The organism is Bradyrhizobium sp. CCBAU 051011 (genome assembly GCF_009930815.1).
Classification (GTDB): Bacteria; Pseudomonadota; Alphaproteobacteria; order Rhizobiales; family Xanthobacteraceae; genus Bradyrhizobium.
Genome location: NZ_CP022222.1, coordinates 6,427,744 through 6,483,556 on the forward strand (window position 1 = coordinate 6,427,744; position 55,813 = coordinate 6,483,556).

The following is a 55,813-nucleotide window of genomic DNA, read 5'->3' on the forward strand; positions in this document are numbered from 1 at the left end:
GATGATCTCGCGCATCTCTTCCAGCGAGTGGGTCGCGGCGAGCAGGCCGCCGCGGTCCGGCAGATCGATGCCATAATAATCGGGATAGAGGATCGGTGGCGAAGCGAGACGGAAATGCACCTCGCGCGCGCCGGCGTCGCGCATCATGCGCACGATCTTTTTCGAGGTGGTGCCGCGCACCAGCGAATCGTCGATCAGGATGATGCGCTTGCCTTCGATCGCGGCGCGGTTGGCGGAATGCTTCATGCGCACGCCGAGCTCGCGAACGCTCTGGGTCGGCTGGATGAAGGTGCGGCCGACGTAGTGGTTGCGGATGATGCCGAGTTCGAAGGGGACGCCCGAATACTGGCTGTAACCGACGGCGGCGGGCACGCCGGAGTCGGGCACCGGCACCACGACGTCGACATCGGGATGGCTTTCGCGTGCGAGCTGTGCACCGAAGGCTTTGCGAACGTCATATACCGAGCGGCCGCCGACGATGGAATCCGGCCGTGAGAAATAGATGTACTCGAAGATGCAGGGCCGCGGCGGCTTCGGCGGGAACGGTTTGTGGCTGTTGGCGCCGGTCTCGTCGAACACGATGATCTCGCCGGGCTCGATGTCGCGGACATATTTGGCGCCGATCATGTCGAGCGCACAGGTTTCCGAGGTCAGGATCGGACGGCCGTCGAGATCGCCGAGCACCAGCGGCCGGATGCCGAGCGGATCGCGTGCGCCGATCAGCTTCTTGTTGGTCAGCGCGACCAGCGCGTAAGCGCCTTCGATCGCGCGCAGCGACTCGATGAAGCGGTCGATGAAACGGCTGCGCTTGGATTGCGCCACCAGATGCAGGATGACTTCGGTATCGGTGGTCGACTGCATCATCGCGCCGCCCTTCACCAGCTCGCGGCGCAGCGTCAGGCCGTTGGTGAGGTTGCCGTTATGGCCGACCGCGAAACCGCCGGCATTGAGCTCGGCAAACAGCGGCTGCACGTTGCGCAGGATAGTGGCGCCGGTGGTGGAGTAGCGGACATGGCCGACTGCCATGCTGCCGGGCAGGCGCTCGATCACCTCGCGGCGGGAGAAGGTATCGCCGACGAGACCGAGCCGGCGTTCAGAATGGAAGCGGCTGCCGTCGAAAGAGACAATGCCGGCGGCTTCCTGGCCGCGATGCTGGAGAGCGTGTAGTCCGAGCGCCGTGATGGCGGCGGCCTCGGGGTGGCCGAAAATGCCGAACACGCCGCATTCTTCGCGTAGCGTGTCGCCTTCGAGATCGTCCTGCAACTCGATGCCGTGATTCAGGTCGAGTTGGCCGGCGGGATCGGAAGGGTTTTGCATCGCGTCCATCGCCTCTCTATCTTGGCCAGAATTAGCGGCCCGTGGATTTCTCGATCTGCTTTTTAAGGCTGTCACGGGCAGGTTTACTGTAGCCATCGCCGGACCCAGGGGCTGCCTGGTCGGCGTCAGTTTGGTCGTCTTCCGGTTTATTCTTCTTGAATCGTTTTAAGATGGTGTTCTCGGGGTCATCCGGCAAGAGCGACATTAACCAATCCCCGGTTCCCTGCAGGACGACCCGGGATTTTGCACCGGTGATCCAGTCCGGCCGCTGCTTGTCCGGGACCAGCCAACTAAAGAACAGGAAAGCGACCACCACGATCAGGAGGCCGCGGCCGAGGCCGAACAGGAATCCGAGCGTGCGATCCAGCGCGCCGATCCGGGAATCCAGGATCATGTCCGAGATTCGCACCGTGATGACGGAGACCACGATCAGGGTGCCGATGAAGGTGCCGGCCACGACCACCACGGTCGCGATCGTATCGCTGCCGAAATAGGCCTTGGCGGACGGCATCAGCTTCGAGAAGGCATACAGTGTCACCAGCGCCGCCGCGCCCCAGGCCGCGATCGACAGGATTTCGCGCATGAAGCCGCGCACCATGGCGAGCAGGCCCGAAATCAGCATCACACCGAGCAGGACGAGATCGAGTATCGTTACGGGCATCGGCTGGTCAGGTCCGCTCGTCAGTTCTCAAAGCAGCGAATCGGCGGGTCAGGGCTCCCCCCAAGTGAGGGGCAGACGGCGCATCCCGCAAGGCCGGATATCGTGCCATCCCGGTCCGCCTTTCGCGCGCGTTGTATAGCGGCGAGGGCGGGGCGCGTCACGCCGCTTTAGCTGTTTTCACGACGGAATCGCGACGGTGTGGCATTTTTCTCCGTCACACCCTCGCGATTGGTCTCCCTGTTGCCTCTTGGCGTTCCGCGTGCCGCGATTTCGGCAACCAGGCTGGTCAGTCCGCCGACGCTGTTCAGCGCCAGACCTCCATCGTTGCCGATCTCGCCACGGGCCGATTCGGGCAGAACGGCGCGTCCAAAGCCCAGTTTGGCGGCCTCTTTCAAGCGCGCCGAGGTCTGCGCCACCGGCCGGACCGCGCCGGAGAGCGAAATCTCGCCGAAATAGACCGCATCCGTTGGTAACGGCGCGTTTACCAACGACGAAACCAGGGCGGCTGCCGCCGCGAGGTCGGCCGCGGGCTCCTGGATTCGCAGGCCGCCCGCCACGTTCAGATAGACGTCGTAGCCGGACAATTTGACCCCGCAATGGGCCTCCAGCACCGCCAGCACCATCGACAGCCGGCTCGGATCCCAGCCCACCACGGCCCGCCGGGGGGTGCCCAGCGTGGTCGGCGCCACCAAGGCCTGTAATTCCACCAGAACGGGGCGGGTGCCTTCGATCCCGGCAAAGACAGCGGTGCCCGGGCTGCCAAGGTCCCGTTCAGAGAGGAACAATTCGGAAGGGTTGGAGACCTCGCGCAGGCCGAGGCCCGTCATCTCGAACACCCCGATCTCGTCGGTCGGCCCAAAACGATTCTTCATCGCGCGCAAAATGCGGAAATGCTGCGAGCCTTCGCCCTCGAACGACAGCACCGCGTCGACCATGTGCTCGACCACGCGGGGGCCTGCGATCTGGCCGTCCTTGGTGACGTGTCCGACCAGGATGATCGCCGCACCGGATTTCTTGGCGAAACGAATAAGCGCCTGCGCCGAGGCGCGAACCTGCGTTACCGTCCCGGGCGCCGACTCCACCGTGTCGGTCCACATGGTCTGGATCGAATCGATCACGATCAGGCGCGGCACCGCGCCTTCCGACAGCGTCGAGACGATGTCCTCGACCGAGGTTTCTGCGGCGAGCTGCACCGGCGCATCCGCCAGCCCCAGCCGTTCGGCGCGCAGCCGCACCTGGGCCACCGCCTCTTCGCCCGAAATATAGACCGCGCGGTGGCCTGCGCGCGCCAACATGCTGGTGGCCTGCGTCAGCAGCGTCGACTTGCCGATGCCGGGGTCGCCGCCGACCAGCAGCACGGAGCCGCGGACAAAGCCGCCGCCGGTGACGCGGTCGAGCTCGGTCATGCCGGAGGACAGGCGCGGGGCGTCATTGCTCTTGCCGGTCAGCGATTCCAGCGCAAACGTCCGGCCCTTGCGCCGCGAGCGGACCGAGACCGGCATCGAGGTCGCGCCGGTCGTGTCCTCCTCGCTCAGCGTGTTCCACTCGCCGCAGGAGTCGCACTTGCCCTGCCAGCGATTATAAGCAGCGCCGCAGTTCTGGCAGACGAAGGAGAGGGTGGATTTGGCCATGATGGAGATAGCAGACTCGGTGGAACGGGCGGCACTACTTAGCACGGAAAGATGCCATGTGGCGCGATGAGTGCCGATGCATCCATCGCACGCGTCGGGGCATCAGGAAGGGGTGCCCGCACAAGTCCATATGCCAACCGGTTGCTCAAGCCCACGAATGCTTTGCGCTGGCTGCTCGACGAGCAACGCGAAGTCGGCACTCGACTGGTTCGTTTCGGTACGGGCCTGCTGGACCAGCGCGTCGCTGACCACGATGGCGCAGCCGAATTCGCGGGTCAGCGCCTCGAGCCGGCTCGCCGCATTCACGGTGGTGCCGATCACGGCGAATTCGAGCCGGTTGAGGCCGATGTCGCCCAGCACGACTTGCCCGTAGTGCAATCCGACGCTGACCTGGATCGGTGGCTCGTTGCGATTCATCCGCTCTCCGTTCAACTCGGCAATCGAGGCGATCATGCCCCTCGCGCAACGCAAGGCGTTCAGCGCGTCGGAATCGCCGGCGAACGGCGTGCCGAACGTGGCCATCAGGCCATCGCCGAGATACTTGTCGAGCGTTCCGCCGTGCTGGAACACTTCTCTTTCCATTCGCTCATGGAATTGTCGCAGCGTATTGATGACCTCGTTCGGGTCTCGTCCATCGGCGTAAGCGGTGAACCCCACGATATCTGCAAACAACACCGCAACGTCCTGGGTGCGAACCCGCGTGAGCGGCTCGTCATTGCCCGACAGTTCGTTGACGACGTTGGGCGAAAAATAGCGCGCCAGATTGGCGCGTTCGCGTTCGATCCCGGCGTGGCTGATCAGGAGCGCATTCGAGCGGCGCACCGCCAGCGCTAGGATCGCAGCCACGATAATGAACACCGTTACTTGCTGGAAGCGGGCGCCGAAGCCGATCGACGAGGGATCGAGGATCTCGAACATGCGAATATCGGCGCCAATGGCTTCCTTGACACGCGCCGACAGCGCGGCATGGCTTTCCGGCTGCAGGTAGGCCCAGCCGACGGCAATGGCCCACAGGGCAGCGGTCCACCCGCCCATTGCGACGACTGTTCGCCACGAATAGGCGAGGGTGGCGGTGGCAAGGAAAATGAAGAAATAGATGAAGCTGTCGAACCGGAATTGCATCCCGACTGGCCAGTTAGCGTCGCTCCAGGGATTGGGTACGACGCTGAGGAAGGTCAGCAGCGCGAGATCGCAGATGATCAGGAAAACCTCGATCGGCGAACGCCCGACCTTGCCGACCTTGAGTTGGGCCCAGCCGATCAGGGCGAAGAATCCCAGCATCAGGACGTAGTAGATCACGTCCCAGTTCGGATTGATGATCGGCAGGGTAACGGCCGTGACCGCCAGCGCGACCCAGCGGGCCCGGACAGCGAGCAGCAGGCCCTCGCGCTTGCTGTCGATAAGGGCGGCTTCCGCGAATTTCAGGGTGTCTTGCCGGGCTTCGTTTCGTCCGGTTCGCTGGTCGCCCAGATAGGGGGCATCAGCAGTTTCCACCATCAGGCTCAAGACGCACTCTCCCAGTCGAATCGAGCCGTGCAACTTGCACGATCTCGTCGATCAGAGTGGCACGTCTGAGATGGCGCGGCCACCGATCCACGGCGTCATATCTGATAAACGTTGCAGTAGTCAGGCCGTCGAGCAAATTTGAACATCAATTGCCCCGCGCGCCTCGATCCAGATCGGGGCCGATCCCGAACCCCAATGGCTACCGGTCCTTGGGAAGGTCGCTCTTGCGCTTGCAAAGCAAATAAGGCTTGCCGTCGATTTTGAGCGTGTCCTTTGGACCGGGTGACAGCCTGATCGTCACTTTCCGCCCGTTCGCGCCCTTGTTGTAGTCGTCCCAGAATTCAAAGCAGGTTGTCGACAGCACCAGGCCGTTGCCGGCCGGCGTCTTGCGGTCGACCCGGCAATGATTTTCGTATTGATCGACGAGCGGCGCCGGCTTGCCCTTGATCACGTTCTCGAGGTCGATGAACGTCTTGCTGTCCGGCCCGTCCTTGTCGCGGCAATCCTTCCTGCTCGTTGCCCAGAGTCCATCAAACGTCGGCGCGGCGTGCGCCGACGTTTGCGCAGCGAGAGCGGCAACGACGCTCGCGAGCGTGATGAGAACGACATTCCGCATGATTGGTCTCGAATGTGGGGACGTCATGTGGCGGCGTCCGAGATCATCCCGGCAGCCGCCACGCGACAAACTGCAGCTTTATTTCACCGACACGAACGGCACGGCCGAGCCCGGCACCATCGTGGTCGGCAGCACGCCGTTCCAGCGTTCGGCCTGCACGAGCGTCACGAGGTTGGGGTTGGTGCCGAGCGCCTTGGCGCGGGCCTCGATGGCGGCGGCTTCAGCTTCGCCGGTGATCCTGATATTGGTCGCCCGCGCCTCGCCGTTCAGCCGCAGCGCATCGGCGGCGGCCTGCGCCTCGGCGCGGACGGCGTTGGCCTTGGCGGTCGCCTGCGTCACGGTGATCTGCGCCTGCACCTTTTCGCGCTCGGCGTTCTGCTGCAGCTTCTGCACCTCGACCTCGGCCAGCATGCGCTGCTCGATCGAGTGCAGATAGTTTGCGCTGAATTCGATGTTTTCGAGCTGGACGCTCTCGATCGTAATCATGGAGTCGTCTTTCAGCGACGCCGTGATGGCGTCCTTGATCGCGGAATTGAGCGCGCCACGCTCCTGAATCGCCTTCACGGCGGTGTAGCGGCCGAACACGATCTTGACCTGCTGGTTCACGGCCGGGCTGACGACCTGTTTGACCGCGGTGTCGAGGCCGCTGAACTTGGCGTAGAGGTCGGCCACCTTGTCCGGCGAGGCGCGCAGGGTGACGCTGATCTTGAGATCGGCGGGCTGCTGGTCGTAGGAATATGAGTTCATCTTGTCCCAGGCATAGGTGAAGGTCTTGACGCTGACTTTCTCGACGCTGTCGATCAGCGGGACCTTGAAGCCCAGGCCCGGCTGCGCGGTGCCGATGACCGCGCCATAGCGCAGCTTCACGCCGCGCTCGGTCTGATCGACGGTGTACCAGCTTCCCGCGGCGATGATGGCAATGACGACGATGGCGCCGATGATTCCCCTGGGCATTTCGGTCTCTCCAGACGTGGGTGATGCGAATCCATGCCCGGCATTGATCTGTGGTCACTTGCCGAATGGATGTGACACGCGTCACTTGGTCGGCGGTTGCTGGCGAATGGTTCAGGCGGTCCGCGCCGAATCCTTACGCAAAAGCGGTCCACAGCAGGGTGAGACCGGCGGCCAGCATGATGCCATCCATCAATAGCCGAAAGACGTCGGGCTGAAGATGCAGCACGAAACGCTTGGCGACAAAGGCGCCGAACATAAGCGAGGAGCCGGCGATCAGGCCTTTCAGCGCGATATCCGGCGTCAGCGCGCCGAAGCGTTCGAACGTGACCGACTTGCTCAAATAGAGTCCGAGCGAGCTGGCGGCTTCGGTGGCGAGGAAGGCGCCCTTGGTCAGCCCGTAAAACAGAAACAGCGGCACGCTGAGCGGGCCGGTCGATACCACGATGCCGGTGAGATAGCCGATGACCGCGCCACCGATCGCAAGGTGCCAGAGCTGTGCCTTGAGCTGATGGCGGGCGAGCCAATGCCGCACCGGCACCATCGCGATGAGAAACAACCCGATCGTGATATCGACGGCGTGCGAGGGCAGCACGAGCAACGTTCGCGCGCCAAGCGCGGCGGCGGGAATCCCCGTGGCCGAATAGGCAAGGCAGGCGCGCCAGTCGACCTCGCGCCACCAGGCGAGGATGCGCGAGAAGTTCGCCATCACGGCCGCCACCGCCATGATCGGCACCGCTTCCTTCGGCCCGTATTGATAGACCAATACCGGCATCAGCATGATCGACGAGCCGGTGCCGACAATGCCGGAGATCGTGCCGGCGAGCAGGCCGACAATAAGGACAAAAAGGAAGCCCAAGGGTGCTGTCTTTCACGTTTCTCTGATGCTGACACCATGGTGGCAGCAGGATCAGGTTACGACGTCCAGGCGCTACAGGGAAAGGAGCCGATCGTGCCAATCAAGGGAAGCTGCCATTGCGGCCAGACGCAATTCGAGGTGAGCGAGCCGCCGGCGGAGATGACACGCTGTACCTGCTCGCTATGTTCCAAGCGCGGCGCGTTGTGGGCTTACTACACGCCGGCGCAATTCCGCCTGACTTCGCCGCCGGAAAATGTCGCGACCTATCTTTGGGGCAGCCGCACCGTCAAACATCATTTCTGCGCCAGTTGCGGCTGCGGCACCTATTCGGAATCGCCCGACTGGTCGAGCGGCAAGCCGGACTTCGACAATCCCAAGGTTGCCGTCGCTGTTCGACGATTTCGATCTCGACGCGGTGCCGGTGACGGTGATCGATGGCAAAAATCTCTGGTGAGACCGGCGTCGGCCGGTTGCGCTAGGCAGCGTACAACTCAACCGGTGCGTCGAACCCCTTGAGCTGGAATGCTTTCGAAGAGCTGCCTTTCAAATCCGGTTGGGCGCGGTCAAACACGGCTTTCGTCACCAGGATCTGGTCGGCTTCGGCCACCGACTGGGCCCGCGAGGCGGTGTTGACGACGGTGCCGATTGCCGTCAGGTCGCGATGCGAGCGACCGAACTCGCCGAAGCTGAGTTCGCCCGTATGGATGCCGATGCCAATTCCGAGATCGCTGGAAGAGAGACCGTGCGCCTGGACAAGGCTCTCGCGCCGATCGCGCCAGTTGGCCTGGATATCGCGGGCGGCGAGCACGGCGTTTCTGGCGTGCTGCTCCCGCTTCAAGGGAAAATTGAAGACCGCCATCACGGCGTCGCCGATGGTCTTGTTAAGAAGTCCCTCGTGCTCCCAGATCGCGTTGGCGCATTCATCGTAGAACGCGTCGAGCAGTCCGGAAACCGCGTCCGGCGATTGCGACTGCGACAGGCTGGTGTAGCCGCGCAGATCGGCAAACATGATGGTGGCGTCGATAGTGATCTTGCGGGCCCGCATTACCTTCGTGAACATCAGCTCGCAGATCGTGCAGGTATTGGGATTCATCCGGCTTGGACGAATGCCGAACGCACGAAATGGCGCCGAGACCACGCCGCGAAGCGGCACCGGCACATGCATCTGCTCCCAGCATCCCTTGCAGATGAACGATTGTTGCAGCGCCGCCATTTTCAACCTCGATCCACGAGCGCGGCAGGGTATGGCGATCCTATAACCGGCGGTGGGTACGAGCAAGACAGTGTCGCCGCAGCGCACACCTGGCGGCTGGCGGCGAGAGGCAAAGCTGCTAGGATCGCGTCAAAACAGCAGAACGGAGGATCGCCATGGACGCCGTGACGAAGGGCGCGCAGACCGCAGACACGCATTCCCATCTGGTCCGTCCCGACAGCATGGAATGGCAGAAGACCCGTTTTCCCGGTTGCGAGGCCAAGACGCTGCTGTTCGATCGCAAGACCGGCCTGATGACCGCGCTGATGCGGTTCGCGCCGGGCGCCGTGTTGCCCGACCACGAACACGTCAACATCGAGCAGACCTACGTCCTCGAAGGCTCGCTCGTCGACAAGGAAGGTCCAGCGCAGGGCATCGAATGCAAGGCCGGCGAATTCATCTGGCGTGAGGAAGGCAGCCGACACGTTGCGTGGTGTCCACAGGGCGGGCTGATGCTCGCGATCTTCCAGGTGCCGAACAAGTTCTTCGAGGCCGATGGCCGCGTCATCGATGCTGCGGGCGAAGACTGGGACGCGGCGTGGGGGCACACACGAAAGGGCTGACAGCCGCCGTCCTTCCCGTCAAGGCGACGTTTACCATGACGTCCCCCGCCCCCAGCTACCGGTTAAGTCTTGTTTAGGGGCGGCTCGATACCGTGCCGGAATTGACGTGCCGGGGATATCGATGTCGCTCTTCCATGCTTCGGGCCGGATATTGCCTGGCCGCGATCGGCAGGCGACAGACATCCGGCTGTTACCTCTGCTCTACGGGCTGACGCTGTTCGTCTCGGCGCTGCTTCTGTTCTCGATCCAGCCGATGTTTGCGAAGATGGTGCTGCCGAAACTTGGCGGCGCGCCGGCTGTGTGGTCGGTCGCGATGGTGTTCTTTCAAACGACCCTGCTGGCAGGTTATGCCTACGCTCATGTGCTGAACCGCCTGCTAGGGTCTCGCCGAGCTGCGATGCTCCATCTGGCACTGGTCGGACTCACGGCGATGGCGTTGCCGATTGCCGTCGCGCCGGGATGGTCTGCGCCGCCACCGGACGGGACGGCGCTTTGGCTGTTTGGACTGTTTGCGATCTCGATCGGCCTTCCATTCTTCACGCTGTCAGCCAGCGCGCCGCTGCTGCAAAGTTGGTTTGCCGCGAGTGGACACAGGCAGGCGGGCAATCCCTACGTGCTCTACGCCGCGTCCAATCTCGGTTCGTTTGCCGCTCTGTTCGCTTATCCCGTCGCCATCGAGCCGTTCCTGACGCTCAAGGCGCAAACCGCGGCCTGGTCGTTCGGATTTGCGCTGTTTGTCCTGCTTCTGGCCGTCACCAGCCTGTTCACCTCTGGCGCAGCACGGGTCGCCGTGCATGCCCCGCCGCCAGATGAGGTGCATGCGAATGCGATAGAACGAATGCGCTGGGTCGCGCTCGCAGCGGTGCCATCCGGCCTCGTTATCGCGGTCACAGCGCACCTGACGACCGACATTGCTGCCGCGCCGTTCCTGTGGGTGGTTCCGCTGGCGATATATCTGCTCACCTTCGTCGCCGCGTTTCGCGAAAGGCCGTGGATCGCCCATGCCAATGTGGTCCGATTTGTTCCTTTCGCCGTGGCGCCGCTCGCGGTGAGCCTGATCGGTGGCGAGAAGGTGTTCTGGGTGACGATGATCGCCCTCAACCTCGTCGCGTTCGCGCTCCTGACGCTGATGTGTCATGGCGAACTCTATGGGCGCCGTCCAAGCGCGCAGCGGCTGACGGAGTTTTACCTTTGCACTTCGTTCGGCGGGGTGATTGGCGGAGCGTTTGCGGGCCTGCTGGCGCCGCAGATATTCAACGGCAATTACGAATATCCGATCCTCGTAGCGCTGGCGGTGCTGTGCATGCCAGGATTCTTCGCCGGCGGCATCCGCAAGGCAGCGACTGAACTTTGGCCGTGGCTTCTGCCTAGCGCGGTCCTGGCACTCATTTGGTATTTCACTCGGCTGCCGTTATCTGCGACCCTGGAGCTGCCGTTTCAAGTGGTGCTCGTGCTGCTGGCGGCCGCGATGTTGTTTCTGCGGCAGCGGCTGATGTGCTTCTTCGCACTCGTGGTCCTAAGTTTTACCGTCACCGGCCTGTGGCGCCCCGGAATAGCGCCGATCGAAACGGCCCGTAGTTTCTTCGGCGTCCACAGGGTGGCCGAACTTTCCGAGGGCAGGGTTCGTATCCTCTATCACGGCACCACGATCCATGGCGCTCAGCGGCTGCGCAACGAGCACGGAACGCTGGTGGGTGGCTCGCCGAGGCCGCTGACCTACTACTACCCGGAAGGTCCGCTGGCCGAAGCGATCAATGCCGCCCGCGCCGCCCATGGTGCTCTCGGGCGTGTCGCCGTGGTCGGGCTCGGTACGGGATCGCTGGCCTGCCATCGCAAAGCCGGGGAGCACTGGACCTTTTTCGAGATCGATCCGGAAGTGATCCGCATCGCGCGGGATCCGCATCTTTTTTCGTTCTTGTCGAGTTGCGCGGCCGATGCACCGGTCGTCGCCGGCGATGCGCGACTGACGCTGGAGGCCTCGCCCGGCCGTTATGACCTGATCGTTCTGGATGCTTTTTCGTCCGATAGCATCCCGGCGCATCTGCTGACGCGCGAAGCGCTGGCGGGATATCTCGCGAAACTCTCGCCCCGCGGCGTGATCGTCGCGCATATTTCCAACCGCTACCTCGATCTCACCCCCGTGGTGGCCAACGTCGCCCGGTCCCAAGGGCTGGTCAGCTTCCTTCGTGAGGATGACAGTGCGGGCGATTTCATGACGACATTCGTGTCCAATGCCCGGGTCGTCGCAATGGCGCGCGCAGCCGGAGATATCGGAAGCGTCGCGGAAAAATGGACCGTGTTGCATCCGGATTCCAACAGCGCGTTGTGGACGGATGACTATTCCAACATTCTGGGCCTCATGCTGCGCCGGAAATTCGGCGGGTAGAGGCTGCGCGAGCAGCTACTTCAGCACGATCCACGCCGGCGCATGGTCGCTGGCGCCTGCCTCGCCGCGGATCTTGCGATCGACGCCGGCCTTGATCAGGCGCGGCGCAATGGCGGGGCTGAGCAGCAGGTGATCGAGCCGCAATCCGGCGTCGCGCGGCCAGCGGTTGCGCTTGTAATCCCAGAACGTGAACATCGGCTTTGACGGGTGCAGGGTCCGGATCGCGTCCGTCCAGCCCTGGTCTACCAGCGCCTTGAATGCTGCACGGCTCTTGGGCTGGATCAGGGCGTCCTTGTCCCAGGACTTGGTCGGATAGATATCGAGGCCAGTCGGCGCCACGTTGTAGTCGCCGGCCAGCACCACGGGGATATCCTGCTTGAGCAGTTTTGCGGCATGCGACCGCAGCCGTTTGAACCAGTCGAGCTTGTAGTCGAATTTCGGCCCGGGCTGCGGATTGCCGTTCGGCAGATAGATGCTGGTGACGAGGATGCCGTTGACGGCGGCCTCGATGTAGCGCGCCTCGTCATCGTTGCGATCACCGGGCAGGGCGGTGCGGGTCAACACTGGTTCGGTCTTTCGCGCCAGAATGGCAACGCCGTTCCAGGTCCTCTGCCCACGCCATATCGCGCCGTAGCCGGCCTTCTCGATAGCCATAATTGGGAACTCGGCGTCGGTCGATTTCAGTTCCTGCAGACAGACGACATCGGGCTTGGCTGCGCGCAGCCAGCGCAACAGGTTGGGCAAGCGGCGGTTGACATTATTAATGTTGAAGGTCGCGATCTTCATGTAGAGCTAACCGGCATCACTATGCTTCGCCTGACACCTGGAGACTCCATGTCGAAATTGCGCTTCGTCATTCCCGTGCTCGCCATCGGATGCTCCGGATCAGCGGTTGCTCAAACCACCGACCAGCGCGGCGCCTGCAAGGCGGACTATGACAAGTATTGCGCCGGTACGCTGCCCGGCGGTGGCCGTGTCGTTGCATGTCTAAACAAGCAGCAGCACCAACTCAGCGATGCCTGCAGACAAGTGTTGGCTAGCCGGAAGAAACAGTAGAACAGGGCAACACGCCGCGGAGCAACACAGAGAGCAACAACTAAGTGGAAGCGGCAGCCGGCTCCGCCGGAGGCGGAGCAGGGACCTCTGCAGTGGCATTGCCGCCCTTGTAGATCCGCGCATAGCGCTTGCCGAGGCTGGTCATCACTTCGTAGCCGATGGTGCCGAAGTGATGGGCGAGTTCGTCGACCGTAATGCCTTCGCCGATCAGCGTCACCATATGGCCGCGCCGCACCGCGTTCTTGTCGAGATCGGTGATGTCGACCGCCGTCAGATCCATTGAAATCCGCCCCGCGATCGGGCAGCGCTTGCCGGCAACCACCACCTCGGCGCCGCGGGTACCGTCATTGGAGCTGGCCGCGCGGAAGTAACCGTCGGCATAGCCCGCGGCGACGATCGCTATTCGGGTCGGACGCCGCGCCGTCCAGGTGCCGCCATAGCCGACGGTATCGCCGCGCTCGACGTTGCGGATCTGCACGATGCGGGCCTTCAGTTCGACGACCGGCTGCATCGGGTTGTCGGCCTCGGGCGTCGGATTGATGCCATAGAGCGCGCAGCCCGGCCGCACCATGTCGAACTGGAACTGGGCGCCGAGGAAGATGCCGGACGAGTTCGCCAGCGACGCCGGAACGCCCGAGAACAGGCTGGCGATTTCGCGGAAGGCTGTGAGCTGCCTGGCATTGGCGGGATTGTTGAGCAGTTCCGCCGAGGCGAGATGGCTCATCACGAGCGTGATGCCGTGATCCCCGGCATTGATGCGCGGGATGATGCCCTGCGCCTCGGTCACAGTCAGACCGAGCCGGTTCATGCCGGTATCTATATGGATGGCGGCGCCGCCCGACCAGCCGGAGCGGCGGCAGAACACGTCCCATTCAGCGAGTTCGTTGAGGTCGCCGATTACCGGCTTGCAGTCGATCTTGGCATAGGCGTCGCCGGTGTTCTGGAAGAAGCCGCCGAGCACGTAGAGCGCCGCTCCCGGCACCGCCGCACGGACCACGCGGGCCTCATCGAGCGTGGCGACGAAAAACGTCTTGCAGCCGGCGCCGGCAAGCGCACGCGCCACCTGTTCGGCGCCGCAGCCATAGCCGTCCGCCTTGACGACACCGGCGCATTCGGCCGGCACCGCCGTCTTCTCGAGCTTGCGCCAGTTGGCGACGATGGCGTCGAGGTCGACCGTCAGCACGCCGGTTGCGGCGGCAAGCACGGCAGCCTGGTTCGCCTCGGGGGAGAGCAGGGTGCCCTGCGGAATGGATTTGGGATCAGGAGCGACGTTCATGCCACGGTTTTACGCGGCGGAACGCGGCGGTTCAACTGCTGTGCTCAATGCTCATAGCTGCGGTCGGGCAGACTGCCGTCGTGCGCAAGGTCACTGAATCGCGTGAACTGGCCCTCGAACTGCAGATCCACGGTGCCGGTCGGGCCGTGGCGCTGCTTGGCGATGATAACTTCGGCCTTGCCGTGCACCAGCGACATGTCGAGCTGCCACTTCTCGTATTCGGGGGTACCGATGCGCGGCTCCTTGTTCTGGAGGTAATATTCCTCGCGGTACACAAAGATCACGACATCGGCGTCCTGTTCGATCGAACCGGATTCACGCAGATCGGACAGTTGCGGGCGCTTGTCGTCACGGTTTTCGACCTGACGCGAGAGCTGCGACAGTGCGATGATGGGAACGTTGAGCTCCTTGGCGAGTGCCTTCAAACCGGTGGTGATTTCCGTCACTTCCTGCACGCGATTGTCCGAGCGCTTGCCCGATCCCTGCAGCAGCTGGATGTAGTCGATCACGATGAGGTCGAGCCCCTTCTGCCGCTTCAGCCGCCGCGCCCGTGCGGTAAGCGCAGAGATCGAAAGGCCGCCGGTTTCGTCGACATAGAGCGGCAGCGATTGTAATTCGATCGAGTAATCGCGGATCTTCTCGAAGTCGGCCTCGCTGATGCCGCCGCGGCGGATCATGCTGGAGGAAATGCTGGTCTGTTCGGCCAGGATACGTGTGGCCAGCTGCTCGCCCGACATTTCGCAGGAGAAGAAGCCGACGATGCCGCCATTGACGGTCTTCATCGTGCCATCGGCCTGAACTTCAGCGCGGTGCGCCTTGGCGATGTTGTAGGCGATGTTGGTGGCGAGCGACGTCTTGCCCATCCCGGGGCGGCCGGCGAGGATGATCAAGTCGGACGCCTGCAGGCCGCCCATCTTGGTGTCGAGGTCGCGCAGGCCGGTGGCAACGCCCGACAGGCTCCCGTCGCGCTGGAAGGCCTTGGCCGCCATGTCGACGGCGGTGGTCAGCGCCTGCGAGAAGCGCTGGAAGCCGCCGTCATAACGGCCGGATTCGGCGAGTTCGTAGAGCTGGCGCTCGGCGTCCTCGATCTGCGCGCGCGGGGCAAAATCCACCGGCGCGTCGAAGGCGACATTGACCATGTCCTCGCCGATCCGGATCAGGTCGCGGCGCAGCGACATGTCGTAGACCGTGCGGCCGTAATCCTGCGCGTTGATAATCGTGGTGGCTTCCGCCGCCAGCCGCGCGAGGTATTGGCCAACCGTCATGCCGCCGATATCGGTGTCAGCCGGCAGGAAGGTTTTCAACGTCACGGGCGTCGCGACCTTGCCCATCCGGATCAGGCTGCTGGCGGTCTCGAAAATGGTCTGGTGGATCGGCTCGAAGAAGTGCTTCGGCTCCAGAAAGTCGGAAACCCGATAGAACGCGTCGTTGTTGACCAGGATAGCACCCAGCAGGCTCTGTTCCGCCTCGATATTGTGCGGCGCGCTCCGGAAGGCGGGAGTTCCCGCGTCGGGAGCAAGCTTGAGAACGTTCGAATCAGTCAGAGCCATGGCGTCAGGTTATGCAGTTGGTTTCCGGCGTTGCCAGCATTTCCGCAAGGGGGGCGGCGATAAAGCGCCTGTCCCGGGCAAAGCGGAAGCAAAAGCTCGCCGCTATGCACCGTTCTTCAAAAATGTGGATGAATCCGACGCGTGGTCGGCGCGAAGCTTGACGGGGTTTCGGCCGAAATCGGGCGCTGCCGGAGCGGCTTCCACGAAAATGCCAGATAAAATCTTAGGAGAGCCTGAACCTTATCGTCACCCGGACAGACATATTCCGACGGGGGCGGCGTTTTCGAGCCGCGACCTTAAGCGTTGATCAAACCAGCATCAGGTAGAGGAACGCGAACAGGGCCGCGGCCACGCCGATTGCTATCAAGGCGTAGTCGATCCGGATGTCGGACTCGAACGGAGCTGGGTAGGTCTGCTGGCTCATGGCGCGAGATGTACGACGGACCGCCAAGGGCCTCTGTGAAGTAGATCACATCGGATGTGATTTTCTTCGCGGCAGAATGGATTGGTTACGAAATCGGGAACGCGCTGGCGATTTTCGAGTTGCCAGTTGTAACGACCAAAGGGACAAGGCGATGGGTCAGCAACTCCAGGGATGGCGATCGGCAAGCAGCCAGCGCTTGTGGCTGTCGATGCTGATTGACGCAATGGAAGAGACTTCGCGCCCGGAACGGCGTGCCGAGCCCTGCGATGGTGAGTTGCTAGCCGCGCTGCGAGCCCAGCTCGCCCGTCCGGCCCTTCTTCGCACGCCCTACACTTCAGCTTACAGCCTGCGGAACTGACCCGCTCCCACTTGCGGCGGCTTATTCGCCCGCCAGCCGCAGCCGCGGTTTCTTTCCGAGTTCCATGCGCCGCAGCCTCGCTTCTTCCCGGGTAATGTAGCCGCGCGTCATCGGCACGATCCCTTGGCGCTTGGTGAGCTGGATCTGGAAATTCATCAGGTTCTGCTTCCGGAACGACATCTCGGACGCCGCCAGATAAAATTCCCACATGCGGGCAAACCGCTCGTCGTAAAGGCGTACCGCCTCATCACGCCGCGCCATGAAGCGGTCGCGCCACGCCTTGAGCGTTTCGGCGTAGTGAAGCCGCAGGATTTCGATGTCGCAGACCAGAAGGCCCGCCTTCTCGATCGCAGGGATGACTTCGGAAAGGGCCGGGATATAGCCGCCGGGGAAGATGTATTTCGTAATCCACGGGCTCGACACATCGGGCCCCGTCGAGCGGCCGATCGAATGCAGCACCATGACGCCGTCGTCGCTGAGAAGTTCGGCGCAGCGCCGGAAAAAGGTTTCATAGAAATCGATGCCGACATGCTCGAACATGCCGACCGATACGATCCGGTCAAACGGGCCGGCAATGTCGCGATAGTCGCTCAGCACGAATCTGGCCGACCCCGACAGGCCGTTCTCAGCGGCGCGGGCATTTGACGCCTGCAATTGCTCCGAAGACAGCGTGATGCCGGTAACATCGGCTCTGGCCATTTCGGCGAGATAGAGGCCGAGGCCACCCCAGCCCGAGCCAATGTCGAGCACGCGATTGCCGCGTCCGATCAGGAGCTTGGCGGCGAGGTGACGCTTCTTGGCGAGTTGGGCATCGTCGAGCGTGGTATCCGGCGTTTCGAAATAGGCGCAACTGTATTGTCTGTCGGCGTCGAGGAAGAGCGAATAGAGCCGCCCGTCGAGATCGTAGTGATGGGCGACGTTGTTTTTCGCCCGGCCGCGCCAATTGAATTGTCTGATGTGCCTGCCGAAATAACGCAGCCACCACTGCAGCTTGGCCCAGCGCGGCAGCATTTCGGGCTGGCCGAGCAGGATCTCCAGCGCGTCCGCGATCGAGCCGTTCTCGACCACGAACGTGCCGTCCATATAGGCTTCGCCCAGCGCCAGCTCGGGATTGAGAAGAATCCGCAGTTGCGTGCGTTCGTTCAGGAATCTCGCCGATACTGCGTGGCCGGTTCCATCCCCGCAGGTAAATCTGGCCCCACTCGCGGACGTGAAGGTCATCGTGCCGCGGCGAATGAATTGACTGAGGAAATAACGCAACAACCGATCCATCGAAGCACCAATGGAGCCAGCGATTCGTTACATCGACACACCCAGGAAAAGTTGGTTCCAGAATGGCTCCATATTATCATAAGTACGATGGTGCCGCGGCGCTAGTGTGTTGGAGTCAAAGCCCTTATTCCCGAAAGCCACAATCACGCAGATGCGCAATAAGCGCGCTTCCATTCGCGTCATAATCGTCTAAAAGGTGACCCCGCCGCCGGCACGTTGAGGACGCGTGCAGGCGATTCTACCTCTGGAGAAGCAGGGAATGTTGAGCCGAGCGCTCAGTTCAGCGACGGTGATGCTCCTGATCGGCTGCTTCATGGCAGGCGTGGCGCGGGCGCAAAATCTCGACGCCGGCAAGAGCCCCTCCCAAATCTTCTCGAGCACCTGCAATGCCTGCCACAAGAGCCCGCGTGGCCTGTTGAAGAACGTGTCGACGTCGTCGTTGCCGGGCTTTCTGCGCCAGCATTACACGACCGGTACTGACATGGCCTCGGTGCTGTCCTCCTACCTGATATCCAACGGCGCTGCCGACCCCCGGTACCAGAGCAAGGATCAGGCGAAGAAGGACGCCAGGCAGAAGGATGCCAAGCAGGACGGCAGGACGGATCAGCCCGACCGATTCAGCTTCGGCCGCCGGCAGCCGCCGGCCCAGGAGGCCCGGCCGGACGCCGCCGGAACCTCGCCGCAAGGCGAGGGCACGCGTCCCGGCCGCGACGCGAAGCGGGCCGCACGGCCACAAACACCGCCCGAGGCGGCCAAGCCTGCAGATGGCGAGGCCCCGGTCCGGGCGGCGACCGACAGCAAATCGGGCGGCAGGCAGAAGCAGGGCCGGCGCGGCAGGCCTCCGGTTGAGGAGCCGCCGAAAACCGAGCAGCCGGTCCAGGGCGAAGCCTCAAAGGAGGATGCGTCCAGGGATGCCGCCAAGGATGCCGCCAAGGCCGAAACCGACGCGACCGATCCCGGCAAGACTGACGCGATCAAGAGCGAAGGCGACAAACCGGCCAGCGAGGCGGCGAAGTCCGTAGGCGAGCCGGAAAGACCGGCACGTGAGAGCCAATCCGAGACGGCCAAGGTCGATGCTCCCAAGGAGAGCGTCGGCAGCGAGCCGAATCCGCTGCGGTCCGATCCGGTGCCTCCGATCACACCTGCGCCGCCAGCATCGGCAGCCACCGCGCCCGATCCGGCCGCGAGTTCCCCCGAGGCCACGCCAGTGCCCGCGGCCCCTCCGCCGGCGACCGCTACGGCCCCTGCCGCACCGCCGGTCGCGCCCGCCGGCCCGCCCATGCCGCCTATCTCACGATAAAAATTCCAGATGCCGAATGCCGGTCGGCCACGCCGCTTGACCATCTCTAGAGCGTTACTCTAGAGTGTCGATCTAGTCGAGATCGAAGGCGACGGCGAATGAGCACGGCACGCGAGGATCTGCTGGAAGCGGGATTGGCGGTGTTCGACCGCGACGGTTTCGAGGGCGCCACCGTGGCTGCCATCAGAACCCGCGCCCGGGCGTCCAACGGCAGCTTTTTCCACTTCTTCGGCTCGAAGAAGGAACTGGCCGGCACGCTCTTTCTGGAAATTCTCGCCCGCTACCATGCAGCCGTCATTGCCGCAGTCGATGAGCGCCGCGGCGCGCGGGAAGGCGTGGCGCGCCTGATCCGCGCCCATCTCGAATGGGTCGTCAGCTCCAGGCGCGAGGCGCGCTATCTGTTCGAGATTTCCCGCAGCGAGTGGACCGAGGAGATCCGCGGCGCGCAGCGCGCACAGAATTCGCGTCTGGTGGAAGCCGTCGAGCGATGGCGCGCACCGCTGGTCGAGCGCGGCGAATTGTTGCCGATGACGTCGTCGGTGTTCTTTAGCCAGATCATCGGACCGGCGCAGATCTTTTGTCGCGCATGGCTGTCGGGCCGCGACCGCACCGATCCAAGAGAGCAGGCCGAAATGCTGATCGCCTGCGCCATCCGCGCGGTGGTCGCGGCTGATGCGATCCAACAACCGGGAGAAGCCAGATGAATGCGAACAACGATCCCGACTTCGCCCCGATCGCAACCCGGATCCGTGACAATGTCGGCCGCCAGGGATTCATGAATCATATAGGGGCCGAACTGTCCGAACTGACCCGCGGCACGTGTACGCTTGAGGTCGACCGTCGGCCGGAGTTGCTGCAGCAGAACGGCCTGTTCCACGGCGGCGTCACCGCCTTTCTCGTCGACAACGCCACCACGATTGCTGCTGCGGCATCGCGCGGCCAATCGGCGCTGACGGCCGAATACAAGCTGAACCTGCTGTCGCCGGCGACAGGCGAGCGCCTGATCTGCCGCGCGCGCGTGATCAAGCCCGGACGTCAGGTTGCCGTGGTTGCGGCCGACGTGTTTTGCGTAACCGATGGCATCGAGAAGCACACCGCGACCGCGCTCGCCTCGATCGCGATGCTGGACGAGAAGGCGGCTGCCGGAATTCCAAGCCCGGCCCGAGGGCCGGGCTTGATGTCGTCTTGAAGCGCCAGAGCGACAGAGGCTTACTTCTCGGTCGCGGCTGGGGCGACCTCGTCGTGCTGGGCTTCCGGATCGAAGAACTCGCCCGCGGCGGCGAGCGCCTCGGCGGCGGCGTCCTGATCTTCTTGACGGGTCGAAATGTCCTCGCCGCGGTTGATGCGCTCGGCTTCGTCGGCGCTGCGCGCCACGGTGACGCTCACGCTGACTTCGACTTCCGGATGCACGGCGATGGCGATCTCGTGCTTGCCGATGGTCTTGATCGGGGCGTCCAGCAGAACCTGGCTGCGGCTGATGGTGACGCCGTCGGCCTCGAACGAAGCGATGATATCGCGCACGCTCACCGAGCCGAACAGCTGGCCGGTCTCAGAGGCCTGACGCAGCACGACCACGTTGCGGCCGTCGATCTTCTCCGCGACCTTGGTGGCTTCGCCCTTGGCCTTGAGGTTGTTGGCCTCGAGCTCGGCCTTCATGCCGTCGAACTTGGCGCGGTTGTCGGCGGTGGCGCGCAATGCCTTGCCGCGCTTGAGCAGAAAGTTGCGGGCGTAGCCGTCGCGTACTTTGACGACTTCGCCCATCTGACCGAGCTTGGTGACACGTTCCAGCAAGATGACTTCCATTTTCGTTCTCCTTTGATGTTCGTATTCGATTAGGTGGATGTTGCAGTTTCAGGATGCGGGCAGCGGTGGCGGCTTGCCGCGCAGATAGCGTTGGCGAAGTCCGAAGACGGCGTCGGCAAGCCCGAGCGCGATCATTGCGAGAACGGGCCAGCCGAACACGATAACGATCGCGTAGGCGCAGCAGAGCCAGAAGCCGCGACTTTTGAGCGCCAGCGTCAGCGTGTGCAGCACGGCAAAGCCGGTGAGGCCATAGGCCATCATCAGCGCGGTGGTCGCGATCTGCGCGAACATCGCGGCGAGCCCGCCGATAAAACAAAAAGCCAGCGCGACCGATAGCGCCACCAGCGTCATCGGCGGCAATTCCGCGCTCCTCAGGTCAGGCCACGGCCGCTGCAGCCGGCCCGAGGTCGCGGTGACCTTTCCGGCAAGCCAGAGATTGAGCGTCAGCGTCATCGTGGCGACGACCGTTGCGGCGGCGGGAGCGATGATGGCGAGAGCGGTTACCCAGCGCTCGATATCTGCCGATGGCGTAGTTCCTCGCGGCGTCAGAATTCGCATGAGACCCCGGCGCAGCACGCCGTTGATGGCCTCGGCGTCGCCACCAAGCGTCAGCATGGCCGCGATCGTGGTCAGCGCGGCAAAGCCGGCGATCCAGAGCAGGATACGGCCGACCGGATACCATTCGAGCTGAACCGCAGCAGGTGCCGAACCGTCTTCAGCGGCGGCGGCAGGCAGCGGCCGTCCCAGCAGGGCAAGATGGCCGAGCCACCAGGCCGGCACGGCCACGGTAATCGCAAAGGCGATGCAATAGGCCAGGCCAAAAATCGCACCGAGGCCTGCGGCCGCGGCGATGCCGCCGATCGTCGCCGCTAGCGGACCCCATCCGAGCGCCACCACCATCAGCGGCAGCGGCGCCAGATAGAACAGCAGCAATGAGATCAGCGCGCCCGAGATGATCGAGGCGAACATCAGCGCCGACGCGCAGCCGGCGGCAAGACCAATGAGGACAATCGCGATCATCAGCTGTCCCGCTCCTTTCGAGCGGTTAGAGGTCTTCTCGACCCCAACCATCGGCGACCGGACGACCCCGGAAGCCTTATGAATGAATACGACCGGCGGCGCGGACGCCGCCGGTCGAAGATATTAGCGAATGACGTAGGGCAAGAGGCCGAGGAAACGCGAGCGCTTGATGGCGCGCGCGAGTTCGCGCTGCTTCTTGGCAGAGACGGCGGTGATGCGGCTCGGCACGATCTTGCCGCGCTCGGAGACGTAACGCATCAACAGCTTGGAATCCTTGTAGTCGATCTTCGGCGCATTCGGACCCGTGAACGGGCAGGTCTTGCGGCGACGGAAAAACGGACGGCGTGCACCAGCTTCAGCCATGATTCTTACTCCTCTTCCGTCGCTTCAACGGCTTCTTCGCGCGGACGGCGCGGGCCACGGTCGCCACGGAAGCCGCCGCCTTCACGATCGCCACGGAAGCCACCTTCGCGGTCGCCGCGGAAGCCGCCGCCACGATCGTCGCGCTCGCGGTCACGATCGGCCTTGCGCATCATCGCCGAGGGACCTTCCTCGTGCTCTTCGACGCGGACGGTGAGGTAGCGGATGACGTCTTCGGAGATTCGCTCCTGGCGCTCGATCTCGGTGACCGCAGCAGAGGGCGCATCGATGTTCATCAGCACGAAGTGTGCCTTGCGGTTCTTGTTCATGCGGTAGGTGAGGGAACGCACGCCCCAGTTCTCGGTCTTGGTGACCTTGCCGCCGAGCCCTTCGACGATGCCCGTCATCTGGGTGGTCAGCTCTTCGACCTGCTGGGTGCTCGCATCCTGACGCGCGAGAAAAACATGCTCATAAAGAGGCATGGGTGTCCTTTCCTGGTGTTGGCGCGGTTCCCGGCGGCAAGCCCTTCGAGACCTTCGGAAAGGACTCGATATTGCTCAGAAGGCGGAAGCACGGGACGACGGGCCGACTGGCCCTGCCACATCAATCCGAACGATGAATTGCTGAGACCGTCCGTTCAGCTCCCGGCCGGGATCCACGGATGCGCGGGTTATAAGGATTTTGCGCGGACTGGCAAGGCTTCGCGTGCTTCGAAAAAGCCGATCTTGACATATTTGTTTGTATATCATACAAATAAGGGATCGGAGGTAAAATGGCTCCCAAGTCCGTTCAAACAACTCCGGAAATGCCGGCCGACGATCCCAGGCACGCGGCCCGCGCAACCAGGACCGCCGGGCGCCAGATGCGCTCACGCCTGCTCGATGGCGCCAGCCGCCTGTTCAAGGAGCGGGGCCTTGCCGGCACCTCGATCTCCGACATTGCGGCGGCCGCAGACGCGTTTCCGAGCCAGATCACCTATTATTTCCGCACCAAGGAGGCGCTGTTCGTCGAGGCCGCTTGCCGCGAGATGCTCTATCTGGCGCGCGCGACCGAGCAGGCGGCACTCCAGGCCCACACGCCGCGGCAATACACCCTCGCACTGGCGGAGACGGTGACGGCGACAGATTCAGTGGCCTTCTTCGCCGAAGCCCTGACGCTCACCAGACGCCGCCAGGATCTCGCGCCGCTGGTTGAGCGCACGATCGAGCGCCTGCACAGCGAAGGCGCGCGCGCCTATGCGAGCCAGGTCGAGCGCCACGGCTGGCGCTCGCTCCGCGCGCCCGAGGAAAGCTCGCGGCGATTCTGGGCGGTCGCGATCGGCGTCATGGTCGAAGGTAATGCGATGGGGCGATCGGCCGAGGATTTGTGCGGCGAAATGCTGCGCGTACTCGGCGAGCAGGCCACGCCGCCGCCGGGGGCCGACAGCGCCAGGCTGCGTTTGGTTGACGACCATGACAAACCCGACGGGGAGGGATCATCATGACCGCACTCCGCATGCGTGCTCGCGATTTTCTGAGCGAGGATCAATTGATCGCCGTCCGCGAGCGCGTGACGTGGAAAGGCATCGCCCTGATCGCCCATGCCTGGGCGCTGATATTGGGCTCGATCGCGCTGGTCGCGTGGTGGCCCAACCCGCTGACCTTTCTGCTGGCGGTCGGCATCATCGGATCGCGCCAGCTCGGGCTCGCGATCCTGATGCATGACGGCGCGCATGGATGCCTGTCGGCGGACGAGAAGGTCAATCTGACGCTCAGCCAATGGTTCTGCGCTTACCCGGTCTTTGCCGAGACCCGAGCCTATCGCCGCTATCACCTGCAGCATCATGCGCGCACGCAGCAGGAAGACGATCCGGATCTGATCTTGTCGGCGCCGTTTCCAATCACGTCGATGAGCTATCGGCGCAAGTTCTTCCGCGATATCACCGGACAGACCGGCTATCAGCAGCGCAAGGCGCAGTTCTTGAATGCGCTAGGGCCGAAGGAATGGCCGCTGTCGCAACGCGCGGCGCATTTCTGGGAAAAGCTTGGCCCGCAATGTGCGGTCAATGCCGTGATGTTTGCAGGCCTTGCCGCCGCCGGCGTGTGGTGGGCCTATCCGCTGTTGTGGCTATTGCCGCTGCTCACGTGGCAGATGGTGATCACGCGCATCCGCAACATTGCCGAGCATGCGGTCGTTCCCGACTCGAGCGATCCCTTACGCAATACCCGCACCACGCACGCCAATTTCCTCGAACGGCTGTTCATCGCGCCTTATTATGTGAACTATCACCTCGAGCACCATTTGCTGTTCTACGTGCCCTGTTACAACCTGCCGCGTGTCCACCGCATCCTGTCTGAAAGCCGCTACGCGGATCGGATGGAAGTGCAGCCGGGTTACGCTGCCGTGCTGCGGCTCGCGACCGCCAAACCCAACCACGAGGACCGTCCCGGCAAACTGGCAAGCATCGCGCGCCGGGCGCGGGCCGGGGCGGCGGAGGTTGGTGGCGACCAGGCCACAGGCGGGTTCTAGACAACACCTTGCGTACCCATAGGTGATGGCCTTGAGTGCCATCGGTCGTGGAGGACCTGCGCCAATGATCGATCTGACCACCTTGGTTGCCTATGCGGCGGTTGTGCTCGGCTTTGTTTTCATTCCGGGCCCTGCCACGCTCCTCACAGTCGCACGGGCAACGAGTTCGGGCACAAGGGCGGGAATCGCTACCGGCTTCGGGATCGCGGCCGGCGACATGATTCATACTTTCACGGCGATTGTCGGTATCTCGGCGATCATTGCCACTTCGGCGGTGCTGTTCAGCATCATCAAATATATTGGCGCCGCATATCTCGTTTACCTCGGCATTCGGGCAATTCTTGAGAGGGCGCCGGCAAATCCGACAGCAGGCACGCTGCCAATTTCGGCCGGCAAGGCGTTCAGGCAGGCTATCTTGGCCGAGGTGCTGAACCCAAAAACCGCGCTTTTCTTCCTTGCGTTTCTCCCCCAGTTCGTGGTGCCTGAAAACGGATCGGTTGCGCTTCAACTGACGATCCTGGGGATCCTTTTTGTCCTGTTGGGGCTGGTCAGCACAGTGGTCTTTGCGGTGTGTGCGGGACGGCTAGGCAACTTTCTCCGTCGAAACCCCACCGTGCTGAAATGGCAGGGCAAGGTCGTTGGCGGCATCTATTGCGCGTTGGGCGCCCGGTTGGCGCTGCAGGAACGCTAAGCCTGCCGCCCCAATTCCGGCCTTCCAGATAATGCGTCATTCCGCAGCGCGGCTTGACATCCCGGCCTCGGTCAGTGTCTTACGGCCCCATTCTAACGAGGGAGCGCCGATGACGGCTGCATTTACGTTTCCGGGCCAGGGTTCCCAGGCGGTCGGTATGGGTAAGGCCTTGGCGGAGGCCTTTCCGGCCGCGCGGGCAGTGTTCGACGAGGTTGATTCGGCGCTCGGTGAGAAGCTGACGGCGATCATCTGGGATGGCCCCGCGGAGACCCTCCAGCTCACCGAAAATGCCCAGCCAGCGCTGATGGCGGTATCGATCGCCACGCTGCGGGTGTTGGAGACCGAGGCGGGCTTTTCCGTCGGGCGGGATGCGGCCTTCGTAGCCGGCCATTCGCTCGGCGAATATTCCGCACTGGCCGCGGCCGGCAGCCTCAGCGTCAGCGACACCGCGCGCCTGCTGCGCACCCGTGGTCTTGCGATGCAAAAGGCGGTGCCGGTCGGCGTCGGCGCGATGGCAGCACTGCTCGGGCTCGACTATGAGGCCGCGATGGCCGTCGCCAGCGAAGCCGCGCAAGGGCAGGTCTGCCAGGCGGCCAACGACAATGGCGGTGGGCAGGTGGTGGTGTCCGGCGACAAGGCGGCCGTCGATCGTGCCGTAGAAATCGCCAAAACCAAGGGCGCCAAGCGCGCGATGTTGCTCCCGGTATCGGCGCCTTTCCATTGCAAGTTGATGCAACCCGCCGCCGACGCGATGGCGCAAGCGCTGGTCGGTGTAACGATCAAGGCGCCGGCCTCGCCGCTGGTGTCGAACGTGCTGGCTTCGCCGATCACCGACCCCGACGAAATTCGCCGCCGCCTGATCGAGCAGGTCACCGGCACCGTTCGCTGGCGCGAGTCGGTCGCCTACATGGCAGCGCACGGCGTCACGCGATTCTTCGAAATCGGCGCCGGCAAGGTGCTGAGCGGACTGGTGAAGCGTATCGCCGACGGCGCCGTCGGCGTGTCGGTCGGGGGACCCAATGACATTGCCGCCGCCAAGGATGCATTGGCGGCTTCGGCCTAAAGCTCCCGGAAGGAGAGATTGATGTTCGATTTGACAGGCAGGACAGCGCTGGTGACCGGCGCGACCGGCGGCATTGGCGGGGCGATTGCGCAAGCATTGCACGGGCAGGGTGCGACGGTGGCAATTTCCGGCACGCGCCGCGACGTGCTGGAGTCGTTTGCCGGCAAGCTTGGCGATCGCGTCCACGTGCTGCCCTGCAATCTCTCCGACAGCGCGCAAGTCGAGGGACTGGTGCCGGCGGCGGAAGCCGCGATGGGGCAGGTCGATATTCTGATCGCCAATGCCGGCATCACGCGCGACAATCTTTTTGTGCAGTTGCGTGACGAGGATTGGGATGATGTCATCCAGGTCAATCTGACTGCGACTTTCCGTCTCGCCCGCGCCGCAACCAAGCTGATGATGCGCAAGCGCTTCGGCCGGATTATTGCGATCACCTCGATCGTCGGCGTGACCGGCAATCCCGGCCAGGCCAACTACACCGCGTCGAAGGCGGGAATCATCGGCCTGATCAAGACGCTGGGCGCGGAATACGCCAAGCGTAACGTAACCGCCAATTGCATCGCGCCGGGCTTCATCAAGACGCCGATGACGGATGCGCTCAACGACAAGCAGCGCGAGACCATCCTGGCAAAGGTTCCTGCAGCGCGGCTGGGGACGCCCGAGGACATCGCCGCGGCGGCCGTCTATCTCGCCTCGAACGAGGCGGCTTACGTCACCGGCCAGACGATTCACGTCAACGGCGGAATGGCCATGATTTGAGCGAGTTATTGCCCCGATCAATGCGGCCAAAGGCCGTTTTCCGGGGTGGGTGAGGCTTGTAGTCAAGGCTTGGGAAGTATGGTAACCGAACCCCCGACGGATGGGCAAACAAGGCCATTGCAGGATTTTGAAACCCTGTATATTGGCGTGGCGACGCCTGCCGTTCGCCGGGGCTTTGTCGGCTACCACCGTGCCGAATCAAGACTATGCGCGATAGCGAAGGAAGTTTAACGACCACGATAGCTCGTAGCGTCTCTGTAGCGTCTTGGGGTCGGGTCCAATGGAACAAGCACGAGGTTGAAGATGAGTGAGATTGGCGAGCGGGTTAAGAAGATTGTGGTCGAACACCTCGGTGTTGAACCCGATAAGGTTGTCGACAACGCAAGTTTCATCGATGACCTCGGCGCCGACAGTCTCGACACCGTCGAGCTTGTGATGGCATTTGAAGAAGAGTTCGGTTGCGAGATTCCCGACGACGCCGCCGAGACGATTTTGACCGTTGGCGACGCGACGAAGTTTCTTGAGAAGAACGCGAAAAGCTGACGTCCCGGGCGGGTAGAGACAGAGCCGGACGGGCCGTTGTCGAACGGTCCCCCGGTTTCTTGTTTTGGGCCGCCGGTTTCGGCCTGGAGTTTCTGACATGAGACGTGTTGTCGTCACGGGGCTGGGCATGGTTACGCCGCTCGGCTGCGGCGTTGACACAACGTGGACGCGCATCCTCAACGGCCAGAGCGGCGCCAAGAAGATCGACACTTTCGAGGTCGCCGATCTCGCCAGCCAGATCGCTTGCGTGATTCCGCGCGGCGACGGCTCGGACGGCACGTACAATCCCGACCAGTGGATGGAGCCGAAGGAACAGCGCAAGGTCGATGACTTCATCGTCTTTGCTATGGCCGCGGCGCGCCAGGCACTCGACGACGCCAACTGGCATCCTTCGACCGAAGAAGACAAATGCGCGACCGGTACCCTGATCGGCTCCGGGATCGGCGGCCTGTCCGGCATTGCCGAAACGTCGCTGCTTTTGAAGGAGCGCGGGCCGCGCAGGGTATCGCCTTTCTTCATTCCGGGACGATTGATCAATCTCGCTTCCGGCTATGTCTCGATCGAGCACGGCCTCAAGGGCCCCAACCATTCTGTCGTGACCGCCTGTTCGACCGGCGCGCATGCGATCGGCGACGGTGCCCGCCTCATTGCGCTCGGCGACGCCGACGTCATGGTGGCGGGCGGAACGGAATCGCCGATCTGCCGGCTGGCAATGGCAGGCTTTTGCGCCGCCCGCGCGCTCTCGACCGGTTACAACGATGCGCCGCAAAAGGCATCGCGTCCCTACGACAAGGATCGCGACGGGTTCGTGATGGGCGAGGGCGCGGGCGTCGTCGTGCTCGAGGAATACGAGCACGCGAAAAAGCGCGGTGCGCGAATCTATTGCGAAGTGGTGGGCTACGGCCTGTCGGGCGACGCCTATCACATCACCTCGCCGTCGCCGGATGGCGATGGCGGCTTCCGCAGCATGAGCGCGGCGATCAAGCGCGCCGGAATCGCGGTATCCGATATCGACTACATCAACGCCCACGGCACTTCGACGCAAATCGGCGACGAGATCGAGCTCGGCGCCGTTGAGCGGTTGCTTGGCAACGCCGCCTCGAAGGTGTCGATGTCGTCGACGAAATCGTCGACCGGGCACCTGCTCGGTGCTGCCGGCGCGATCGAGGCCATTTTCAGTATTCTTGCGATTCGCGATAACATCGCTCCGCCCACTATCAATTTGGAAAATCCGTCGGTGGAAACGGCGATCGATCTAGTGCCGCAGACGGCGCGCAAGCGCGAGATCAACGTCGCGCTGTCGAATTCCTTCGGTTTCGGTGGCACCAACGCCTCCGTGATCGTTCGGCGTGTGGCTGACTAACAAGTGTTTCGAACTACTCCACCGTTTTGCCGTATTCGGCGATGACTTCTACACGTGGGCGTATGCTATCGGCTGGGCAGGGGGATTGCCGGGCTGCGATTGAACCGGCAGGATTCAGGTTGCATCGATGAGTGAGAGGCCGCCCATTTCGCCACGAAGTCCGCGCGCTGCGCTGGAGCCGGAGCGGGTGCCGCCACCGCCGAAGCGGTCGGAGCGCGCCCGCAATCCATTCGTGGTGGTCGGCAATGCCATCATCACCATCCTGATCATTCTCATGATCGGGGCGGGGACAGTCTATTATTACGGCAGGCAGATCCTGGAGACGCCGGGCCCGCTCAAGGAAGACAAGATCGTCAACATTCCCGCGCGGGCCGGCAAGCGCGACATCGCCGATGTGCTGCTGCGCGAAGGGGTGATCAACGTCAATCCCTGGGCATTCATCGGCGGTGTGTTTGCGCTGAAGGCGAGCTCCGACCTCAAGCCCGGCGAGTATTCCTTCCAGAAGAATGCCAGCCTGCGCGATGTCATCGCCACCATCGTCGAGGGCAAGGTGGTGCAGCACGCCGTCACCATTCCCGAAGGCCTGACCTCCGAACAGATCGTGACGCGCCTGCTCGACAACGACATCTTCGCCGGCTCGGTGCGGGAAATCCCGCGGGAAGGTACGTTGCTGCCCGAGACCTACAAATTCCCGCGCGGGACCACGCGCGAGCAGGTGATCCAGCGCATGCAGCAGACCCAGAAGCGGGTGCTTGCGGAAATCTGGGAGCGCCGCAATCCGGATGTTCTGGTCAGGTCGCCGGAGCAGCTGATCACGCTGGCCTCGATCATTGAGAAGGAAACCGGCCGGGCCGACGAGCGCAGCCGCGTAGCGGCGGTATTCACCAATCGCCTGCGACAGAGGATCAAGCTGCAGTCGGATCCGACCATCATCTACGGCCTGGTTGGCGGCAAGGGAACGCTGGGCCGGCCGATCAAGCGCAGCGAGATTACGCAGCCGTCGCCCTACAACACCTACGTCATCGAAGGCCTGCCGCCGGGACCGATCGCCAATCCGGGCCGCGCGTCGCTTGAAGCCGCCGCCAACCCGGCGCGCACGCGCGACCTGTTCTTCGTGGCGGATGGAACGGGCGGGCACGCCTTCACCGAAACCTACGACGCGCACCAGAAAAACGTCGCCAAGCTCCGGGCGATGGAAAAGCAGATCCAGAACGACACCGTCGAACCAACAGAGGATGCGCCGCCGCCGACGGCGGCCGGCGGCGCGCCGGCCGACACTAATCCGACGGCGACGACGCGGCCGGGAGGGCAGAAAAAGCCGCCGCGTCCGGCAACACCCCCGGCGCCTGCGGCGGCACCGGCACCGGGCCGCCAGGGCGCCGCGCAGTCGACCACGACGCCGCCGGTGGTTCAGCGCTAAGGCCGGGGTTGTGCAGGTGTTCCGGCGACCGTCGGAACACAATTCCACTTTGGCGGAAATCGGCTTAAGGTCGCGCCGTCCCTATCGAGTCTCGAAATCCCAGGAAAGTGTTACGCGATGGCGCTATCGAGCATGACCGGTTTTGCCCGGAGCCACGGCGCCAGCGGTCCCTATACGTTCGAATGGGAATTGAAGTCGGTCAACGCCAAGGGCTTTGACCTGCGGTTGCGCCTGCCGCCCGGCTGGGATGAACTGGAAGCGTTGGCCAAGAAGCGCGCCGGCGAGGTGCTGTCGCGGGGCACGGTCTATGCCAATCTCAACGTCAAGCGCGCCAACGCGGTCTCGACCGTGCGCATCAATGAAGACGTGCTCGCTTCCGTCGTGAAGGTCGCGGGCGAACTCGCCGCCCGGATCGATGCGGTGGCGCCCAGCATCGACGGGCTGCTCGGCATCAAGGGCGTCATCGAGGTCGTCGAGCCCGAAAGCGACGAGGCGGAAGACAAGGCGGCAAGGGACGCGGCGGCCGCCGCCTTCGAGCAGGCGCTCGGCAACCTCGTCGAAATGCGCCGCCGCGAAGGTGCGACGCTTGGGCAAATCCTCAATCAGCGCATGGATGAAATCGAGAGGCTGGCGAAGAAAGCCGAGGCCGCGCCCGGTCGCAAGCCGGAGGCGATCAGGGCGCGCCTTGCCGAGCAGGTGGCGGCGCTATTGGAAACTTCCGAACGCTTCGACGCTGACAGGCTCAGTCAGGAAGCGATCCTGATCGCGACCAAGGCCGACATCCGCGAGGAGCTCGACCGCATCGCCTCGCATGTCGCGCAGGCCCGCGAGATGATCGGCAAGGGCGGACCGATCGGGCGGCGGCTCGACTTCCTCGCCCAGGAATTCAACCGCGAGGTCAACACCTGCTGCTCCAAGTCGAACGATCTGGAATTGACCCAGACCGGGCTCGAGATGAAGAACGTGGTCGAGCAATTCCGCGAGCAGGTCCAGAATCTGGAGTGACGGATGGTGGCTTCTGGTTTCGACGGGGTTGAGCGGCGCGGGCTGATGTTCGTGCTGTCGTCGCCGTCCGGCGCGGGCAAGACGACGCTGTCGCGTATGCTGCTTGAGCGCGAGCCGGGGCTGAAGATGTCAGTTTCAGCGACGACGCGCCCGATGCGACCGGGCGAGGTCGAGGGACGCGACTATTTCTTTGTCGACAAGCCAGAATTCGAGAAGATGGTGGAGCAGGGCGAACTGCTCGAATGGGCGACCGTATTCGACAATCTATACGGTACGCCGCGTGCGCCGGTCGAAGCGGCATTGTCGGCGGGCCAGGACGTCTTGTTCGACATCGACTGGCAAGGTACCCAACAGCTACATCAGAAGGCGAGCGTGGATGTCGTCCGCGTTTTCATTCTGCCGCCGTCCGCCGCCGATCTCGAGAAACGGCTGCACACGCGGGCGCAGGATTCGGACGAGGTCATTCGCGGGCGCATGAGCCGCGCCACCCACGAACTCAGCCATTGGGCGGAATACGACTATATCGTCGTCAACCAGAACGTCGATGAAGCCTTTGCCGAGGTGCAGTCGATCCTCAAGGCAGAGCGGCTCAAGCGTGAGCGCCGCACGGGTCTCACCGAGTTCGTTCGCAAGCTGCAGCGGCAGCTGGAAAAATAGCCGACGCTTTCGTTTCGGTCAGGTCTGCGCGCTGCGGGCGAGGCGGGCCAGCATTTCCGTCACCTGCTGTTCGCGCTCCCGATCCTGCGGCACGCGCGCCCGCTCCTGAGGTACGCGCACTCGCTCTCGCTCTTGGGGTACGCGCGCGCGCTCTTGGGGTACTCGCACGCGCTCCTGCGGCATGCGGGCGCGCTCCTGCGGCACACGCGGCCGCTCCTTGGGCACGCGGGTTTGCTGCACGGTCTCGGTGCGGCGCAGCCGGGCATCCTCGCCATGGAACATCGGCTGGGGCGAGGGCTGGGGCGCGCGCCGGGTGCGAGCGGAATCCCACATCTTGCCCCGCTTCTTGCGCATGGCGCGGCGGGCCCGCATGCGGCCGATCCTCACCATTGCACTGACCGTGATGCCGGCCAGCGCGAGCGCGGCGGCCACGACGAGAAACAGCATCTGCAGCGACGCGGTCGGCTTTGCCGGCACCGCCACCGGTTCTGCCGGGGCGGGCGTAATCTGATCCACTGCGGGCTGCTGCACTTCCGCAGCCGGCGGCGGCTGGTTTGCGGGCGTCGCGGCGGCGGCGACCTGGATAGCGGCCGGCGTGGTCGAAACGCTCGCGGCGGTCGGAGCATCGTTCCAGCGCATCGACCACAGCGGCGCCGGGGCCAGCACGTTCGGCATGGTTGCGCGCGGGCTGTTCTGAGCTAGCACCGTGCCGGTCGTTTGCGGCTCGGCTTTGGCGGGCTCGGTGCGGGGCGGCTGGGACACCCATTCGGCGCGCGCGTCGGAGATCGATTTGCGTGGGGCTGGCTGTGGCTGCGGCGCTTCTGCTGCGGCCGAAGACGGCGCAGGCGCCGAGGCAGGCGGTGCGGCGCGCGCGAACTTGTCGTCGGCCTTGTCGTTCTCCTCGCGCAGATACCAGCACTGTCGTTTGGTCGTGCGATCGATGCGATAGTACCAGTGGCTGCCCGCAGGCGTCGCGCCCTTCGGCGCGGACAGGCAACTGTCCGCGGCCGCCTGGGCCACTTGCACGCCGGCTTCCGCCGCTGGCTCCGCCGCTTGGGCCCGGAGATCCGTCACAGTGGCCAGATTGGTTGCTGCCACAATGCCAGCAACGAACGCCGGGACGAATTTCACGGAACGGTACGACATCGATAACCCCGGCAACGCTACGCAACGCGACGCTTGATGCGCCCAATCTGGTCAGAGACTTGGGTCGCAATGAGCCGCAATTTCGGAGCGGTTGGGGTTTAATTGGGGCTTGCGCGCTGCCTCATATGAGGCAGGCTAAGGCCATGAAAGATCTGTGGAAAACTGGCTTCTATTGTTTAGAAGCAGTCCAACGTCCGGAACATCCGTCCGATCGCACGAACGAGCCGGAGCCGCTGCGGCCCGAGAAACGCCCGGTACTGGTCCAGCTCAAGCCCTGGACGGATCCGCCGCTCCGCGTCGCGCCATTGGCGCTGACCGATCCGGAGCTCAATTCGCCGGAAATTCTGCCCCCGGAGATGACGAATCGCTCGGTGGCGCTGCCGCAGGGCGTGCCCACGGCAACGGAAACCCATGAGCCGTCGAAATTGCCGCCGCCACCGCCGCTGCCTTCACCGCCGCTTCGGCGCGACGCCCGTCGAGGCTCGTCGGATTCGGGCTTTGCACGGCGCACCGGTTTTGAGGGTTCGACCGTGCGCGGCGCCTCGCGCGAACCGGACAGCGATTTTTCGTCGTTGCCGATGCTGCCGCCGGCGCTGCCGGATTGCGCGAGCGCGGCGCTGTTGATCGCAACCAAAATTGCGAGTGGGAGGAGGCCAATTCGAAGCGAAGGTTGAGCCGAGTATTTCATAATGAAATGTTCCACAATTCCCCGGCTGTGATGGACAGCCGCGCTATTGCTTGGATGCTGTCCATCGGCCGCTGCATCCATCGGATTGCCGGAAAGTCCCGGAGCCGCTGCGGCCGGAAAGTCGGCCGACGCTGGTGGCGGTGACGCCGCTGGAATTGTTGATCGCGCTGACTGCGCCGTTCGGGCTGACCCGTCCGCTCACACCCTGCCCAATGATTCTGCCGCTGCTCACCACGACAGCGTTGCGGCTGCTGCCAGAGCACGTGGTGCCCACACTGTTGACGACCCACGCGCCGTCGAAACTGCCAACACCTCCACCGCTGCCCTGCGAAGCGCGGCGCGGCTCGTCCACCTCGGGCTTGCTGCGCCGTGCGGGCTTTTCCGATTCAGTTGCGCGGGGCGGCTCGCGCGAGCCGGACAGCGATTTTTCGTCATTGCCGATGCTGCCCCCGGCGCTGCCGGATTGCGCCTGCGCAAGGCCGGAGCCGAACGCGAGCGTGATCGACAATGCGAGGAGAACGGTCCAGATCGAATGGCGGGCGGCATCTTGCATGAACAGGTGCTTCCAAATCTCTTGAACAAAAATTCTAGGGGCCCGATCCATCCGCACAGACCGCGCCAATAATACGGCAAGATTTGCCAGCCTTGCCGCACTCGTCAAGCGCAGCGTCCCTGGCGCGCTGAACGGTGTCGCGCTGAACCAGCGACCAGGATTTTCCCGAAATCGCGAACGCGCCGCACCGCGCGCCGTAAAAACTCAGCTCGACCGGACATTTGCTGGTGCCGCAATTCTTCAGCGCATCATCGATCGCCGCCCGCCGCGACGAATGATTCCACGACATGCCCCATTTGTCGCTGTCGGGGCCGAACACGATCGAGCCCCACGGCTTCAGGTCTTCCATCTTGCGCAGCCGCGTCAGCACGCCTTCGGTGGCGTCGCCGGTCGGCGTCATCTTCACCTTCTCCTGAAACTTGGAGATCGCGGCGCGCATGCCGTTCTTGCTATCGAGCGGCTCCGGATCGTAATTGAGCTCGAACAGGCGATCGCTCAATTCGCGCAGCAGGATGGGATCCTTGATCGGCGTGCGGTCGGGATCAGGGCGCAGCGTCGAGGTCAGCGGTTGAGGCGGTGGCGCGACGGCGACCTGCTGGGCTGATGGAGCAGGCGGCACGAAATAGAAATTGCCGTCGATCGGCGAGGACGACACCCAGGGCTGCTGCGATCCGCCGGTCTGGCGTTTTACGGCAAGGCCGACCTGGTTGAAGGTCTGGAAGATATCGAGCCCGGCCTGCTTGATCGTCGTGGCAAGCGCCCTGGTGTAGGGACTGTGGCCGTCGGTGCCATCGAGCGCGACATTGCCGGGCTGCGTCGCATAGGAGATCAGCGTGCCCTCCGGCGCGCGCATTTGCGCCAGACCGCCGTCGGAGGCGCGCAAGCCGCGCGCGCCGAACGGGTTGTTCCGGCAGGCATCGAGGATCACCATGTTGAGCCGCGTGCCCGAGCCCTGCATCTGGCGCAGCACGAGATTGACGTCCACCATCTGGAAATCGACATCGGCCTCGCGTGTCGGATTGGCGCCGACCGGCACCAGATAATTCGAGCCGGACACCTGCACGCCGTGGCCGGCATAATAGAACAGCGCAACATCGGCGCCCTGGACCTGGCGGCCGAAATTCTGCACGGCGATATCCATCGCCGGCTTGTCCAGATCGAGCTGGGCACGGCCGCCGATCAGCGTGAAGCCGAGCGAGGCCAACGTCTCCGCCATCAGCGCCGCATCGTGGCGCGGGTTATCGAGCCGGGTCACGTTGTGATAGGCGGAATTGCCGATGACGAGCGCAACGCGCTTTTCGGCGGCGGCAGGCGTAACGAACAGCAGGGCGACCAAAACCGCCAGCGCCGAATTCCTCCAGCTACAAGCAAAAGCCCCGTACATCTCTAATAAAACCTCATAAAGAAACGCCTGCAGGTTATCAGCCCGCGCGCGCTGCGAAAAGCGGTGCGGCGCTGCAAACAGGATGCTCGAAAGGGGTATGCCGGTGCTCCGCTGCGCGCGCAGTTGTTTTCGATGAATGCGGCTGGCGGCCGGATACGACATCGCGATCTCGCGGCGCGTCGCGCCCGAAGTGATGCACCGACGATACCCTCGAAAAACAGAGGGTGCAGGGAAAGCCGGGTGCCCATGACACCCGCAGTCGTGCGCACAACAATGCACACGGCAGACCGCAGGTGCGCCGGAACACCCGGCTTTCCCTGCGCAGTGGTTTTAACGCTTATGCCGCGTTCTCCCCGGAGCCGAATTCCTCTGGCCTCCGTCGCCGACGGATTGACGATTGATCGAAAGCCCGGTCGGGCCCGACAATCTCCATCGGCTTGACACCAGCAACGGGTGCCAGGACCGCGCGGTTTTGCCGTCCACGGCTTCCCCGGACAAAGCGCTTCGACCGGCCCGTATGCTGCCGGAAGAAGTTTTGCCCGAAGCGTTTAAGCGCCGGTCGTCTGCGCGTCCGTGTCCGCTCACGGAAAGTCCAGCCTGCGAACCCATCGCGCGCCCGAACGCTGCCGCGTCCACCGCAACCCGTCCCAACGTTCGTGACGCTGGCCAACGCCCCTCTGTCTCAAGGACGGGATAGCGGGAGTTGTAGGTTTGATTTGGGTGCCGCGTTAAGCGAAAAATTTTGGGGGGGGGGGGGGAATATGTTTCTTGCCAGCAGGGGCAAATCAGTGATTGGGGGCGGGGGGGAAGTTGCGCGGGGAGCGACTATTGTATGCACTCAATTGAGACGTACGGCTTCATCAGGTTTCACCGGCAAGTTAAGTGCAGTCCAGCACTGTCACCGTAATTTCACTGTCACCGCAATCAGAGCGTCCCTAGCCCGCCGGTGCTACCGTGGGTGGCGCGGTCGATTCGTTATGGCCGTCTGTTGCATTGTGCGCCGATCATTGGGATCGGTGCTATGACCTTTGTGGCTTCCGGAAATGGAATGGGCTGTTCCAAAGCACGCCAAGAAGCGCGTTAACTGGGCTGGGAAAATGCTCCTTGCCGAGGTGCCGCCCTTTGATTGGTCTGCGGCAGAACGGGGCGAAGAATATACCGGCAATGACGCACATCACGCGTGGGCGCAGGACTATTTTGAAGCGCTGGACATAATTAACAACTGGCGCTCATCGCATAACTTTCCGCTCAACACCTTTCATATCGGCCTCAAGCGCCGAGCAAAGATTATTGATCCCAAAGCGATCACCGCACAGAGGATTAAGCGTCTAGCCTCGATCGAAGCCAAGCTTCGTCGCTTCCCGACCATGACACTCTCTCAGATGCAGGATATTGGAGGTTGTCGCGCTATCGTTGCAACGGCGCAGGGCGTTGCAAAATTATGCGAGAGCTACGCTGAGAGCGACCTGAAACATATCCTGCATGAGACTGACAACTACATCGACACGCCAAAGGATTCCGGGTACCGCGGCGTGCACCTTATTTATCGATATCATTCCGACAGAAGGCAGGACTATAACTCGCTGAAAATCGAGATGCAGCTGCGGTCGCAGTTGCAACACGCGTGGGCGACGGCTGTCGAGACCGTCGGCGCATTTGTTCGTCAAGCTTTGAAGTCAAGTGTTGGTGAGCAAGAGTGACTTAGATTCTTTGCCCTGATGGGAGCGGCGTTAGCGTTCCGAGAAAACACTGCGCCGGTCCCAGGCACTCCAAGCGCGTACTCAGAGCTTGTCAAAGAAATCCGCGAGCATGCGAAATCGTTGGAAGTAGCAAGCAGGCTACAGGCCTTCGGCGCGGCGCTTCAGTATTATGAATCGAAACAATCTAAGAATACCCACTACTACCTAGTCGAGGTAAACCACGCTCAAAGAACCCTAAGCGTGACCGGCTTTAAACAGAGCGAATCGGAAAAGGCGACCGCAAAGTATTTGGAAGTCGAGAAAAAGATAAAAGATACCAGTCCAAATTCTGACGCCGTGTTGGTGTCCGTGGATTCGATGAATTCTCTTCGTCAGGCTTACCCGAACTACTTCTTAGACACGGGCGTGTTTGTAAACGCTCTGCGTGCGATTTTGGCACCTCCGAGGGTTATCGGTAAAGGTCGTATCCGACAGACATAGAGCAAGCATTGCCCGGATGATCGAAGCGATATCCGGGGCCCTCACGTCCAGCGGTCCCGCATATCGCATGCGCTCATGCGGGCTACTTGCTGCAAATGGGATACAGATGCTCTGCGCACCGGAAATCATTCCGGAGTTGCAGTTCAGCACCGTCACCGTAATTTCCTCAGGGTATGCTCTCCGGCCGCACGTACCAGTCGTTGGAGGTCGCTTTCCTGTGCAGCGGGAAGGGATTGAACTGGTTGGCGAGAAAGATCTCGGAAAATCCCTGATCGCACGAACCAAAGCCAACACTCGCGCACGGCGCGGAGTAGACCCGTAACCTGCCGGCACCCATGTGGGCCTGCCAATTGGCGGTGACGGCTTGCAAATTGCTCACGGTCACGTCGGGGCCCGAGCTGACGGGGCTCGTTGCGCCGGCGCGATCCGCCGCCTGGGCTCGGGTCGCGTAGGTTCCTCCAGGCAACCCGCATTCCTGGTATTTGAACTTGTCCTGGCTCACGCCTGCGGGTTTTCGTGGCCGGGTCCCCAGCTCTACGCCGACACTGGCGAGCTGTCCCTCGGGATCGGACGCGGAGCCCGCCACCGTGATACAGTCGCCGCTGACCGAGGCGCTGCTGATCGTGACGCTGGGTGGGGCATTCGGCGGCGGCGATCCAAGCGTGATCGGATTGCCTGCTATGTTCGTGCTGGCGCCGTCGTTGTCTTTCGCGGTCGCGACCGGCACGTAGATGGCGTCCATATGCAGATTATCGAACGTCACGGCCCAATCGCTGGTCCCCGAAGCGGTTTTCGCTGGTTGAGGAAAGCGGCCATCGAGCCGCACCGTCACGCTCGCAACCGAGCCCGCGGAGGCGGACGCCGTCCCGTTCACGCTGATCGAATTTCCGGTGGCCTGAGCCGCGCTGATTGAGATCGACGGGGGTGGGGCTTCGCGGAACGGATGCGCCTTAAAGAAAGCCCATTGCAACTCGGTGGCGCTCGGCCCGGTCGGATCGGCGAATTGTCCACTGTTGTCGCCGACCCAATAGTGAGTACCGGTGCCGATGAAATCGCCACGCTTGCCTTCGTAAAAGACGGTCTCGACCACGGAGCGCTGCGGGCTGCCATACCTCGTCTGGGTGCAGGGCACGCCTTCAGCCGTACAATCCAGTGTCGCAGTTGGTGAGGGGCTAAGTCCGTAACGGCGGATCCAGGCATCCCGTATGTTTTCGGATGCCAATTTATTCACCACGCAATCGTTGCGCGAATGAATGGCCATGATCGGAACGGGACGCTGCTCCTCGGGTTGCTGCTGCTCCGCTTTCATCGCGGCCACATTGGCGGAGACCGGCTTGAAACTCCCCGGATTGACGCAGACGAAACCTACTGCGGAGGAGGTCTCCGCGTAGGGCAGGCCCTCGACAGAGCCGGCCGCGGCAAAATAGTCGCTGTGAGCGACGGCGAGCGCCACCGACATTCCGGCGCCGGAGGACAGGCCGGTCACATAGCGCCGGTTGGGATCGATCTTCAACTCGGCCTCGATCTCGCGTGCGATCTGGTGCAGGTCCTCGACCTCACCTGCGCCCTTGTGAATGTGCTGGTCGAGAAAGAAGCCCCAGCAATTCGTCTCCCGCATGCCGTCATAGGAGGTGATGAAGGGGTAAACCGCGATGAAGTTATCGCGCTCCGCCAGATCCTTGAAGCGCGTCTCGTTGATCATGTTGGTCTCGGTCTGGCGGCAGCCGTGCAAGATCATCACAAGCGGCACCGCATCCTGTCCTGTGTAGGTAGACGGCACGAAGACCTGATAGTGGCGATCGCGCGAACCTGCGTAGGATTTTGCCGTGAACACCTTCTGCCGCAACTCGCCGGCAGAAGCAGCTCCGCTGACCAGCCAGCAAAGAACGAGCGTCAACAATCGCCACAGGATGGGAAACATCGGACCCTCCGATCTTCAACGACACCGGTCATGCGACGCCGACTTTTCACATCCGATCAAAGTTTCGGCGTCACCAGATCGATAAGCCGTTGGCAGCGACAACAGTCGCATTGCGGCGATGGCGGTCGTGTGATCTAAAACACAGGTCCAAAGCATCTTTTCTTTGCGAAGAGACGGTGGAACAAAGGCAAGCTGAGAGGCGACGGAAAACTCCGCGGCCGGCGGACAGCGATGCTGCGGCAAGGATTACGGTGACAGTGCGCTTAATCCGCCGCCCGCGAAGCGCAATTGAGTGCACTGTCACCTTAATCCCAGTCTCGCAATTTGGGATCGGTTCGTTGCCGTGCCCCGGAGCGTATGAAGTAGTTGCGAAGTTGTCGTTGGCAGCTTCTTCGCTGGTCTGGTTTTGGGACGCGCTCGCAAGCGGCTTTGAGTCAAGGAACTCGAAAGTCGAGTAGGAGACCACCTGCTTTTCCTGCTGATCTCGCGGCAGCCGGCACGGATTCACTAGATAGAAACCATAGAAAATTATCTGGAAACTTTAGCGAAACAACTCGGCCGCCTGAGCGTCGGTTTGCCGGAGGGCAATCGTCATGACAGAGCGCCAGTTCAGAGAGCTAGAAACTGATATCGCGCGCTATCGGCTGCTGGAACGGGAGGTCACCGATCCACTTGCCGCGTGCCTGATACACGTCATCATCCAGGAACTTGAAGCTGACCTTCAGAAGGATCGCGAGCCCGGTCAGCGACGTTGCCGGGACGGCTAGCAAGCGCGACCGGCTAAAGCAATGGGTCGTGCGAATGCGTGCCCGAGCCAGGCTCCGCGATATCCGGGCCTCACGTCCAGCAGGCCCGCATATCGCGTGCGCTCATGCGGTGTACTTGCTGCCTGGCGTTATAGACTATAGACCACCTCGTCCTTCCCAGTACGTAGGCGTGCCGTAGTACTGGTGAGTGCGTGTTTCCCAGTCTCGATCCTGCCAGGAGTCATCACTGAACTCAGGCGCATCCCTCAGTTGTTGCTCGGTGATATCAGTTCGAAAACCAAGGAGCGATCTGTCATACTTCAGAGCGGCCCACGGGATGGGATAATGGCTATGGCCCAACCCAACAAATCCGCCAAAGCTCATGACGGCGTAGGCTACGCGACCTGACATCTTGTCGATGATGAGGTGATCGATCTCACCGATATTCTTTCCATCTGCTCCATAAACCTCGGTTCCATGAATGTCTTCGCTTGAGATGCACTGATGATCTGGATGGGCTGTTGCGCGGGCCATGGCTTCGGCTCCCTTCATAAGTGGGTTTTGTCGCCTTAACTCGGCCGCGACGGGGTCGTTCCTCGCGGCGAGAACATTTCACGGCGCGGCCAATAGTTCTTGTTGCGACGCAGGGAATTGCGATGAAAGCGCACTCAGCAGACGCTTAGGCTTCCCGGTGTCAAGTTAAGTACACTGCAGCCGCAATTCGCGAGTGCTGTCGCTGTACTTCCGGCATTACGCTCCGGATGTTAATCTGCCACTCCGGCCGCAAATGCCGTGAACAATGCCTTTCCCTGCGGCCAATCCCCAAGGTCGCTGGCCTCGTTGATGTGCCCAAGCGCTCCCACTTCGACAATGCCGCTGCCCCATTGGTTCGCTCTCTCGCGGGCATAGTCGACCGTGCCATATGGATCGTACGCGCTCGCGACGATGAGCGAGGGGAAGCGGAATTTGCTCGATGGCGGATTGGCGAAACTGGCGGCCTCGATGGGGAAGGCCTGCGCTTGCGGATCAGGGACGGCAGCGAGGAATGCGCCCGAGACCTGCGCGGTGGACGCCTGCTGCCAGTGGGCAAGCAGAAGACAGGCAAGGCTGTGAGCGACAAGGATCGGCGGTCGTGACGCTGCGGCGACAGCGCGATCCAGCGCTTCGATCCAGTTCTTGAGGTCGGGCCGGTCCCAGTCGGCGGGCTGGAGGCGGCGGCAGCGCGGGTTGATGTTTTCCCATCGGGTTTGCCAGTGCTTCTCACCAGATCCGCCAATTCCCGGCAGGATAATGATGTCGGTCATGTCAGCTCCGTTGTTGCAACGGGGCAGAATTGACGGCTTCCGCTCCGGGCTGGAATGGGCAATCATCGGAAAAGACGTCTTCTTGCCGATGGATTCAAGGTCTTCATGTCTTTTCGAGAAAGTTCTGTCCCCGCGCTGGACCCGACCGATGTTGCGATTATCGAAGCGATGCAGGAGGATGGGCGCATCGCGATTTCAGAGCTTGGCCGCAGAATAGGGCTCTCACAGCCCGCGACCTCGGAGCGGGTCAAGCGGCTGGAGGAGCGCGGAATCATCACCGGCTATACCGCCAAGATCAATCCGGCCGCGCTCGGCTTGCGGATGATGGCCGTCATCCGCCTGCGCACGACCCACGAGCATATCCAGTCCTGCCTCAAGCAGTTTTCCAAGATGCCTCAAATCATGGAGGTGCTGCGGCTGACCGGCGAGGATTGTTTCATTCTCAAGGTGTTCGTGCCCTCGCCGCAGGAACTTGAGACGATCGTGGATACGGTCGCCCGGCACGGTGCGGTCACGACGTCGCTGGTTTTACGAAGCGAGCCGCCAAAGCCGATCGGTCGCGCGCTGATCCGGTGAGGGGAGGCGTCTGCGCTCGATACATGACGGGCGTGTGTCGCGGCAGATTGAAATGCAGGGCTGGAGCAAATCGACGGGGTTGCCTATCTTGGCGGGAAGTGGAGTGGAACCGAAAGGGACTCGCGATGGCCAAGAACACAGCAAAGAACACGATTTGTCTCTGGTACGACAAGGACGCCGAGGCTGCGGCCCGCTTCTACGCCGAGACCTTTCCTGACAGCGCGGTGCACGCCGTCCACCGCGCGCCCAGCGACTATCCATCCGGCAAGGCGGGGGATGTGCTGACGGTCGATTTCACGGTGGCCGGCGTCCCTTGCCTCGGCCTCAATGGCGGGCCTGCGTTCAAGCATAACGAAGCCTTCTCGTTTCAGATCGCCACCGACGATCAGGAAGAGACCGACCGCTACTGGAACGCCATCGTCGGCAATGGCGGGCAGGAAAGCGCGTGCGGCTGGTGCAAGGACAGATGGGGCATCTCCTGGCAAATCACGCCGCGTGTGTTGACCGAGGCGCTGGCGGTTGGCGGCGCCGAAGCCAAGCGCGCGTTCGATGCGATGATGGAGATGAAAAAGATCGACGTCGCCGCGATCGAGGCAGCGCGGCGCGGCTGACGCTGCGGTTGCGGGCGGGGTTACGGCGGCAGGTGCGCTCCATCAAAACGTTGCGAGCAACGGCAGCCAGATCAGGCCCGCAATCGCGACCAGCGCGAATGCACCAAGCCGGTTGACGAGATCAGGATGCGTCAGGCGGTTGACGCCGCGTCCCAGCATGGCGCCGAAGACGAGCCACGCAGCGCCGGCGGTGACGATCTGCAGCGATATCACGGTTAACCACGGCAACAATTCAAGCGGCGCAAGCTGAAGCGGCAACAGCAGGAAGGCGAAGACGATTGCCTTGGGATTCAGCAGCGTGGTTAGCAGGACGTGGCTGAACGTTACTGCGGGGCCATCGCCGAACTGGCGCGAGCGGTGGCGCCAGAGCGTGACGGCGAGGCAGAGAATGTAGATCGTGACGATGGCGCGCAGGATGACCGCAACAATCGGGACGTCGAGCATCACGGGGCCGAGAACCAGCCGCAGCAATGCGATCGCCATGAGGTAGCCGCAGAGCTCGGCCGCCAGCAAATGCAGCGATCGGGAGATGCCGACGCCTGCGCCTGATGTGGCGAGCAAAGTGTTGGTCGGCCCGGGTACCGCCAGCAGGGAATAGGATGTCACGAGGAAGGTGAGGAAGGTCATGCAGCCATCTAACCGAGCTTGGGCTGCAAGATATTGATTTGCATCATGGGAGAGCGACGCGTTCGTCGTAACCCGTCATCCCTGCGCAACGGCTTCGCCCGTCATGCCCGGCCTTGTGCCCGCCTTCGCTAAAGCTTCGGCGGACTGGCACCTGAGCCCGGCGAAGCCTTGGCGTAGCCGGCTGCCGGGCATCCACGTCTTTGCTTCAATATAGCGAGAAAGACGTAGATGGCCGGGCATAGGCGAGCGGAAGCGACGCCGTCCTTCGGACGGCTATGCCCGGCCATGACGGAAAAAGCTCACTCGATAGCCGCGCGTGCCGCTTCAGTTCTTCAGCACGATCCGCCCGACCACTTTCCCGGCGCGCAGTTCGTCGATCCATTTCTGGACGTCGGCCATCGGCTCTTCCTTCATCGGCGTCGGCTTGATCTTGCCGGCGCGGGCGAGCGCCATCAGTTCCTTGCCTTCGGCCAGCGTGCCGACCATGAAGCCTTCGATGGTCATGCGCTTGTAGACCCATTGCACCATCGGCAGGCTGAAACTGCCGCCCATCAGGCCGGAGACCACGACCTTGCCGCCGCGCGCGACCGTCGCAACCGCGAACGCCATCGATTTCTCGTTGCCGGCGAAATCGATGACGCCGTCAAAACCGCCTTCGGTCTCCTTGAGGATGCGCCTGACGACTTCCGGCTCGGCCGGATCGTAGGCGACCGCCGCGCCGTTCTGGAGCGCGGTCTCGCGTGCGGCGGGGGAGAGATCGGCGACGGTGATGTTCTGCTTGAACATCGCTTGCGCAAACGAAAGCCCCATCATGCCGACGCCGCCGAGACCGATCAGCAGCAGATTGCGCTGGCGCGGACGGTCGACCAGCCGCTTCAGCGCGCCATAGGCGGTCACCCCCGAGCACATCAGCGTCGCCGCCTGGTTGACCGGCAGCGGATCGTAGTCGAGCAGGTACTTGGCGTCGGGCACCAGCACGTGGGTGGCAAAACCGCCGTCGATGGAGACGCCGAGGAAGCGCTGCTTGACGCAGAGGTTTTCATCGCCAGCGGCGCAGTCGCGGCACTGGCCGCAGCCGATCCAGGGGAATACCGCCTGCTTCTTGCCGATCAGCTCCTTAGGCGCTTCGGGACCGACTTCATCGACGACGCCGGCGATCTCGTGGCCGAGCGTGAACGGCAGCGTCATGCCGCGCGTGGTGTCGAGCCGTTTGCCGCCGCCGAGATCGGCATAGCCGTCCTGGATGTGCAGATCGGAATGGCAGAGCCCGCAGCGCTCGATGCGGACGAGGACTTCTCGGCCTTGCGGCTTCGGCGTGTCGATGATGGTCTCGCACAACGGCGCATCGAACTTGACGAGGGATTGACGGACCATTCGCGCCATGGCGTTCACTCCTTAGACGACATTTATTTTGTGTTTCGTATATCGGCCAATTCGCGGGCCATGGCAACAAAGCCGGAAATCGGAATGGTTTCGGCGCGCCGTGTCGGGTCGATCTGTGCGGCGGCAGCTAGCCTGGCCGGATCGACCGACAGCGATTTGAGGCTCTGGCGCAGCATTTTGCGGCGCTGGCCGAAGGCCGCGGCCGCCACCTGTTCGAGCGCGCGGCGGTCGCAGGGCTCAGGTGCCGTGCGCGGCAGCAGGCGCACCACCGAGGAGGTGACTTTCGGCTGCGGCACGAACGCGGCCGGCGAAATATCGAACAGAATCTTGGTCTCGCTGCGCCAGTTGGCGAGCACCGCGAGCCTGCCATAGGCCTCGTCGTTCTCTCTGGCGACGATGCGCTCGGCGACCTCGCGCTGAAACATCAGGACCATCATGTCGTACCAGGGCGGCCATGGCTCGATGGAGAGCCAATCCACCAGCAGCGCGGTCGCGATGTTATAGGGCAGATTGGCGACGATCTTGGCGCGCTCGCTACCGAGCATCGAGCGAGGATCGAAGGCTTGCGCGTCGGCATGCACGATTTCGAGCCTACCGGGATAGCGCTTGGCGATATAATCCAATGGCGCCAGCGCGCGCTCGTCGCGCTCGACCGCGATGACGCGTTTGGCGCCGAGCGCCAATAGCGCACGCGTCAGGCCGCCGGGGCCGGGGCCGACCTCGATGATGGTTGCGCCTTCGAGCGGACCTGCGGCGCGCGCGATCCGCGCGGTGAGGTTGAGGTCGAGCAGAAAGTTCTGGCCGAGCGATTTGCGGGCCGACAGGGAATGTTCGCGGATGACTTCGCGCAGCGGCGGCAGATCGTCGATCGCGCTCATTTAGGCTTGGTCGCCGCCATGCGCGCGGCGAGCCGCAACGCCGCGGCGAGACTGGACGGATTGGCCTTGCCGGTTCCGGCAATGTCGAAGGCGGTGCCGTGATCCGGCGACGTGCGAATGAACGGCAATCCCAGCGTGACGTTGACGGCGTCCTCGAACGCAATGGTCTTGATCGGGATCAGCGCCTGGTCGTGATACATGCAGATGGCGCAGTCGTAGCTCTTGCGCGCCGCGGCGTGGAACATGGTGTCCGCGGGCAGGGGGCCGCGGGCGTCGATGCCTTCCTGGCGCAGCGCCTCGACGGCAGGGGCGACGATGTCGATGTCCTCGCGGCCGAGCGAGCCGTCTTCGCCGGCGTGCGGGTTGAGGCCTGATAGCGCAAGGCGCGGACTAGCGAGGCCGAAATGGGCTTTCAGATCCGCAACCGCAATCCGGGCGGTCGCCACGATCAGGTCGGTCGAAAGCTGGGCCAGCGCCTCGCGCAGCGACAGATGGATGGTGACGGGAACGACGGCGAGCGCCGGCGACCACAGCATCATCACCGGCTGCGGCAGCTTCCCGCCATCGGCGGCCAGTTCGGCGAGAAACTCGGTGTGGCCGGGGTGGCGGAAGCCGGCGCGGTACAGCACGCTCTTGGCGATCGGGTTGGTGACGACGGCGCCGGCGCGGCCTTGCCTGACATGGTCGACCGCCTGGCGGATGGAGGCGAGCGCCGCGTTTGCGCTGGTGTCGTCGGGCTGTCCGGGCTGCGCGGTTGCGACTTCGCCGGTCGCGACCACGGGGAGGGCTTTCGCAAACGCCGCGCTCGCTTCCTCGGGGCAGGCATCTGCGAGTTCGACCGGCAATCCCAGGATCTTCGCACGCTCCGCGAAGAAGGCGCGGTCGCCGAGCAGGTAGAACGGCGGCAGGTCCAGCTCGCCGCGCCGCCGCCACGCTTCAAGGGCGATGTCGGGGCCGATGCCCGCGGGCTCGCCGGATGTCAGCGCGAGAGGCTTTGCCATGCATCAACGACATTCGATCATTGCGGCCTTGCGGAGATCGTTCAGATACGATTTCGACTTCGCCTCGTATTTCTGGGTGTACATCTTTTCCCGGATCTCCCGCTTCTTCGGCGTATCGATCTTGGTCGGCTTCCGTTCGCACAGCGCCACCATTTCCACGCCCTGCTTGGTGATTTCAGGCGGGGTCAGGCGGCCGACCGGCGTCTTGTCCAGGAGCTCGCGCAGCGGGCCCGGAATATCGGCCGAGGTCTTGGTGACGATGTCGCGGATCGCGGCGTTCTGCATCGACTTGAAGTAGGAGTTGGCCTGTTCGCAGGACTGCACACGCTCGCGCAGGGATTCCGCCTCCTTGCGCCGCTGATCGATCGCGCCTTGCGCCGAGCCGCGCGGCACGATCAGCACGATCGGCTGCAGCCTGTATTCGAACGCGTCCACCTGGGTCGACTCGCCGCTTTGCTGGGCGGCGGCGTCCACGTCCTTTTCGCCGACCTGCAGGCTCTCCTTGTAGCGGCCGCGCACCAGGCTGCCCCAGACCATCTCGGCCTTGAGGCGGGCCTTCATCGTTTCCGCCCGGACACCCTGGCTCTCCAGCGATTTGGTCAACTGCTCCGGCGTAATCCGCATCCGCTGGCTCATTCCGGCATAGGCCTGATCGAGGTCGCTGCCGGTGGGATCGACGCCGTATCGCTTGGCTTCCTTGATCTTCACCTTGTCGCTGATCAGCTCGTCGATCACTTCCTGCCGCGGCATCTGCTTGCGCGTAGTCAGGAAGTTGAGCTTGGTGCGCTGCTCGATATCGAGGCTGGTGATGGGTTCGCCGTTGACCATGCAGGCCACCGTCTGCGCCTGCAGTGGCGAGACGCCGCCGGCCAGCACGGCGAGCGCGATGGCACAGCCGGCGGTCAGGGACCGAAGCCGGCGATGGAAAAGCGTCATGGTCGTCATGATCATGTCAGCCGTATCAACCAATCGTACCGCGTTGCGCGGCGTACTGTCCGGCAAGGTCGCGCCTCACGCTACTGGATGCCGCTGCTGCCGGACGTCGTGGACGAATTCGCAATGGTCCGCAGGCCGATCTGCAGCATGAAAGCGTGATTGAGCACCGGCGGCGTCGTCCCGGCCTGGTAGGTATAGGACGTGACGTAGTTCGCGGCCAGCACGAAGCAATCGTCCACATAACCGGCGCCGATGATGTACTGGTTCAGCTTGTTGGCTTCAAGATCCCAGCGCGCGCCGCCTGATACTACCCAGTTCGACGCCAGCTTGATCGATGCGGTGCCGAGCAGGCCTTCGCGCCGGGTCAGATAGCCGAGCTCCGGCTGGGCGGCATAGTTGCCGTACAGCATGCTGACCGACCAGCGGTCGAACGAAGCGCGTCCTTCGGCTTCGAAGCGATTGACGTTCCAGGTCGCTTCATCCATGCGCGAGCGCACGCTGAATGTGTAGGTCCGGTTCGGCGAATAATTGACGCGGGCGACGTAGTCGGACCGGGTGTTCTGCAGGCCGGATTCGAGACCGGTGTTAGTCGCATCCCGCACCGCATACGAATTCAGGCCGAACAACTGGTAGGATTGTCCGAACAGCACATTGACGCTGCCGCCGCGATCGAATTGCGTGGTCGACTGAACGCCGACATTGGCGCGGCCGCCGCCTTCGACGCGGTCGTAGCCGGAGAACTTGTCGACTGCGAACAGGTTGGAAGCGTCGAACACCATGCTCTGCGCGTCTTCGTTCGGGAGCCGGCCGGCGAAGGTCTCGTTCGGACGAGCGATGACCTGCGCGATCGGCTCGATCGTGGTCGTGCCCCACGGCTGAACGTTGATGAAGGGGTAGCGATATTCGAGGCCGACCGCCGGCATCAGGCGGACCGCCTCGGTGTCGCCGACCGGAAGGAAGTTCGAAACGCCGGGCTGGTTCGAGATCGAGGCGCTGATGGCGTCGGCGCGCATGATCGCAAACGGCGTCCAGATCTGGCCGATGGGATCGGTGTACGAGCGCCGCCACTGCGCCTGAGCCGTCAGCCGCGTATAGGTGCCGGGCATACCTCGCAGCAGGCACTGCGAGGGGGTCCGGGCCAGCGGATCGGCCGATGCGTTCAGGCACAGGCCACCGGTGTTCGCCAACGTCGTGATCGGGTCGAAGGCCGCGGTCGTGCGCGACAGGCTGGTGAAATTCGTCAGGTAGCTGACCTCACCGCCGAGGATCGGGTGGTTGATGACGTTGTTGTAGTCGATCACCGGATGGATCACCGGGACCTTGTCCTGGTTGCCGGAGAAGGAGAGGTAATAGATCGTGCGCGCGTCGAAGAAGCTGCGGTTGCCGACGCCGGTCAGATAGAGCTGCGAGATGGCTTCTGTCGGCAGGCTGAGGAACGAGCCCAGCGGATCCTTGTATTGGGCCAGCCGGTAGTCCGAGAAGAAGTAGTAGTCCGACAGCAGAACGCCGTCCCAGCCCCAGACCCATTTGTCGTTCAGCGCGAACTGGCCCTTGGTGTCGATGCCGCCGCGGAACTCGCGGTCGCCCGGCTGCCCGGCAAACGCGCCGGGGTCGAGTTGGTTAATGCCATAGCCGCGGATCTGGTACGAGCCGTTGATCAGCCGCTGGCGGAATTCGCCTTGGAACAGCACGCCCTGACGCGTGGTGAAGCGCGGGTTGAAGGTCGCGTCATAGTCCGGCGCGATCGCCCAGTAGAACGGGGTCTCGACAGCGTAGCCATAGGTCGAGTTGGTGCTGAAGATGGGCATCAGGAAGCCGGTCTTGCGCTTCACCGTCGGGTCGGGCGTCGAGAAATACGGCAGATACGCCATCGGCACGCCGAAGAACTCGAGCTGCGCGTTTTCGAAGTACAGCATCTTGTCGGTCTGGTCGTGGATGATGCGCGCACCCTTGACCTGCCACAGCGGAGGCTTCTTCGGATTGTCCTTGCACGGCGCGCAGGCGGTATAGACGCCGTTTTCGAACACGGTGTAATTGCCGGCGGAGCGGTCGGCGCGCGTCGCCGCCATGCGCGTGTCATCAGGCGTATCGACGCGCAGCGAATCGACGAAACCGTCACGGTAGTCGTCGCTCAGATCCATGATGTTGGCGTAGGTGACTTTGCCTTCCGCATCCGTCAGGCGGATGTTGCCTTCCGCATGCAGACGCTTGGTCTTCTGGTCGTAGATGACCTTGTCGGCCTCCACGCTGGTGCCGTTGTAGAACATCTGCACGTTGCCGACCGCCGACACGCGCTGATTGTTGTAGTCGTAATCCACCTCGACCGCTTGCACGAGCATCCGGCCGTCATTGTTGGCCGGCCGCGGCGGCGGCTTGGGCGGGCGCGGATTGTAGGTGAAGCTTTGCGCTGAAGCCGGCACCGTCAGGGCAAGCTCAAGCGAGCCCGCAAACGCCAATCCGGCGAGCAGGGCAATCATAGGTACGCCAACGGCGGCCAAGCGGGCTCGATGGCAGCGCACGGTTGTGCGCCGCCTGAACGCAGGCGACCTCAACTGGCGGGCGGCGACAACGGCCACTACCCGTCCTCCTGGTACAGCAAAGCTAAGAAGCCGGTGAGGCCGCCCACACAGACGGGCAACCACGCCGCAGCGATGGGATGCATCAACTCAGCCTTGCTCAAATCCTCAGTAACTTTCGATAGAACGTAGAGCAGAAAGCCTGCGCCCACGCCACTCAAAACCATCTTCTGCACGCCGCCCATCCGGAAGAAGCGAAGACTGACGGAAGCCGCCAACATCACCATTGCAGCCAGCAAAAACGGCTGTGCGATGAGCTTATGGTACTGCAGACGGTAGCCTGCGGTCGCGAAGCCCGAGCTTTCGGACGAGCGGATATAGCCGGGCAGTTGCCAAAAAGACACGGTTTCGGGGGTGGAGAAACTGTTGCGGACCTGGGCCGGGGTTAGCGTGGTCGTGAGGTAAAAGCTGTCCTGATCAACCGGAGGTTTATCAAGGGAGTACCTGCGTACCGATTTGAAGGCCCAGCGGCCTTCCTCGAGGGCGGCTTCGCGCGCTTCGATTCGCTCCTTGAACTGGAGGTCGGTATCGAATCGGAACACGGTCAGTCCGGTCAGCCGGACACCCTGCTGCTCGCTGCGGGCCGCGTTGATGATCGACTGGCCATCGCTGTTGATCTGGTTCAGCCAGAAGCCGGATGCATCCTGGATGCCGCCACCGGGCGCCGAGCCGAACAGCTCGGCCTCCATCCGCTTGGACAATTCGCGCAGGTTCGCCGACATCGGGTTGTAGGCGACGGTTGCGAGGGTGCCGAGGATGATCGAGCTTGCCAGCGCGGGCGAGATGAATTGCCAGGCGGACACGCCGGCCGCGCGGGCGACCACAAGCTCGAGCCGCCGCGACAGCGCCAGATAGCAGGTCATGGCGCCGATCAGGACGCAGAACGGCATCAGCTTTTCGAGCAGTTGCGGCACGCGGTACAACGACGTCTGCGCCACCGTGATCGCGGATGCCGACGCCAGCCCGGAGGTCTTGCGGACCATCTCGATGTAGTCGACCAGCACCAGCAGTACGAAAATGCTCGCAAACACGCCCACCGCCGAGACCAGGAAGCGGCCGGCAAAATATCGCCCGAGCGTGTTGGTCATCATGCTCATGCGGTGGCCGGCCGTCCGAAGAGCCGCGCGAGGCGTGCGTTCGACCTGTTGATGGCCTCCATCAGCGCAGCCGGCGGCTCCACCACGACGCCGCCGACGATCATCCACAGCCCGATGGCGATGGCGGCGAACAGCATCGAATACTGGACGAGCGCCATGACCGGCGTCTTCACCGCCATGACCGAGCAGGCAAATCCCGCCATGCGCAGGCCGAACACCGCCAGGATGGATCCGCCGATCGAAAAATTGCGGCTCTGCCGCGTCGTGCGTGGCGTGCCGAGGAAGGCAAAGGTCAGGACGGCGAATGCGAAGGGATAGACCGGGGCCAGTATGCGGTCATGCAACTCGGCGCGAAACTGCCCGGACAGTTGCTTGAATACCGGATCGTCCTCCGAGGGCGAGATCAGTTCCCAGAGATAGCGTTCGCGAATTCCGAATGTGATGTCGCGGCCCCGATTGGAGAATTTCGACATGTCGAAGGCGTAGCGGCCGAATGCCACCAGCGCCGGATCGCGCTTTCCCGCCTCGAAACGTTCGAGGTTGCCGTCCTCCAGCACCAGATAGGAGCCGCTCTCGTTCTTCAGCACCGTGCCGTGGTCGGCGATGATGGTGATGCGCTCCTTGGGATCGCGGCGGTCATCGACGAAGATGCCGGCGAGCACGCCGCCCGGCTGCCGCTCCCGGATGCGAATCGTCAGGTTCGGATCGAGCTGGGCGAAACGTCCGGGCTGCAGGATGTTGGTCAGCACGTCGGCGGTGATTTCGGCGTCCCATTGCTTGATCCGGCGCATGCCGTCGGGGGCGAGATAGGAGCCGATGAAGGCAACGATCAGGGCCACCACGCAGGTGGCGTAGAAAAACGGCCGGAACAGCCGGAATGGCGAGAAGCCGGCGGCGTTCATCACGATGATTTCGGAATCGGTGGCGAGCTTGTTCAGCGTGTGCGAGATCGCGATCATCAGCGCGATCGGCGCGATGATCAAAACCAGCGCCGGGATCACGAGGCCGGTGATGCCGAGGAAGGTGATGATGGTCTGGCCCTGGCTCGTCATCAGGTCGATGCCGCGCAACGCCTGCGTAATCCAGATCACGCCGGTGAGGCTGACCAGGACCAGCGCAAACGACGCGAGCGTCGTGCGGAAAATGTACCTGTCGATCGACCCCATCGTTACCGCACGATCCCACCTTGTGCGCCCAGAGGGCAGCTTCCGACCAATCCCTTTTCAGGGTTCCCCTTTGGTCGGGCCACCTTTCGTCAGCCGTCTACACTCTCACTACCATCCCTTTGATCCGTCAACAAAATGGCCGGGCCGTGGCACCCCCTCGGTATGGTTAATAAATACCATCATGTGGCGTTCCGGTCACGGCAGTGCTTGGCAGCGCGGCGGCTGACAGGCCATAGTGCCGAAAACATCAGGTCCGGAGCGATTTGGACCGTTACTGAGAGACAATTCCATAAATCCGGGCCGATTCCGGACCCGCAAGACAGCCCTGAATTCTGGAGGATTACCTATGTCCGACGCCGTCAAGGTCGGCTTTGTCGCCTTTTCCACAGCCCCCCGCGGCGTTCTCGTGGTGTTTTGCGACGACGCATTGAAGTTCGGCGAGGCGACGCGGAAGGCGCTGGGGAAGGCATCCGATACGGTCAAACGGGCGGCGGCGGCCAACCAGTTCAAGGGCAAGAGCGGCTCGACGCTCGATATCCCGGCGCCGGAGGGAATCAAGGCGGAGCGCCTGATCGTCGTCGGCGTCGGCAAGGCGGCCGATATCAAGGAGAAGGATTTTCTCAAATTCGGCGGGGTGACGGCGGGCAAGCTCAATGCCGCCAGCGAAGCGGTCACCGTGATTGCCGAACTCCCTGAGGGGGCGATGCAGGCCGATTCTGCCGCCGCGATCGCATCGGGCCTCCGGCTGCGCGCGTATAAGTTCGACCGCTACAAGACCAAGAAGAAGGACGGCGAGAACGGAGAGATTCGCGCCGACGTTTCGATTGCGGTCGAGGATGTCGCCGCCGCGCGCAAGGCGCTTGCGCCCGCGTCCCATGTCGTGGACGGCGTGATCATCGCCCGCGAACTCGTCAACGAGCCGCCGAACGTGTTGTACCCGGTGGAATTCGCGCGCCGTGCGAGCCAGCTCAAGAAACTCGGCGTCGATGTTGAGGTGCTCGACGTCAAGGAGATGAAGAAGCTCGGCATGGGCGCCTTGCTCGGCGTCGCGCAGGGCTCGACCCAGCCCGGCCGCACCGTGATCATGCGCTGGAACGGCGGCAAGAAGGGCGATCAGCCGGTCGCTTTCGTCGGCAAGGGCGTATGTTTCGATACCGGCGGCATTTCCATCAAGGGCGCCGCCAGCATGGAGGACATGAAGGGCGACATGGGCGGGGCGGCCTGCGTGGTCGGGCTGATGCATGCGCTGGCCGCGCGCAAGGCGAAGGTCAACGCGGTCGGCGCAATCGGCCTGGTCGAGAACATGCCCGACGGCAACGCGCAGCGCCCCGGCGATATCGTCACCTCGATGTCGGGGCAGACCATCGAGATCATTAACACCGACGCCGAAGGCCGGCTCGTGCTGGCCGACGTGCTCTGGTACGTGGCGAAGAAGTTCAAGCCCAAATTCATGGTCGATCTGGCAACGCTCACCGGCGCGATCATGGTCGCGCTCGGAACCGAATACGCCGGCATGTTTTCCAACAACGACGAACTGGCTGACAGGCTCAGCAAGATCGGAACCGAAACCGGCGAACGCGTCTGGCGCATGCCGCTCGGCCCCGAATACGACAAGCAGATCGATTCGCAGTTTGCCGACATGAAGAACACCGGCGGCCGCCACGGCGGTTCGATCACCGCCGCACAATTCCTGCAGCGGTTCGTCGACAACACGCCGTGGGCGCATCTCGACGTCGCGGGAACCGCGATGGGCGCGCCGAAAACCGATATCAACCACAGTTGGGGATCCGGCTATGGCGTTCGCCTGTTGGATCGGCTGGTAGCGGAATATTACGAAGCCACGAAGTAATCCGGTCGCAGCCGCATGACGGAAGTCCTGTTCTATCATTTGCAGGGCATGTCGCTCGAAAGCGTATTGCCGCCGCTGTTGGAGAAATCGCTCGAGCGCGGCTGGCGCGTGGTCGTGCAATCGACTTCGCCCGAACGCACCGAGGCGCTCGACGCGCACTTATGGACCTACAGCGACGATTCGTTCCTGCCGCACGCGACATGGCGTGCGGGCGATGCGCAGGACCAGCCGATCATCCTCTCGATTGAGGACGGCAATCCGAACCAGGCCAATGTCAGGTTCCTGATCGACAACGCGGCGCTGCCGGCCGATTGCGACAGCTACGAACGGGTGGTGCTGGTGTTCAACGGCGACGATGCCGACGCGCTGACCGCAGCGCGCGGTGCCTGGGCCGATTGCAAGGCGAGGGGTTTCGAGGTGACGTATTGGCAGGCCGATGAGCGGGGCCGCTGGCAGCGGCGGCAATAGCGAATCCATAGGAATTAATGATAATCTGCGGTTTCTGCGCCGGACCTTGCGGGCAGCCATGGTCGTGCCGCAAAGTGATGGTCCGACAAGCCGTTACAGTTGAAAGCGGGAGCGTGGGTTTAGCGTGCGACGCGGAACGATCGATCGAAAACCACTGCTGACGTTGTTGCTGCTCGGGCCTGCGCTGGCGGGTTGCTCGGGTGGAGCAGATCTTCTCTCGAAGGATGCGGACTGGTTTTCGCGCTCCGGACGCGTGTTCATTCGCAACGTGTCGATCGAGACGCCGCCGCTCACCCCGACCAAGCAAGTCGGGCCGGATGAACTTGTCGCGGCCGATGGCGGCTGTCCCGGCATGGCAGCGCCGGGCACCGATGCCGCCGCGTTGGCCGCCGGCAGTCCGCCGCCCTCGACGACGGGATCGGTTGCGCTCGGTCATACCGAATGCGACGTCGTGCGTGGCATCGGCGCGCCCGACAATGTCAGCCTTTCCAACAATCCGCGCGGGGATCGTGTCGCGGTCGTCACCTATTCGCGCGGTCAGCGGGCCGGCCTC

At 63.1% G+C, this 55,813-nt stretch carries 55 protein-coding genes and 1 pseudogene (2 of these 56 running past the window's edge); 25 read left to right on the forward strand and 31 right to left on the reverse strand.

From position 1 onward, the window contains the following. The 7 genes from purF to ACH79_RS30175 form a co-directional block, all read right to left on the reverse strand. Positions 1-1,317, reverse strand: the 5' portion of a protein-coding gene (gene purF / locus ACH79_RS30145) for an amidophosphoribosyltransferase (protein WP_161854183.1). Its footprint begins 189 nt before the window's first position; 1,317 of the gene's 1,506 nt are visible here — the first part of the coding sequence; its start codon is at positions 1,315-1,317; its stop codon lies off the left edge, out of view. Positions 1,318-1,348: 31 nt separating this feature from the next. Continuing rightward, complete coding sequence (locus ACH79_RS30150; protein WP_161854184.1) at positions 1,349-1,978, reverse strand: CvpA family protein; 630 nt, start codon at positions 1,976-1,978, stop codon at positions 1,349-1,351. 167 nt (positions 1,979-2,145) lie between these two features. Continuing rightward, positions 2,146-3,609, reverse strand: coding sequence for a DNA repair protein RadA (gene radA / locus ACH79_RS30155; RefSeq protein ID WP_161854185.1), 1,464 nt, complete (start codon positions 3,607-3,609; stop codon positions 2,146-2,148). A gap of 102 nt (positions 3,610-3,711) precedes the next feature. After that, the gene (locus tag ACH79_RS30160) at positions 3,712-5,106 is read right to left on the reverse strand and encodes an adenylate/guanylate cyclase domain-containing protein (RefSeq protein ID WP_246738744.1); all 1,395 of its coding nucleotides are present in this window, start codon (positions 5,104-5,106) and stop codon (positions 3,712-3,714) included. Between the two features lie 208 nt (positions 5,107-5,314). Further along, the gene (locus ACH79_RS30165) at positions 5,315-5,731 is read right to left on the reverse strand and encodes a hypothetical protein (RefSeq protein ID WP_161854187.1); all 417 of its coding nucleotides are present in this window, start codon (positions 5,729-5,731) and stop codon (positions 5,315-5,317) included. Between the two features lie 78 nt (positions 5,732-5,809). Further along, on the reverse strand, positions 5,810-6,685 hold the full coding sequence (locus ACH79_RS30170) for a prohibitin family protein (protein WP_161854188.1): 876 nt from the start codon (positions 6,683-6,685) through the stop codon (positions 5,810-5,812). A 133-nt stretch (positions 6,686-6,818) separates the two neighbouring features. Next, positions 6,819-7,541, reverse strand: a complete 723-nt coding sequence (locus tag ACH79_RS30175) for a sulfite exporter TauE/SafE family protein (protein WP_161854189.1) — start codon at positions 7,539-7,541, stop codon at positions 6,819-6,821. A gap of 93 nt (positions 7,542-7,634) precedes the next feature. On the opposite strand from ACH79_RS30175, the pseudogene ACH79_RS44375 reads away from it, so the two are divergent. After that, positions 7,635-7,995: pseudogene (locus ACH79_RS44375) on the forward strand (GFA family protein). 21 nt (positions 7,996-8,016) lie between these two features. On the opposite strand, the gene ACH79_RS30185 reads toward ACH79_RS44375, so the two are convergent. Next, the gene (locus ACH79_RS30185; protein WP_161856645.1) at positions 8,017-8,745 is read right to left on the reverse strand and encodes an adenylate/guanylate cyclase domain-containing protein; all 729 of its coding nucleotides are present in this window, start codon (positions 8,743-8,745) and stop codon (positions 8,017-8,019) included. A gap of 164 nt (positions 8,746-8,909) precedes the next feature. Here ACH79_RS30185 and ACH79_RS30190 point away from each other — a divergent pair, with 164 nt between their 5' ends. Together ACH79_RS30190 and ACH79_RS30195 are read left to right on the forward strand one after the other, a co-directional pair. Next, positions 8,910-9,356: a cupin domain-containing protein gene (locus tag ACH79_RS30190; protein WP_161854190.1), complete on the forward strand. Its 447-nt coding sequence runs from the start codon at positions 8,910-8,912 to the stop codon at positions 9,354-9,356. Between the two features lie 121 nt (positions 9,357-9,477). Then, entirely contained in the window at positions 9,478-11,742 is a 2,265-nt protein-coding gene (locus ACH79_RS30195) for a spermidine synthase (protein WP_161854191.1), read from the forward strand. A gap of 15 nt (positions 11,743-11,757) precedes the next feature. Here the strand turns inward: ACH79_RS30195 and ACH79_RS30200 are convergent, their stop codons facing one another. Beyond that, positions 11,758-12,528, reverse strand: coding sequence for an exodeoxyribonuclease III (locus tag ACH79_RS30200; RefSeq protein WP_161854192.1), 771 nt, complete (start codon positions 12,526-12,528; stop codon positions 11,758-11,760). Positions 12,529-12,576: 48 nt separating this feature from the next. Between ACH79_RS30200 and ACH79_RS30205 the strand changes: the two genes are divergently transcribed. Further along, positions 12,577-12,798: a cysteine rich repeat-containing protein gene (locus tag ACH79_RS30205; RefSeq protein ID WP_161854193.1), complete on the forward strand. Its 222-nt coding sequence runs from the start codon at positions 12,577-12,579 to the stop codon at positions 12,796-12,798. A 40-nt stretch (positions 12,799-12,838) separates the two neighbouring features. Here ACH79_RS30205 and alr read toward each other — a convergent pair whose 3' ends face one another. The 3 genes from alr to ACH79_RS30220 form a co-directional block, all read right to left on the reverse strand. Beyond that, a complete protein-coding gene (gene alr / locus ACH79_RS30210; RefSeq protein ID WP_161854194.1) occupies positions 12,839-14,074 on the reverse strand; it encodes an alanine racemase in 1,236 nt (411 codons plus the stop codon). A 44-nt stretch (positions 14,075-14,118) separates the two neighbouring features. Beyond that, entirely contained in the window at positions 14,119-15,624 is a 1,506-nt protein-coding gene (locus ACH79_RS30215) for a replicative DNA helicase (protein WP_161854195.1), read from the reverse strand. 803 nt (positions 15,625-16,427) lie between these two features. Further along, positions 16,428-17,678, reverse strand: coding sequence for a cyclopropane-fatty-acyl-phospholipid synthase family protein (locus ACH79_RS30220; RefSeq protein WP_161854196.1), 1,251 nt, complete (start codon positions 17,676-17,678; stop codon positions 16,428-16,430). 259 nt (positions 17,679-17,937) lie between these two features. On the opposite strand from ACH79_RS30220, the gene ACH79_RS30225 reads away from it, so the two are divergent. From ACH79_RS30225 to ACH79_RS30235, 3 genes are all read left to right on the forward strand, one after another. Then, positions 17,938-18,978, forward strand: a complete 1,041-nt coding sequence (locus ACH79_RS30225) for a hypothetical protein (RefSeq protein WP_161854197.1) — start codon at positions 17,938-17,940, stop codon at positions 18,976-18,978. Between the two features lie 98 nt (positions 18,979-19,076). Next, the gene (locus ACH79_RS30230) at positions 19,077-19,682 is read left to right on the forward strand and encodes a TetR/AcrR family transcriptional regulator (RefSeq protein ID WP_161854198.1); all 606 of its coding nucleotides are present in this window, start codon (positions 19,077-19,079) and stop codon (positions 19,680-19,682) included. Continuing rightward, positions 19,679-20,167 (forward strand): PaaI family thioesterase, encoded by a 489-nt coding sequence (locus tag ACH79_RS30235; RefSeq protein WP_161854199.1) that lies wholly within the window; start codon positions 19,679-19,681, stop codon positions 20,165-20,167. Before ACH79_RS30230 ends, ACH79_RS30235 begins: the two co-directional genes overlap by 4 nt. A gap of 20 nt (positions 20,168-20,187) precedes the next feature. On the opposite strand, the gene rplI is transcribed toward ACH79_RS30235, so the two are convergent. The 4 genes from rplI to rpsF form a co-directional block, all read right to left on the reverse strand. After that, on the reverse strand, positions 20,188-20,781 hold the full coding sequence (rplI, locus tag ACH79_RS30240) for a 50S ribosomal protein L9 (protein ID WP_161854200.1): 594 nt from the start codon (positions 20,779-20,781) through the stop codon (positions 20,188-20,190). 48 nt (positions 20,782-20,829) lie between these two features. Next, positions 20,830-21,801, reverse strand: coding sequence for a DUF2232 domain-containing protein (locus ACH79_RS30245; protein ID WP_161854201.1), 972 nt, complete (start codon positions 21,799-21,801; stop codon positions 20,830-20,832). Between the two features lie 123 nt (positions 21,802-21,924). Further along, on the reverse strand, positions 21,925-22,164 hold the full coding sequence (rpsR, locus tag ACH79_RS30250; RefSeq protein WP_002711478.1) for a 30S ribosomal protein S18: 240 nt from the start codon (positions 22,162-22,164) through the stop codon (positions 21,925-21,927). A gap of 5 nt (positions 22,165-22,169) precedes the next feature. Continuing rightward, positions 22,170-22,643 carry a 30S ribosomal protein S6 gene (rpsF, locus tag ACH79_RS30255; RefSeq protein WP_161854202.1) on the reverse strand — a complete coding sequence of 158 codons (474 nt, stop codon included), beginning with the start codon at positions 22,641-22,643 and terminating at the stop codon, positions 22,170-22,172. Between the two features lie 290 nt (positions 22,644-22,933). Here rpsF and ACH79_RS30260 point away from each other — a divergent pair, with 290 nt between their 5' ends. From ACH79_RS30260 to gmk, 10 genes are all read left to right on the forward strand, one after another. Continuing rightward, on the forward strand, positions 22,934-23,644 hold the full coding sequence (locus ACH79_RS30260; protein WP_202639065.1) for a TetR/AcrR family transcriptional regulator C-terminal domain-containing protein: 711 nt from the start codon (positions 22,934-22,936) through the stop codon (positions 23,642-23,644). Beyond that, positions 23,641-24,669, forward strand: a complete 1,029-nt coding sequence (locus ACH79_RS30265; protein WP_161854203.1) for a fatty acid desaturase family protein — start codon at positions 23,641-23,643, stop codon at positions 24,667-24,669. The genes ACH79_RS30260 and ACH79_RS30265 overlap by 4 nt, the downstream gene beginning before the upstream one ends. Before the next feature lie 64 nt (positions 24,670-24,733). Next, positions 24,734-25,360, forward strand: a complete 627-nt coding sequence (locus tag ACH79_RS30270; protein ID WP_161854204.1) for a LysE family translocator — start codon at positions 24,734-24,736, stop codon at positions 25,358-25,360. Between the two features lie 109 nt (positions 25,361-25,469). Next, positions 25,470-26,423 carry an ACP S-malonyltransferase gene (gene fabD / locus ACH79_RS30275; protein WP_161854205.1) on the forward strand — a complete coding sequence of 318 codons (954 nt, stop codon included), beginning with the start codon at positions 25,470-25,472 and terminating at the stop codon, positions 26,421-26,423. 21 nt (positions 26,424-26,444) lie between these two features. After that, positions 26,445-27,182 carry a 3-oxoacyl-[acyl-carrier-protein] reductase gene (gene fabG, locus ACH79_RS30280; RefSeq protein WP_161854206.1) on the forward strand — a complete coding sequence of 246 codons (738 nt, stop codon included), beginning with the start codon at positions 26,445-26,447 and terminating at the stop codon, positions 27,180-27,182. Between the two features lie 303 nt (positions 27,183-27,485). Then, positions 27,486-27,725, forward strand: coding sequence for an acyl carrier protein (locus tag ACH79_RS30285; protein ID WP_008969609.1), 240 nt, complete (start codon positions 27,486-27,488; stop codon positions 27,723-27,725). 97 nt (positions 27,726-27,822) lie between these two features. Continuing rightward, positions 27,823-29,088 (forward strand): beta-ketoacyl-ACP synthase II, encoded by a 1,266-nt coding sequence (gene fabF, locus ACH79_RS30290; protein ID WP_161854207.1) that lies wholly within the window; start codon positions 27,823-27,825, stop codon positions 29,086-29,088. A gap of 127 nt (positions 29,089-29,215) precedes the next feature. Then, positions 29,216-30,508, forward strand: coding sequence for an endolytic transglycosylase MltG (gene mltG, locus ACH79_RS30295; protein ID WP_161854208.1), 1,293 nt, complete (start codon positions 29,216-29,218; stop codon positions 30,506-30,508). Between the two features lie 117 nt (positions 30,509-30,625). Beyond that, positions 30,626-31,513 (forward strand): YicC/YloC family endoribonuclease, encoded by an 888-nt coding sequence (locus ACH79_RS30300; RefSeq protein WP_161854209.1) that lies wholly within the window; start codon positions 30,626-30,628, stop codon positions 31,511-31,513. Positions 31,514-31,516: 3 nt separating this feature from the next. Beyond that, the gene (gene gmk / locus ACH79_RS30305; protein WP_161854210.1) at positions 31,517-32,170 is read left to right on the forward strand and encodes a guanylate kinase; all 654 of its coding nucleotides are present in this window, start codon (positions 31,517-31,519) and stop codon (positions 32,168-32,170) included. An 18-nt stretch (positions 32,171-32,188) separates the two neighbouring features. On the opposite strand, the gene ACH79_RS30310 is transcribed toward gmk, so the two are convergent. From ACH79_RS30310 to ACH79_RS30325, 4 genes are all read right to left on the reverse strand, one after another. Beyond that, on the reverse strand, positions 32,189-33,316 hold the full coding sequence (locus ACH79_RS30310; RefSeq protein ID WP_161854211.1) for a hypothetical protein: 1,128 nt from the start codon (positions 33,314-33,316) through the stop codon (positions 32,189-32,191). Positions 33,317-33,485: 169 nt separating this feature from the next. Further along, positions 33,486-34,085: a hypothetical protein gene (locus tag ACH79_RS30315; protein ID WP_246738195.1), complete on the reverse strand. Its 600-nt coding sequence runs from the start codon at positions 34,083-34,085 to the stop codon at positions 33,486-33,488. Next, positions 34,048-34,557: a hypothetical protein gene (locus ACH79_RS30320; protein WP_161854212.1), complete on the reverse strand. Its 510-nt coding sequence runs from the start codon at positions 34,555-34,557 to the stop codon at positions 34,048-34,050. The genes ACH79_RS30315 and ACH79_RS30320 overlap by 38 nt, the downstream gene beginning before the upstream one ends. Positions 34,558-34,591: 34 nt before the next feature. Then, complete coding sequence (locus tag ACH79_RS30325) at positions 34,592-35,941, reverse strand: caspase family protein (RefSeq protein WP_161856648.1); 1,350 nt, start codon at positions 35,939-35,941, stop codon at positions 34,592-34,594. A gap of 1,043 nt (positions 35,942-36,984) precedes the next feature. Between ACH79_RS30325 and ACH79_RS30330 the strand changes: the two genes are divergently transcribed. Together ACH79_RS30330 and ACH79_RS30335 are read left to right on the forward strand one after the other, a co-directional pair. Continuing rightward, the gene (locus ACH79_RS30330; RefSeq protein ID WP_161854213.1) at positions 36,985-37,641 is read left to right on the forward strand and encodes a RelA/SpoT domain-containing protein; all 657 of its coding nucleotides are present in this window, start codon (positions 36,985-36,987) and stop codon (positions 37,639-37,641) included. 18 nt (positions 37,642-37,659) lie between these two features. Continuing rightward, positions 37,660-38,121 (forward strand): hypothetical protein, encoded by a 462-nt coding sequence (locus ACH79_RS30335; RefSeq protein WP_161854214.1) that lies wholly within the window; start codon positions 37,660-37,662, stop codon positions 38,119-38,121. 166 nt (positions 38,122-38,287) lie between these two features. Here the strand turns inward: ACH79_RS30335 and ACH79_RS30340 are convergent, their stop codons facing one another. Next, positions 38,288-40,042, reverse strand: a complete 1,755-nt coding sequence (locus tag ACH79_RS30340; RefSeq protein ID WP_161854215.1) for a PHB depolymerase family esterase — start codon at positions 40,040-40,042, stop codon at positions 38,288-38,290. A gap of 593 nt (positions 40,043-40,635) precedes the next feature. Between ACH79_RS30340 and ACH79_RS43240 the strand changes: the two genes are divergently transcribed. After that, a complete protein-coding gene (locus tag ACH79_RS43240; protein ID WP_202639066.1) occupies positions 40,636-40,809 on the forward strand; it encodes a hypothetical protein in 174 nt (57 codons plus the stop codon). Positions 40,810-40,944: 135 nt separating this feature from the next. Here ACH79_RS43240 and ACH79_RS30345 read toward each other — a convergent pair whose 3' ends face one another. Together ACH79_RS30345 and ACH79_RS30350 are read right to left on the reverse strand one after the other, a co-directional pair. Then, a complete protein-coding gene (locus tag ACH79_RS30345; RefSeq protein ID WP_161854216.1) occupies positions 40,945-41,322 on the reverse strand; it encodes a PRC-barrel domain-containing protein in 378 nt (125 codons plus the stop codon). Positions 41,323-41,552: 230 nt separating this feature from the next. Beyond that, entirely contained in the window at positions 41,553-42,092 is a 540-nt protein-coding gene (locus ACH79_RS30350) for an alpha/beta hydrolase (RefSeq protein ID WP_161854217.1), read from the reverse strand. A gap of 105 nt (positions 42,093-42,197) precedes the next feature. Between ACH79_RS30350 and ACH79_RS30355 the strand changes: the two genes are divergently transcribed. Next, positions 42,198-42,668 (forward strand): Lrp/AsnC family transcriptional regulator, encoded by a 471-nt coding sequence (locus tag ACH79_RS30355; RefSeq protein ID WP_161854218.1) that lies wholly within the window; start codon positions 42,198-42,200, stop codon positions 42,666-42,668. Between the two features lie 125 nt (positions 42,669-42,793). Continuing rightward, a complete protein-coding gene (locus tag ACH79_RS30360) occupies positions 42,794-43,279 on the forward strand; it encodes a VOC family protein (RefSeq protein ID WP_161854219.1) in 486 nt (161 codons plus the stop codon). A 42-nt stretch (positions 43,280-43,321) separates the two neighbouring features. On the opposite strand, the gene ACH79_RS30365 is transcribed toward ACH79_RS30360, so the two are convergent. The 8 genes from ACH79_RS30365 to lptF form a co-directional block, all read right to left on the reverse strand. After that, on the reverse strand, positions 43,322-43,906 hold the full coding sequence (locus ACH79_RS30365; RefSeq protein WP_161854220.1) for a LysE family translocator: 585 nt from the start codon (positions 43,904-43,906) through the stop codon (positions 43,322-43,324). A 324-nt stretch (positions 43,907-44,230) separates the two neighbouring features. After that, positions 44,231-45,289, reverse strand: a complete 1,059-nt coding sequence (locus ACH79_RS30370; RefSeq protein WP_161854221.1) for an alcohol dehydrogenase — start codon at positions 45,287-45,289, stop codon at positions 44,231-44,233. A gap of 23 nt (positions 45,290-45,312) precedes the next feature. Continuing rightward, positions 45,313-46,167, reverse strand: a complete 855-nt coding sequence (gene rsmA, locus ACH79_RS30375; RefSeq protein ID WP_161854222.1) for a 16S rRNA (adenine(1518)-N(6)/adenine(1519)-N(6))-dimethyltransferase RsmA — start codon at positions 46,165-46,167, stop codon at positions 45,313-45,315. Further along, entirely contained in the window at positions 46,164-47,168 is a 1,005-nt protein-coding gene (pdxA, locus tag ACH79_RS30380; RefSeq protein WP_161854223.1) for a 4-hydroxythreonine-4-phosphate dehydrogenase PdxA, read from the reverse strand. The genes rsmA and pdxA overlap by 4 nt, the downstream gene beginning before the upstream one ends. Before the next feature lie 3 nt (positions 47,169-47,171). Then, on the reverse strand, positions 47,172-48,113 hold the full coding sequence (locus tag ACH79_RS30385) for a SurA N-terminal domain-containing protein (RefSeq protein WP_371419478.1): 942 nt from the start codon (positions 48,111-48,113) through the stop codon (positions 47,172-47,174). 71 nt (positions 48,114-48,184) lie between these two features. Beyond that, complete coding sequence (locus tag ACH79_RS30390; protein WP_371419479.1) at positions 48,185-50,623, reverse strand: LPS-assembly protein LptD; 2,439 nt, start codon at positions 50,621-50,623, stop codon at positions 48,185-48,187. A gap of 56 nt (positions 50,624-50,679) precedes the next feature. Then, entirely contained in the window at positions 50,680-51,777 is a 1,098-nt protein-coding gene (lptG, locus tag ACH79_RS30395) for an LPS export ABC transporter permease LptG (RefSeq protein ID WP_161854225.1), read from the reverse strand. After that, on the reverse strand, positions 51,774-52,943 hold the full coding sequence (gene lptF / locus ACH79_RS30400; protein ID WP_161854226.1) for an LPS export ABC transporter permease LptF: 1,170 nt from the start codon (positions 52,941-52,943) through the stop codon (positions 51,774-51,776). Before lptF ends, lptG begins: the two co-directional genes overlap by 4 nt. Positions 52,944-53,289: 346 nt before the next feature. Here lptF and ACH79_RS30405 point away from each other — a divergent pair, with 346 nt between their 5' ends. From ACH79_RS30405 to ACH79_RS30415, 3 genes are all read left to right on the forward strand, one after another. Then, positions 53,290-54,792, forward strand: a complete 1,503-nt coding sequence (locus tag ACH79_RS30405; RefSeq protein WP_161854227.1) for a leucyl aminopeptidase — start codon at positions 53,290-53,292, stop codon at positions 54,790-54,792. Positions 54,793-54,807: 15 nt separating this feature from the next. Further along, positions 54,808-55,260 (forward strand): DNA polymerase III subunit chi, encoded by a 453-nt coding sequence (locus ACH79_RS30410; protein WP_161854228.1) that lies wholly within the window; start codon positions 54,808-54,810, stop codon positions 55,258-55,260. 124 nt (positions 55,261-55,384) lie between these two features. After that, positions 55,385-55,813, forward strand: the 5' portion of a protein-coding gene (locus tag ACH79_RS30415) for a hypothetical protein (protein ID WP_161854229.1). It continues 99 nt past the right edge of the window; the window shows 429 of its 528 coding nt (coding positions 1-429); its start codon is at positions 55,385-55,387; its stop codon lies off the right edge, out of view.

Coding starts and splice junctions, on each gene's coding strand:
- ACH79_RS30200 (WP_161854192.1), bottom strand. CDS start 12,528: ATGAAGATCGCGACCTTCAACATTAATAATGTCAACCGCCGCTTGCCC.
- ACH79_RS30260 (WP_202639065.1), top strand. CDS start 22,934: ATGGCTCCCAAGTCCGTTCAAACAACTCCGGAAATGCCGGCCGACGAT.
- ACH79_RS30360 (WP_161854219.1), top strand. CDS start 42,794: ATGGCCAAGAACACAGCAAAGAACACGATTTGTCTCTGGTACGACAAG.
- ACH79_RS30370 (WP_161854221.1), bottom strand. CDS start 45,289: ATGGCGCGAATGGTCCGTCAATCCCTCGTCAAGTTCGATGCGCCGTTG.
- ACH79_RS43240 (WP_202639066.1), top strand. CDS start 40,636: ATGACAGAGCGCCAGTTCAGAGAGCTAGAAACTGATATCGCGCGCTAT.
- ACH79_RS30215 (WP_161854195.1), bottom strand. CDS start 15,624: ATGGCTCTGACTGATTCGAACGTTCTCAAGCTTGCTCCCGACGCGGGA.
- ACH79_RS30330 (WP_161854213.1), top strand. CDS start 36,985: ATGGAATGGGCTGTTCCAAAGCACGCCAAGAAGCGCGTTAACTGGGCT.
- ACH79_RS30365 (WP_161854220.1), bottom strand. CDS start 43,906: ATGACCTTCCTCACCTTCCTCGTGACATCCTATTCCCTGCTGGCGGTA.
- ACH79_RS30235 (WP_161854199.1), top strand. CDS start 19,679: ATGAATGCGAACAACGATCCCGACTTCGCCCCGATCGCAACCCGGATC.
- ACH79_RS30270 (WP_161854204.1), top strand. CDS start 24,734: ATGATCGATCTGACCACCTTGGTTGCCTATGCGGCGGTTGTGCTCGGC.
- ACH79_RS30285 (WP_008969609.1), top strand. CDS start 27,486: ATGAGTGAGATTGGCGAGCGGGTTAAGAAGATTGTGGTCGAACACCTC.
- ACH79_RS30225 (WP_161854197.1), top strand. CDS start 17,938: ATGTTGAGCCGAGCGCTCAGTTCAGCGACGGTGATGCTCCTGATCGGC.
- ACH79_RS30160 (WP_246738744.1), bottom strand. CDS start 5,106: ATGGTGGAAACTGCTGATGCCCCCTATCTGGGCGACCAGCGAACCGGA.
- gmk (WP_161854210.1), top strand. CDS start 31,517: ATGGTGGCTTCTGGTTTCGACGGGGTTGAGCGGCGCGGGCTGATGTTC.
- ACH79_RS30195 (WP_161854191.1), top strand. CDS start 9,478: ATGTCGCTCTTCCATGCTTCGGGCCGGATATTGCCTGGCCGCGATCGG.
- rpsR (WP_002711478.1), bottom strand. CDS start 22,164: ATGGCTGAAGCTGGTGCACGCCGTCCGTTTTTCCGTCGCCGCAAGACC.
- lptF (WP_161854226.1), bottom strand. CDS start 52,943: ATGGGGTCGATCGACAGGTACATTTTCCGCACGACGCTCGCGTCGTTT.
- fabF (WP_161854207.1), top strand. CDS start 27,823: ATGAGACGTGTTGTCGTCACGGGGCTGGGCATGGTTACGCCGCTCGGC.
- radA (WP_161854185.1), bottom strand. CDS start 3,609: ATGGCCAAATCCACCCTCTCCTTCGTCTGCCAGAACTGCGGCGCTGCT.
- ACH79_RS30205 (WP_161854193.1), top strand. CDS start 12,577: ATGTCGAAATTGCGCTTCGTCATTCCCGTGCTCGCCATCGGATGCTCC.
- ACH79_RS30355 (WP_161854218.1), top strand. CDS start 42,198: ATGTCTTTTCGAGAAAGTTCTGTCCCCGCGCTGGACCCGACCGATGTT.
- ACH79_RS30150 (WP_161854184.1), bottom strand. CDS start 1,978: ATGCCCGTAACGATACTCGATCTCGTCCTGCTCGGTGTGATGCTGATT.
- pdxA (WP_161854223.1), bottom strand. CDS start 47,168: ATGGCAAAGCCTCTCGCGCTGACATCCGGCGAGCCCGCGGGCATCGGC.
- ACH79_RS30300 (WP_161854209.1), top strand. CDS start 30,626: ATGGCGCTATCGAGCATGACCGGTTTTGCCCGGAGCCACGGCGCCAGC.
- ACH79_RS30245 (WP_161854201.1), bottom strand. CDS start 21,801: ATGATCGCGATTGTCCTCATTGGTCTTGCCGCCGGCTGCGCGTCGGCG.
- ACH79_RS30315 (WP_246738195.1), bottom strand. CDS start 34,085: ATGGATGCAGCGGCCGATGGACAGCATCCAAGCAATAGCGCGGCTGTC.
- alr (WP_161854194.1), bottom strand. CDS start 14,074: ATGAACGTCGCTCCTGATCCCAAATCCATTCCGCAGGGCACCCTGCTC.
- ACH79_RS30220 (WP_161854196.1), bottom strand. CDS start 17,678: ATGGATCGGTTGTTGCGTTATTTCCTCAGTCAATTCATTCGCCGCGGC.
- ACH79_RS30335 (WP_161854214.1), top strand. CDS start 37,660: ATGGGAGCGGCGTTAGCGTTCCGAGAAAACACTGCGCCGGTCCCAGGC.
- ACH79_RS30405 (WP_161854227.1), top strand. CDS start 53,290: ATGTCCGACGCCGTCAAGGTCGGCTTTGTCGCCTTTTCCACAGCCCCC.
- rpsF (WP_161854202.1), bottom strand. CDS start 22,643: ATGCCTCTTTATGAGCATGTTTTTCTCGCGCGTCAGGATGCGAGCACC.
- lptG (WP_161854225.1), bottom strand. CDS start 51,777: ATGAGCATGATGACCAACACGCTCGGGCGATATTTTGCCGGCCGCTTC.
- ACH79_RS30325 (WP_161856648.1), bottom strand. CDS start 35,941: ATGTACGGGGCTTTTGCTTGTAGCTGGAGGAATTCGGCGCTGGCGGTT.
- ACH79_RS30310 (WP_161854211.1), bottom strand. CDS start 33,316: ATGTCGTACCGTTCCGTGAAATTCGTCCCGGCGTTCGTTGCTGGCATT.
- ACH79_RS30340 (WP_161854215.1), bottom strand. CDS start 40,042: ATGTTTCCCATCCTGTGGCGATTGTTGACGCTCGTTCTTTGCTGGCTG.
- rsmA (WP_161854222.1), bottom strand. CDS start 46,167: ATGAGCGCGATCGACGATCTGCCGCCGCTGCGCGAAGTCATCCGCGAA.
- ACH79_RS30385 (WP_371419478.1), bottom strand. CDS start 48,113: ATGACGACCATGACGCTTTTCCATCGCCGGCTTCGGTCCCTGACCGCC.
- rplI (WP_161854200.1), bottom strand. CDS start 20,781: ATGGAAGTCATCTTGCTGGAACGTGTCACCAAGCTCGGTCAGATGGGC.
- ACH79_RS30320 (WP_161854212.1), bottom strand. CDS start 34,557: ATGCAAGATGCCGCCCGCCATTCGATCTGGACCGTTCTCCTCGCATTG.
- ACH79_RS30230 (WP_161854198.1), top strand. CDS start 19,077: ATGAGCACGGCACGCGAGGATCTGCTGGAAGCGGGATTGGCGGTGTTC.
- fabG (WP_161854206.1), top strand. CDS start 26,445: ATGTTCGATTTGACAGGCAGGACAGCGCTGGTGACCGGCGCGACCGGC.
- ACH79_RS30265 (WP_161854203.1), top strand. CDS start 23,641: ATGACCGCACTCCGCATGCGTGCTCGCGATTTTCTGAGCGAGGATCAA.
- ACH79_RS30350 (WP_161854217.1), bottom strand. CDS start 42,092: ATGACCGACATCATTATCCTGCCGGGAATTGGCGGATCTGGTGAGAAG.
- mltG (WP_161854208.1), top strand. CDS start 29,216: ATGAGTGAGAGGCCGCCCATTTCGCCACGAAGTCCGCGCGCTGCGCTG.
- ACH79_RS30410 (WP_161854228.1), top strand. CDS start 54,808: ATGACGGAAGTCCTGTTCTATCATTTGCAGGGCATGTCGCTCGAAAGC.
- ACH79_RS30170 (WP_161854188.1), bottom strand. CDS start 6,685: ATGCCCAGGGGAATCATCGGCGCCATCGTCGTCATTGCCATCATCGCC.
- ACH79_RS30190 (WP_161854190.1), top strand. CDS start 8,910: ATGGACGCCGTGACGAAGGGCGCGCAGACCGCAGACACGCATTCCCAT.
- ACH79_RS30165 (WP_161854187.1), bottom strand. CDS start 5,731: ATGCGGAATGTCGTTCTCATCACGCTCGCGAGCGTCGTTGCCGCTCTC.
- ACH79_RS30345 (WP_161854216.1), bottom strand. CDS start 41,322: ATGGCCCGCGCAACAGCCCATCCAGATCATCAGTGCATCTCAAGCGAA.
- fabD (WP_161854205.1), top strand. CDS start 25,470: ATGACGGCTGCATTTACGTTTCCGGGCCAGGGTTCCCAGGCGGTCGGT.